Origin of the sequence: Marinitoga sp. 38H-ov (genome assembly GCF_011057715.1) — a bacterium.
Lineage (GTDB): Bacteria > Thermotogota > Thermotogae > Petrotogales > Petrotogaceae > Marinitoga.
This window is the reverse complement of record NZ_LNGH01000044.1, coordinates 1-50077: the sequence shown is the minus strand read 5'-3', so window position 1 is coordinate 50077 and position 50077 is coordinate 1. Positions and strand designations below refer to the sequence as shown.

Sequence of the window (50077 nt, the reverse complement as noted above, 5' to 3'; positions counted from 1 at the left end):
AGAAAACTAGTTAGAAGTATTTATTATATGCTTAAAAATAATTCATCCTATAATCCTATTGAATTATCTCAATCTTCTAAAAAAATGGTGTTTTTAAAGGATGATAGTAATAATCAATAATAATAATTAAGCGTTTACAATTAACAAAACAACTAAATAATTCTAATTTTTGCACCATGTGCATAATATTTGTTTTACTCTTTTTTCTATCTGTATTATTCTGAATTCTTGTTATTTTTCATCTTTGTTAATTTTCATTGTTTTTTTATTTCCCTCTTGACTTATTACCGGAGACTATTAATTAATTTTTTTCACAGAGTCTCTAATAATAAGTTCCGTGGGAATTAAAATTTTTCTTGGAAGAGTAGATTTTGGATTTAAAATTTTTTCAATTAATAATTTAGCAGCAGTATATCCTATATCCCATCTAAATTGTCTTATAGTTGTTAAATAAGGATAAAAATATTCTGCTATAGGTGAATCATCAAAACCTATAACTGAAACATCTTCTGGAACATTTATATTTTGTCTTTTTAATTCATCTATTACAGAAACTGCTATTAAATCATTTACTGCAAATATAGCAGTAAAATTCAATCCTTTATCTTTCAAATAGTTTTTTATTGCGATTCTTCCTGCATTAGGGAAATATCCTCTATTGGATGTAAATGATATTTTTACATCATTATTATTTTTTATAAATTCATTAATTCCATTAATTCTATCTCGTGCAGCAGGCGACCAGTTTGGACCTGGGATATGTAATATATTTCTATGCCCATTATCATATAAAAATTGCATAGCTTTATATGCTCCGTTAAAATTATCAGTATTAACAGAGTCTAAAAATACAGAGTCATCCTTAAAATCTGCAATAACAATAGGAATATTTAGTTTTTGAAATTTTTCAAGTTTTTCTTTTTCTATAAAAAATTCTGATAAAATAATACCATCAATTTTTCTTTCAAAAAAGTTTTCTATACTTTCATATTCCATATCAGGATTTTCACTTGTTATTGAAATAAACAAATCAAAACCATTTTCTCTGGCAGCACTTTCTACACCCATTACTATTTCGCCATAATGAGAGTTTTTAAGATTGGGAATTAATATTGCAATGGTTTTAAATAATCTGGTGTTCCTATATGAAGGAGCAGGCCTATAATTTAAATCTCTCATAGCTTTTAAAACTTTTTTCTTTGTTTTTTCAGAAACATTATCATGACCATTAATTACTCGTGAAACAGTTGCAATAGATACATTTGCTTTTTTTGCAACATCTCTTATATTTTTCAAGAGTTTACCTCCTCGATATATCTTTACGTTCTTTTCTTATTGCAAATACTAAAAATCCAATGGTAAATATAATCAATACAATATCCATATAGAATTCAATAGGTCTAGTTTTTGAGAATAAAAAATATAATACTGAAAATATTTCCATAGTTAAAGCCCAAGAAAAAATAACTATTAAAGGCTTTAAAGTCATACTAAATCCTCCAATTTTTTATATAGTTTAGGAATACTAGATATTAATGTTTTTGTATACTCATGATTTGGATTAATAATAATATCATCAGGATTTCCTCTTTCTACAATTTCTCCATCTTTCATTACTAATATATTATCTGATACAAAATATGCAAGGCCTAAATCATGAGTTATAAACATAACAGAAGTTCCTTGTTCGTCTCTTAATTGTTCTAACAATTTAATAACCCCGCCTCTTGATGATGCATCTATCATAGAAGTTAATTCGTCAGCAACTATTAGTTTAGGTTTTAAAAGCCAACATCTAGCTATCATAATTCTTTGTTTTTGACCACCAGATATTTGATGAGGGTATTTACCTAATATATCTTTAGGATCAAGTCCTACTTTGAATAACGCTTCTTTTATCATTTCTAATCCTTCATTTTTAGATACTTTTTTCTCCAACAAGTTTAAAGCTTGCCACATTGTTCTTTCAACAGGATAAAATGGATTATAACTTGCAAAAGGATCTTGGAAAACCGCATGAAGATTTCTTCTGAATTCTTTTATTTCATTTTTAGATTTATAGTCTTTAATATTTTTTCCATCAAAAATTATTTCTCCTTCACTAGGAGATAATAATCCTAAAACCATTTTTGCAATAGTTGATTTACCAGACCCACTTTCTCCAACAATAGATACTAATTCTTTTTCTTTAACTTCAAATGAAGCATTTTTTACAGCATGAATATATCTTTTTGAAACAAACCCCATTACATATGTTTTTGAAATATTTTTCACTTCTAGTCTATTCATTTTGATCCCTCCGAATACAAGAAACAAGCTATTTTTCTACCGTTTTCAAATTCTTTAACTGTAGGTTCTTTAGTTTTGCATATTTCCATAACATGTGGGCATCTAGGATGGAATCTACAACCGCTAGGCGGCTCCAATAAATTTGGAGGGGCTCCTGGTATAGTAACAATACCTCTTTTTTTAATTTCAGGCTCAGGTGTAAGTACAGAATTAAATAAACCTTTTGAATAAGGATGATAAGCTTCGTTTACCATGTCATCTGTATTTCCAATTTCAGCAATTTTTCCTGCATACATAATTAACATTCTATCTGCAAGTTGCCTGATAGTAGCAATATCATGTGTTATAAATAAAACACTTTTTACAATACCCTCATTTTTAAATTGTTTTAACGCTTTTAAAAACATTTTTTGATTTACAACATCTAATGCAGAAGTAGGTTCATCCGCTACAAGTAAATGTGGATCAAGCAAAGTTCCAACAGCAATAACAGCTCTTTGTCTCATTCCACCACTTAACTCAAATGGATACATTTCTAAAACATCTTCTTTTAAGCCAACTTTTTTGATTCTTTCTTTTGCTTTTTCTAATAGATCTTTTGGATTTATATTATGAGACTTAGCTAAATGTTCTACATACTTTTTAATTTTTATTGTAGGCATTAATGCATTCATAGATGCCTGAGGAATTCTAGCTAATTCTGTTCCCCAATATTTTTCTTTCACTTCTTCTCTTGATAATTTTGAAATATCAACATAACCATTTTTAGTTTTAAATTCTATGCTACCTTCAATTAATGTTAAAGGTTTTAAGATATTCATTTGTAGAACATCGGTTAATGTAGTTTTTCCGCATCCTGATTCTCCTACAATACCAATTATTTCACCTTCATATATATCAAGATTTACATTATCAACAGCTTTTACATATTTTGTACCCTTTCTATAATAAGCTTTCACATTTTTTGCAATTAATATTTTTTCAGCCATTCTTACTCCTCCCTAAGTCTTGGATTGAATACTTCGTCCATTGCAGTACTTAAAACAAGTAATGAGGCTGTGATGGCTACTATTGCGACTCCTGGTGGAATAAACCACCACCATAATCCTCTTCTAACAGCATCCATTAAAGTTGACCATTGCAACATAATACCTAAAGAAATACCTTTTGTAGGTCCAAGTCCTATTAAACTTAAACCAGCTTCACCCATAATACCACCGTTTATAAATAAAACAAAACTCATAAATGTATATGTTGCAATAGTTGGAATTAAATCTTCAATTATTAATTTAAAATCAGAGTATCCAGCCATTTTAGATAAATAAACATATTCTCTTGACATAACACTCATTAATTGTGCTCTAATAGCTCTTGCAAACCAAGGCCATTGGAAAAAACCTAATATTAAACCAATAACTTCAACACTTCTTACCTTTAAGTAACTAGCAATTAATATTGCAATTAAAATAGAAGGAGTTGTTAAAACTACATTAGTAACGCTCATTAATACATCATCAACAACTCCGCCCTTAACTGCAGAAAATGTACCAATTAATAATCCTATCACTAAAGAAATAGTAGCAGCAATTAAACCTATATATAATGATGATCTAATACCTGAGAATAATTGAGCTAAAACATCTCTCCCATATGTATCAGTTCCTAAAGGATGAACAGATGATGGAGCTTGTTCAAAATCCCATGTCATTTCTGTAGGATCAACATTATATACAATAGGTCCTAATAATCCTAAAATAATAAAAATAATAAATATTGATAAACCTATTAAAAATTTTTTATTTTTAAATAATGGAGAAATCATTGTTTTAAACATGTTTATGCCTCCTGACCTAGTCTTATTCTTGGATCAATTAATGCATAAATAAAGTCAACAAAGAAGTTTGTTAAATATATAGATGCAATTAAAATAACAAATGTACCTTGAATTAAAGGATAATCAAGAGTAGTTAAAGCTTTAAAAAGCAAATAACCAGTACCTGGATAATTAAATACTATTTCAGTAATTAATGATCCGCCTAGCGCTCCACCTAAACTAAGAGCTAATCCAGTTATTTGTGGAAGTAAAGAATTTCTATATACATAATTGAATATTGTTTTCTCTTTCATTCCAACATATTCAGCAAATCTTACATAGTCGCTTCCGAGTTCATTAATAACAAGTAATCTAGTCCCAACAGCCCATCCGCCAGTAGCAGAAATAACTATTGATAAAAAAGGTAAAATATAATGTTTAGCCGCATCTGCTATGAAATCCCATGTAAAGGATGGAATTAAACCTTGAGAGTATGCGCCTTGCGCTGGTAACCAATTCAATTTAACAGCAAAAAAGAATACCAATAACATTCCGAGCCAATAATAAGGTATTTGTGAAATTATAAGCGATGTAGTTAATACTCCTTTATCAAACCAACTGTTTCTCTTATATGCTGCAAAAGCACCTAAAGTGTTTCCTAAAAACCAAGCAACTACTGTTGCTGGTAGCAATAGCATTAATGTCCAAGGTATTACAGGAGCTATTAATTCTGTAGCTTTTCTAGGATAATATGTAAATGACGTTCCTAAATCACCTTTAAATGCATTTCCTAAAAATTCAAAGTATTGGACATACCATGGTTTTCCTATACCGTATTGTTCCATTAAAGCTTTTTCAGCTGCTCTTATAGCATCAGGGTTGCTTTGACCAGTTCTTGAAAGACCCGATAGTATTTGAGAAAGAGGATTCCCAGGGATAACCCTGGGAAGTATAAATACTATTGTTATAGATATTATGTATGTGATGACTAAAAAGAGCAATTTTCTTCCTATATATTTTATAAAAGCTTTAGATGAATTATTCATTATTTCACCTCTTTAAATTTATTTGCTAAAATTATTTTTCAGAATTTTTTAGTTCATCAAACACTTTAGATGTTGGTATTAAAAATCCACCTTTATCTGAAAGTTCAAACATTTTTTCATTTGCAATTGATGCGCCTTTGTTTAATGAGAATGTAACGCCTAATGCAGTTGCGCTGTGAGGACCACCTGGATACCATGTTGGATTATTTTCATTTGGCCAACCTTTCCAATATTTTGTACTATATTCGTACCAATGTGCATTATAGAAAAGTGGGATAGATGGTAAATCTCTGTAAACTAATTCTTGTAATCTAAAGTATGCTTGTTTTCTTTCTTCAGTATCTAATGTTGATACAGTTTTGTCTAATAATTCTACAACTTCAGGATTTTGGTATCTTTCCCAATTTCCAGCCCAAGTAACTTCTCCTACAGGTTTTGATAATCTTGGATCTAATACAAATCTATACATGCTGTATGGATGATCGAATCCAGGTCCTGTACTCCAACTTATAATAAGATCAAATGTACCTTTTGTCATTCTATCTGCCCAAACTGAGAAATCAGGGAATTCTGTTTGTACATCAATACCTATAGATCTTAAATTTTTAGCAATCATTTCACACATCATCATCCAGTCTGTCCAACCATAAGGTACAGAGATTGTAAATGTACCTAATTTATTTCCGTTTTTATCTACTCTAATACCGTCTTTACCTTTTTTGAATCCTGCTTTATCAAGTATTTTATTAGCCATATCTAAATCTGTTTTTATTTTTCCATCTTCTGTTCCCCATGTTTCTTTTGTTAAATCATAATTTATCCATTTTCTGTATGATTCAACAACATCCATAACCATTGATGGGTGAGCTTGAGAACCATAACCGAAATAAGCTTTTAATAACATTTCTTTGTATGGAATTGCATAAGCAATTGCTTTTTTAACATTAATATCATTTAATGCTGGTTTTGTATTATTGATATATAAGTATGCTGTACCATCAGGCATAAAGTATGGTAATTCTGATTTCCATGTACCAACAGGTAAGTTTTTCTTTTTCCATAAATCTTCTACTTTAGGAATAAATAATGCACTCCAGTCTGCGTCTCCTCTTTCGAAAGCTAAAGCAGCAGCAGCATTGTCTTTATATATAACGTGAGCAATATATTTTGGTCCAGGTAATCCGAATAAATCTTTACCCCACCAATCATCTATTCTTTGGTAAGAAATAACATTTGTATCAGCAAAATATAATTTGAATGGACCTGATACGACTTGATTTTCATCATTAACAAAGTCGCCAATTTTACCTTCATTTGCTAAAGGTTCAAAAACGTGTTTAGGCATAGGTTTTGCGCCTAAAGAAGTTGATAAGAAGCTAAAATAATTCATATTTTCTTCATTTGCTCTAAATTCAACTGTTTTGCTATTTATAGCAACTACTTCTTTAATATATGTATCCCAACCTGCATTTGGACCTAAACCTAATTTTTTAGTTAAGCCCCATGTGAATACTAAATCGTCAGCTGTAATAGGCATTCCGTCAGACCATTTAGCTTCATCTCTAATTTTAACTCTTAATGTTGTAGGATTAACAAATTCAAATGATTCTGCTAACCATGGAAGCCAAGCGTCTTTTTGAACATTGTAATGATATAATGGGAGATAAAGGAATTGATCTGTTCCCCATGTTGATTGTGCTGCAAATAAATTCCAAGTTGTAGCTGGTCCCCAAAGTGCACCAGTAACATATACAGTTTCTTCTCTTGGTAATTGAACAGCTGCAAAACTACTCATAATAACACTTAATACCAAGAAAACTAAAAATAACTTTTTCATACTTTTCCCTCCTAATTATGAAAATAATTACAAAATTAAATATACTATATATAATAATTTTAATTCTTTATTTTATTTTTTTCTTATTCTATCACTGAAAATTGTTACATAAAAAATTAGCATTAATTTGATTTTATATAAAAACTATAAAAAAGCATTTATAATTAAAAATAATCAATAAATATAAAGAAAAATATTATATATAATAAAAAAAATGGAGCGAAAATCGCTCCATAAATTAATTTTTATTTTCTTTTAGTTTTTTTATTAAAACAGGAATTACTTCATATAAATCTCCAACTATACCATAATCAGCAATTTTAAATATTGGTGCATCTTTATTTTTATTAATTGCAATTATACATTTAGAATCCTTCATTCCAGCTATATGTTGAATTGCTCCTGATATTCCACATGCAATATAGATTTTTGGTTTAACAGATTTTCCTGTTTGCCCAACTTGAATATCATGATTTGCCCATCCAGCATCAACAGCTGCTCTAGATGCAGCAACAACACCGTTTAGTTCAGAAGCTAATTCTTCTAATAATTCAAACCCTTTAGGATTTCCTAATCCTCTTCCGCCAGCAATAATTATATCGCTTTCTGAAATATCTTTACTTAATGATTCTTTTTTTAATAGATTTAGTATTTCTATATTAGAATTAATTGGTTCAAATTCTATTTTTTCTACAGAATAGTTTTTATTCTCATTAATTTTTGTTTTTTCAAACACACCTGGTCTAACTGTTGCCATTTGTGGTGTGTGTTCTGGACAAATTATAGTAGCCATAATATTTCCACCAAAAGCTGGTCTTGTTTGTAATAATAATCCATTTTCATCTAAATCTAAATTTGTACAATCTGCGGTTAGTCCAGTATTTAATTTTGCAGCAATTCTTGGCGCTAGATCTCTTCCTTGATGAGTTGCTCCAATTAAAAATATATATGGTTTTTTTTCTAATGCTAAGTCTGATATAGCTTTTGTAAATATCTGAGTATTATAATGTTTTATTTTTTCATTATGTAATTGTATGATTTTATCAACATTGTATTTTCCAATTTCTGAAAAATAATCTTTATTATTAATATATATTGCTACTAAATTAGAATTTAGTTTATTAGCTAATTTTCTACCTTCATTAAGTAATTCTAAACTAACTTTTTTTATATTATTGTTTTCTATTTCTATATAAACCCATACATCTCTATTCATGCAATTCCCCCTTAGAGTAGATGTCGCTCTTTTAAATTTGATATTAAAGTATTTACATTATCAACAATATTTCCTTCCAAAATGATTCCTTTTTTAGAAAGTTCTGGTGTAAAAGTTTTTCTAACTTTAGTTGGAGAGCCATTTAGTCCAATGATATTATCTGGTATTTTTAAATCATCATTAGTTAAAATTCTAATATTATTTTCATTTGAACATATTTCAACTAAGTTTTTAATATTCATATATCTAGGTTGATTAGCTTCTTTTAAAATTGTAAATAATACAGGAGGTTTGATTTTAATAGTTTCAATATAATTATCCATTTCTCTGTTTACTATAAAAAATTCTCCATTATAATCAATTTTGTTTACATAAGTAACTTGTGGAATATTTAATTTTTCAGCAATTTGTGGTCCAACTTGAGCAGTATCTCCATCAATTGCCTGTCTACCTGCAAATATAACATCAAATCCAATTTTTTTAATAGCTTCACTTAAAATATTTGAAGTAGCCCATGTATCTGAACCTCCGAATTTTTTGTCACTAATTAAAATGGCTTCATCGGCTCCCATTGCTAAAGCTTCTTCTAAAACCTCAGCTGCTTGATTTGGACCCATAGAAATTGCAATTACTTTAGCACCAAATTTATCTTTTAATTTTAAAGCTTCTTCTAAAGCAGCTTTATCATCATAATTCATTATAGAAGGAACGCCTTTTCTTATTAAAGTTCCGGTAATTGGATCAATTTTTAGTTCTGTTGTATCAGGAACTTGTTTAATACAAACAACAATTCTCATTTGTTTTCCCCCTTTAAATTATTTTAAAACATTTGCTGCAATAACCATTTTTTGAACTTCTGTTGTACCTTCATATATTTCTGTGATTTTAGCATCTCGCATCATTCTTTCAACTGCATATTCTTTTGTATAACCATATCCACCATGTAGTTGTACAGCTTTTCTTGTAATCTCCATAGCAACATCAGAAGCGTAATATTTTGCCATGGCTGCTTCTAATGAATAATCATGAGAATTCATCTTTTTTAATGCAGCATTATACACTAAAGATCTGGCTGCTTCCAACTTAGTTTTCATTTCAGCTATTGTAAATTGAATAGATTGGAATTTGGATATAGGTCTTCCAAATTGTTCTCTTTCTTTAATATATTTAACTGTTTCATCAAATGCACCTTGAGCAATACCTAATGCTTGTGCTGCTATGCCTATTCTTCCACCATCTAAAGTTTTTAGTGCAATTTTAAATCCATTATTTTCTTTTCCTAATAAATTTTCTTCTGGTATAATAACATTATCTAATATCAACTCTGAAGTAGCAGATCCTCTTATACCCATTTTATTTTCAATCTTACCTACACTAAAACCAGGAGTTCCTTTCTCAATAATAAACGCTGAGATCCCTTTTGTTCCTAATTCTTTATTTGTAGAAGCAAAAATAATATAAATATCGGCTTCTCCGCCATTGGTTATAAAAATTTTGGTTCCGTTTAATATGTATTTATTTCCATCTTTAATAGCAGTAGTAGCTTGATTTCCAGCATCACTTCCAGCATTTGGTTCGGTTAGTGCAAAAGCACCTAGTTTTTCTCCTTTTGCTAATGGTTTTAAAAATTTTTCTTTTTGAAAGTCATTTCCATAATAGTAGATTGGCCAACATGCTAATGAATTGTGTGCAGATAATATAACACCTGTTGTTGCACAATATCTTGAAATTTCTTCCACTGCAATAACATAACATAATTCATCTGCTCCAGCTCCACCATATTCTTTAGGAATGTTCATTCCTATGTACCCATACTTTTTTAATTTTTCCACATTTTCTTTTGGAAATCTTCCTGTTTCATCAATTTCTTGAGCAAGAGATTTAAATTCTTTTTCCGTCAAATCTCTTGTGTTTTTTTTCACCAATTTTTGAAGTTTATTTAGTTGAAATTCCAAAGTAATACCCCCTAAGTGAATTTTTTAACTAAAAATTTTAAAAGTGAATTAACTCTCATTTTATTTTATAACAATTATGTTATTTTAATATATGTTATATATTTCATATGAATTAAAAGTAATTAATATTAAGTAAAATTTGTTGTATTAAGAGATAAAAAAGTGCTTAAATATATGTCATTTTTTTAGTCATACCACCGTCTATAACAAAGTTTTGTCCAGTAATAAACTCACTTTTATTTTCTGATAAAAACAAGACCAAATTAAAAATATCTTGAATATATCCTGCTCTACCAACAAGATGTTGTTTATGTTCTATTTCTGAAACTTGCTCATTTTCATGTAATATCCATCCTGGAGAAATTGCGTTAACTCTTATGTTTGGTCCTAAAGAATTTGCTAAAGCATGTGTAAGTCCTAAAATTCCTGCTTTAGAAGAACTATATGCTTCATTACCTGGCTCAGACATAATAGCTCTTGTGGAAGAAATATTTATAATACTACCTTTTCCTGGACAATCTAACATTAAAGGTGCGCCGTATTTAACCATTAAAAAATATCCAGTTAAATTTACATCAATAACTTTTTTCCAGTCATTTAAAGTTAATTCAAAAAAATTCTTAAATCCACCAATTGCAGCGTTATTTATAATAACATCTAGTCTTTTATATTTTATTTTCAATTCATTATAGAATTTTTTGATATCATCTTCATTAGATACATCACCAAAAAATTTAAATAAATTTGGTTCTTTTATTTTTTTTAAAGCTTCTATATTATTATCTATTATAGCAACATTCCACCCTTCGTTTAAAAATCCAAATGCAATTCCTTTACCTATATTATTTGCTCCTCCGCTAATTACGACTAATTTACTCATAATACACCTCCTAGAAATCAAAATTTAATAACTTGTGAAAAATTTTAATTAGATATACAGTAATTTTAAAATTTATCATTTATAATATATCACAAATTAATCATTTATATTTATTTTTCTATAAAAACAAATGATTTTTTCCTATAAATGGTTATAAATCTTTTTAAATATAAATAATAAAATCTTATAATAATTGGAAAAAACAAAAAACATTGTTATAATTTTAACAAACGGAGGTGATTATATGTTTAAAAAAATGCATAAAAATTTTAAATTAATCTCCCCAGAAAATGTATATTATTCGTATAAAGGAGAAATATTTTATAAAGGAATAAAAAATATATGGAATTATGAAACGATTTCTTTTAAAAAAAGTGATTATTATTGTACTGATTGTAACACAATTTTGTATAATAAAAAGATAAGTATAGAGGTAAACACTGAAGATAGAATAAAAAAGGTAAATAACATTTATGCATGTTCTAATTGTAAAAAATTTCATATTATAGAAAAAGATGTAGTATATACATATAATGCAGAAAATGAATTTGAAAAAAAATTATATGAATTAGATGAATTAAAAGAGGATATTGAAATATTTAAGTATATAGACAAAGAAAAAGATTTAGAAAATAAATAGCACGGAATTCCGTGCTATTTATTTTAATATTTAATATTAATAACTTTTAGAATTATTCGATAACCTGAAAGTTTCGGTTCTATCATTATCATTAACAATATGCAAGTATCTATCTTTAGCCTCTTTGGCTTTCTTTTTAAGAATTGAAGGTAAATCTGATGTTTCAAATTCATCTTTTAAAATATTCATTAATGGTTCTTCAAAATAATATCCTTCTTCAATTTCTTCATCAAAAACAATATACCTTAAATGTTCATCATTAACTTTTTCAGGAAACGCTTTCTTTAAGAAATTTAATGTATATTTTGCAAAAACATCTACAACATCTTTGGTGTTTTTTGCATGATTTAACATATCGTGATACTCTCTTTTTGTTTCTTCATAGAATTTTACATATGATTTCATAATCCTTTCCCCTCCCTATTTAAGTCTAGTATTTTGACTTAAATTTTAAGGGAAAAGTTCATAGATAATTAGGTTAAATATATAATCTGTCAAAATAATAATTCAATATACTAATAGTATATATTCCTGCAGTTTCAAATCTCATTATAGTTTTCCCTAAATTCACCTTTAATACATTATCAGGTATATTTTTTAATTCATTTTCCGAAAAACCCATATCTGGTCCTAGTATTATAGATATTTCATCTGGATATTTTATACTTTTTAAAGCATCTTTTAAATTAATATTTGTAGTAAGATCTAATAAAATAGGGGTTTTAATGTTAAAAATATCTTTGAAATTAACAAATTTAATATTTGGGAATACAGTATTTTCAGATTGTTTAGAGCTTTCAATAACCGTTTTTCTAAATTTATCAATAGATTTAAATTTTATTTGAGATTTTTCTCCCTGAAAAATAAAAATATTATTTGCTCTTAGTTCTACAAGTTTTTCAATTAATATTTTCATTCTGTCAAATTTACTTGCGCCTATATAATAATTAATTACTGGTGAATATATTTTAGTATCCTTTTCTTTTTTTATTATATTACATATTGTTTCATTTTTTTTGATTTTTTCAACTTTACAATAATATATGTTTCCGAATCCATCAAAAACTTTAATTTCATCATTTTCATTAATTCTAACAATTTTTAAATGAGCTGTTTCTTCCTTGTCTAAAATTATCTTATTATTAAATGGACAACCATAGAAGGCATTAGGCATTAACCTATTACCTCCATGCCCATATAAGGAATTAAAACATCAGGAACTTTAATTCTACCATCTTCCATTTGATAGTTTTCCATAATTGCAACCAGCGTTCTTCCAACAGCTAATCCTGAACCGTTTAATGTATGCACAAATTCCATTTTATTTCCTTTCGTTCTAAATCTAGTATTTCCCCTTCTTCCTTGAAAATCTTTCACATTACTACAAGAAGATATTTCTTTGTATGCATTATAACTTGGTAACCATACTTCTAAATCATATGTTTTTGCAGCACCAAAACCCAAATCACCTGTACATAATGATATAACTCTATATGGAAGTTCCAATAATTGTAATATTTTTTCTGCATGTGAAGTTAATTCTTCTAATGCTTTTTCAGAATCTTCTGGTGTTGTATACCAGAAAAGCTCAACTTTATCAAATTGATGTTGTCTAATTATACCTCTAACATCTTTTCCATAACTTCCCGCTTCTCTTCTATAACAAGGTGTATATGCAACATATTTTAGAGGTAAATCTTTAAAGCTCAATACTTCATTTTGATGCATTCCAGCAAGAGTTACTTCAGCAGTTGGAATTAAAAATAAATCGTCATCTTTAATATTATAAGCATCTTCTTCAAATTTAGGTAATTGTCCGGTTCCTAACATAGTTTCTCTTTTAACTAAATGTGGAGGAATTACTTCTATATACCCATGTTCTTTAGTATGTACATCTAGCATAAAATTAATTAATGCTCTTTCTAATCTTGCTAGTTGTGATTTAATAATAGAAAATCTTGAACCACTCATTTTTGAAGCTCTTTCAAAATCTAACATACCTAACTCTGGTCCTAAATCCCAATGAGCTTTAGGTTCAAATTCGAAAACTCTTGGATTTCCCCATTTTCTAATTTCAACATTATCTTCTTCGGATGTTCCAATAGGAACAGAATTATCAGGTATATTTGGTATATATAATAATTTCAAATTAATTTTTTCATCAATTTCCTTCATTTTTTCATCTAGATCTTTTATTTTAACTCCAATTTCTTTAGATTCTTCTTTAATTTTTTTTATTGCTTCTTCATTTCCTTCGGCTTTTAATTTTGCAATTTGTTTGGAAAAAGAATTTCTATATGATCTAAGATTTTCAACTTCTTTTTGAATATTTCTTTTTTCTTTATCTAGATCTAATATTTGATTAATTATATCGATGCTATGATTTCTCTTTTTTAATGCATCTATAAATATTTCTGGATTTTTTCTTAGTAATTTTAAATCAATCATTTATTTTCCTCCTCACTATTTATTTCAAGTGTTAACTTGACTTTTTGTGCTGAAATTTCATTTTTGTCAGTTTTGAATGTTGCTTTTATAGTTTCCATATTTATATTCTTTTTTTCGTTTTTTATTAAAACATTGTTTTCTAAAATTAGTAATTTGGTATTTTCGTCATAAGTAAAATTTTTAGCATATATTTCATAATCTTCTTTTATAATTTTTACTAAATTTTTGTTATTTGATTTACCAAAATAAGTTTTATTTTTATTATTAAAAGTAATTTCATCACAGTAAATAATTATAACTTTCCCATCCTCTAAATTTATCTTAGTTTCAACATTATTTTTTAATATTCCTTCATCATTTTTTAAATCATAATTTAATATATTTGAAGTAGCTTCCATAGTATCTGTTTTTATTTTTATTTTTCCTGATGATTCTAATTTTCTCCATTCTTCATTTACTAAGGTAACTGTAGCTAAATCTGTATTAACTTCTAAAGTGTCTTTTAAAACTTGAACATTATTTTTTAAAACATAAAAATCATCCCCGCCTTCTACAGTATCAGCGCCAACATGAATCGTAGAAGAAAAAGTAATGATAGATAATGTAGTAATAAATAATAGAAATATTTTTTTCATGTTATACCTCCATATTTTTATTTATCCATATTTTAGCAAATTTTCTAGCATTATTAAAAGAAGAGCCGCTTAAAGATTCAAATGTAATTTTTAAAGGAGCTAATACATCTTTATCCTTAGTAATTATATCAAATAATTTTTTCTTTCTCAAGAAAAAAGAAAAAAGTAAAATTTCAGCACCATTCTTGGGAGTTGGTAGTTTTAATGAACATTCTAATGATGTAATTAGATCAATATCATCAAGTTTTAAAGGGCTTAAAGAAATTTCTGCAGTAGGTATAAGATACATGTTGTTATATTCATAATATTTAAAAAAAGGTGGAGATGAAAAAGATGCAAGTAAAGCATCTACATATAAATCATTTGGTTTAAAATAGTACACTTCTTTTTTTAAAATATCGTAGCTTTCAATTTCAAAATTATCTCCTAAATCTTTAATTTTAATATTACCAAAATAAGCCATTAATTCTTTTTCTAATTCTATATGAGATTCAAATTCAAATTGTTTTTTTCTATTTAATTTCCAAAGAGCAATTGCTTGATTATATAATTTGTCATATATTCTATCTTTAAAAAAATATCGATTTAATATTTTAGAGTTATTAATAAACTCAATCATTTTCCCAAAAAAATTATTATTATATTTAGAAATAAAAAAAGGGAATAATACACTTATTCCAGATACTCTTAAATATATTGGAACATTTAAATTTAAAAACTCAGTAATGACACCAGCATTCCAATATAATCCATATTTGAAATCACCTGAGGCGATTTTAAGTTTATTCATTTTTTCACCTTTCCTTTTCTAATTTCTTCTTTGCTTCAAAATAAATCTCTTTATATTTATCGAATTCATACCATTCATATATAGAATCAAAAATATATACTTTATTAGCTAATGTAAGCTTATTTGAAATAATATAATTATTACTAATAGAAGATATATAATTTATATATTCTATTCCATCGCTGAATTTTTCGTTTTTTTGTGGTATATGAGAAGCAATAATATATTCAGCTCCTAATTTCTTACATAATTCAACAGGTAATTCTTCTAAAACAGCGCCATCAACTAATGTCATTCCTCCTAATAATTTTGGAGTAAATGCAGCAGGAACATTTGAAGAAGCCATGACGGCATCAAGTATATATCCTTCAGTTATTTCTTCGACGCTTTCAGTTTCTATATCAACTGAGACAACACCAAAAGGTATTTTACAATCAGAAAATCTTTTTTTGTAAAATAATAATTTTAAAAGCTTAAATAATAGGTCATTGTTTAAAATACCTGGTGAGGATAATAATTTTGCAAATCCTGTTACTTTATTTTCTAAGTTCTTTTTAATAAATGATATTTCATTTGAAGAATGAGAAATTAAATAATTAATTTTTTTCATTATTAATTTACTATTAGGTTCTAATGCATATAATGCACCAATAATAGATCCAGCACTACATCCAGAAATAGCTGTAGGTTTCTCATTATAAAATTCTTCTAAGTATTCTAATAATGCAATATGTGCCATTCCACGTATTCCACCACTGCCTAATGCAACTCCATAATTCATTATAATCCTCCCATAATTACATAAACTGTTATTCCACCAATAATTCCACCTATTAAAGAGTATAAAATATTATTATATAAGTTTTTGTTATTTAGTTTATTTTCTAATTCACTAATTTTTGTATTTATATAATTAATGTCGTCAGTTGAATACTTTATTTTTGATAATTCATTTTTAATATTATTATTTTCTGATTTTATAGTATCAATATTTTCTTCTAATTTAGTAATTTTTTCGTCTAAGTATGTCATATCACTAAAATTGTTTATATTTTTTTCTAAAAGATTTAATCTTGATACAATAGAATCTAATGATTTCATATTAGTTTTTATTAATTCATCTTTTATTTCTAAATATAATTGACTTTTTAAAGTGTCAGTATTTTTAATAATAGATTTTAATACCATTTCATCAATTACATTTGACAATAAATCTTTTTCAGAAGGTAAATTATTCATTGAATATACTGTGCTCTCTAAAAGTTTTAATCTCTTATCAAATAACTCTAAATTATCAATTTTTTTGTTGATTTCTAATATATATTTTGTATTATTAGCGATAGCATTTTCTAAATTTTTATTTTTTGATTCTATAGTTAAATCATCAGAAAGTTTCTTAATATTTTTTAACATTGATAATAGCTCATTTAAATCACTTAATCCACTATTTTTTAAAGTGTTATTAAAAAGAATAAAGTCATATGTTAGATTAGATAATGAGTTTGTTTTTTCTTCTAATTTAGTAATCTTTAATTCAACATCGGAAAGTTTCTCATCGAATAAAATAACAGTAGATGCAGCTGTTTCTAGAGTTTTTATATTATTTAATCTTTCTTCCATAATGCTTATTCTATTTAATAAGTCCATAGGAATTTCATAATTAGTATTAATGTTTTTTTGTTTTTCTAATGCTAATACTCTACTATCTAAATTATTTATTCTATTAGAAGCGTCAGATAAAATAGCATAATTGGAATTAGATGTTTTTTCTAATGATTCAACTTTAGAATTTAATAATTTTAATGAGTTGATATCACTTTCCAATGAATTTATTTTTTTTAGTAATAATGTATCATTAGATAAATTTGGAGAATTAGATTCTAAATTATCAATTCTATCGTTTAATTCTAATATTTTACTATCCAATTCTGGGATTTTTGAGGTTAAATTTATTAAAGGTTTTACTTGAAAATCAAATTTCTGTTGAATAATATTATCGATATACTGATTTGATTTAGAAATTGAATCTTTTAAATTGTTTATTTCATTTAATAATTGATTAATTGTAGCATTATTTGTGTCATTTTTCCATCTTAATTGAGCTGAAATTTCATTTGATATATATAGCTTTAAACCATCTTTTTCTTTTTCAAATAAATCATTTATATATGTTTTATAATTATTTTTTTCTCTAGTTAAATATTCATCTAATGTATTTGTCATGTATTCTTTAGTTTTTGAAAATTGATCAATAACATTTTCAACAGCGATTTCAAATTCATCCATTCTTTTTGAGAAGGTTATCATTGTAGCTAGTGTTGTTTCATACAACTCATTTATTTTCTCTATAGATTTTTTTTCTGCAATATTGTATGCATTTTGTGCAATAGCTTTAAAAATTGGATTATTAGTATCTGTTGAATTAATAGTTATAGCTTTTTCGAGATTCATAATTCTATCATTTAATTCCATGACATTATTTTTAGTATTTTTATAATCAGCATCTAAAGAAAAAATAAAATTTTCTAACGTATATACTCTCTTTGGTAGTTTTTCGTTTTCTAATATTGTTAAAGAAGAATTTAAAGTTTCTAATTGTTTCATATAATTATCATTTAAATAATCTAATATTCTAGATCCAAAAATAGCTAAATCATATCTTGAGATAGAAATTGCTCCATTAAATTTCCCTTCAGTATCTGTATCCATTAATCCTTCATTAACAACTTTATAAACATGTGGATAAACAGGAGATACAGGTTTTACATCAACTATTTCAGAAAAGACCATTGAAAATAAAAATAAAAAAATTAGTAAAATGAAAAAAATTGATTTATTCATAAGACTTCCTCCTTATTACAAATTAGATAAATCTATATATTTTCCATTGTCTGTGAAATATATATATTTTTCATATATTTTTTTATTTCCAATAAAAATACTTAGTTTATGAACTCCGAATTCTAGTCTTAAATCTGAATGAGTATATTTTACATCATCGATATATACGTCGTAATTTTTTGGATTATAAATCTTTACAGGAACTATATTTGCTTTTGAAAAAAATATTACTTTATGATCAAAATTATTTAAATTTATGTCAATATTATAAACCTCACCAGAGGAAAATTTAAAAGTAATTTTATGTAAACCTGATTCTAAAACTTTACCTAAAACATTCCCTTTATTTATATATTTATTATCTATATATATTAAAGCATTTAGTGAAGATGTAAAAATTGATAAAGCACCAATATTTTCTTGGTCAGTTAAAAATATGGACTGTGTTTTATTTTTTCTAATTGTTATTCTTTTTTTAGAATTTAAATAATATACATCAATATCTTTTGTTTTTTGCATTGTATTAATTAATATAGTAGATGGAGTAAATGCATAACTATCGCCAATATATGTTAAAATCTTTTCGTTTGACAAAACTTCTACAGAAGTGTAAATTTTTGGATTTAAAAATAATTCTCGTGGAGAATTTTTATCAATTATATATCTGAAAAATAAATCTTCTGTTTTTGATAAAACTTCTATTATGTGGGGTCTTCCATCTAATTCAAGATATTCAACATTATCTCCAATAAATTTTCCATCTAAATAAAAAGATAAGTCTTTATATTCTTGAAATTTTATTAATCTATAGTCTTCTAATAATTCAAAAAATAATTGTTTATTATTTTCATCTAAGTTTATAGTTAATTCTTTTGATATGTAACCAATTTTTGATACAATTATTTTTAGATTTCCTGATTCAACAGTGAAAGTATTGGGAGTGTATCCCATTTTCTTTCCATTTATTATTACTAAAGCATTTTGAGGTGAAGAATCTATATTTAGTTGAAGCCCTTTTTTTAATTCAAATTTAATTATAGGATTATCCTTGGGGTTTATATTAATAGAATTTTCGATAGGTAAATATCCATCTTTTTCGAGTTTGATTGAATATTTATTTGCTTCTAAAATTGTAGAATATGGTGTTACTCCTACGTAAGTATTATTTATATATAAATTTGCATTTGGGGTAGATTCAAAGGTAACAATGTTTTCTGGTATGAAGTTTACATTTATTTTTTTTGTTTCAAAAGGATTCAAATTAATATTAATCTCTAATGGTTTATATCCTTTAGCTTCTAGAATGATTTTCTTTACATTTGTTGGTATAGTAATAATTTCTCCATTGCTTATTAGTTTTTTATTTTCATCTATATTTATATAGAAGTAATCTAAATTAGAAGAAAATTCAATTGATGCTAAAGGGAGCAATGAAACATTTATTGTCATATCTTTATCTAAAAATATATTTACTTCATAATCAGTATATCCAAATTTAGATAATTTTATATTATAATTTCCCTTGGGAAGGTTGATGGTTTCTGTAGAGTTGTTCATCGTTAATATATATTGACCATTAATATATAACAATGAGTTTTTTTGAGCATTTATTGTTAAATTAAATGAAAAAATAGAAATAGTGAGAAACAGAAAAATAAAAATAAATAGCTTATTTTTTTTCATATGTTCTCACCTCATTAATTATATTATCCAGATATTCTAATTGTATCATTAATTCTTCAGGATTGTCTATTTTTGATAATACTTTATTCATAAATTCAATACGAGCTTTTATAACATCTTCTATTACTTTTTTCCCTTTTTCGGTAATAGAGATTGTAGTTACACGTTTATCTTTTTCATCTTTAACTTTTTTTAAGTAACCTGAAGTTTCTAATCTGTTGATTAAACCGGTTGTAGTGCTTTTTGTTATTCCTAATGCTATACTAATATCAGTAACTCTTTTGGAACCTTTAAAATATATTATTTGTAATAAATCAAATTGAGCTGGAGAAATATCAATATTTTTTATTATTTTTCTTCCTTCAACTTTAATTTTAAAACATATATCTCTTAGTTTTTTTTCAAAATTTTCAAGCCTTTTTTTATCCATATTATAGTTCCTCCTATTTTAATTTTTTATTAATTTTGAAAGTGAGGTAGTTTTTGATGGTAAAAAATATAACATATTCCTCTTTGTTGAGTGTAATTACAGTATTACTCTTTTCTGCTCAGATGTTTGTACCAGTTTTTGGTATTTTTATTGCATTTTTTAGTTTAATACCTTTGATTCTAGTTTATGAACTTACTAATATAGAATATTTTATAATCTCTACAATAACATCTGGTTTTATAATTTTAATGCTTAATGATTTATTTGGATTAATATTTTTTACCACTTATTTATTGCCACCGGTTTTAAGTATAGTTTTACGTAATAAACATAAAACACTCCACATTATATTTTTTCTCGTTCCAATAGCATCCTCCTATTTTATGTATAAATCTTTTTTTAATGTGAAGTTTTTTGAATATATATGGCCGATAATAGGAGCTGCAACCTTTTTTGTGGTTAAATTTTACTATATAAAAATAACAGAAATAATCTTAAAAAGGTTAAATATTAAAGATATTAACAAATGACATATTGTAAGTATTATATTATATTTTATCAAAAAATAGAATAAATTTAAAGAGGTGAATTATGATAGAAACTCCTCCAATAGAAATAATAGAATTTATTAATGCTCCGATAGATAGAGTATGGAATGTCCTTGTAAATGAAAAAGGTTGGGATCCGTGGTTTACAGATGGCATGAAAATGAAACTCAAAACTAACGGGAAAATATATTTTAGATGGGAAAGATTAACTTATGGTGAAATAGTAGAAGATAATGGTTATATAATAGAGTTGTTAAATAAAAAGTTTATATCTTTTTGGTGGTATGAATACGAAAAAGGGTATAGATCAAAGGTTGATATCTCGTTCCAAAATGGAGATGAAGGAACATGGATAAAAATTGTAGATTATACGACAATATATTCAATTAATGAATTAAATATTAAATATGGATGCGCTGTAGGTTGGGGACAAATGATTACTTTAGCAAAGGCATATATTGAAAAAGGTATTATATTAATATAATAAAATTAGAATCATTATTTTAAATTAAATAATTTTTATTTCTCTTTTAAATAGTATCTTTCCATTCTCAAAAGAAAATAGTAACGGAAACACTTTAACACCTTTTTCTATTGCTAAATAAAAAAATTTTGAAAATTCTGGATCTGTATCAAGGTTTGGAGAAAAATATTTGGATGCAGAAAATATTAAAAAATATATTTGTGCTTCAAATCCTTTTTCAGATAATTCGATTAATTCATTTAAGTGTTTTACTCCTCTTTTTGTTGGAGCATCTGGGAATTTTGCTATTCCGTTTTCTGATAAAGTACAACCTTTTATTTCAATCCAAATTTTTCCATTAGCTAAGAAATCTATTCTACTATTGTTGTATTTTACTTCAGCTTTTAAATCAGAAAATTTATTTCTTAAAAAATTTTCTGCAATGTATCTGTGATACATCGAATTTACAAGTACAAACTCATTATTTTTTTTAGCAGCAATAAGATCGTATTTTGTTTTTCGATTTATATTATTTGCTTTTTTTATTAGCACCTTATTTCCGGGATATAATAATTCTTTTAATCTTCCCGGATCATGAACATGTACATCAAAAATTTCATTATTAAATTTTATTTTAGATAAATATCTATTTGTTCGTTCTATAAATATACCATTTATTAAATCGTTTATTTCTAATATTTTCATATCATTCTCCTTAAATATAATATATATTATTATAGCATATTTTTTAAAATTAAAACAAAATGATATAATTGAAAAAAGGAGGGATTTTAATGGCTGACATAATTGATTATAAAATAATCGGAGAAGATATGCAATTAGTTGAAATTGAATTAGATCCTGGAGAAGGTGTTCGGGCAGAAGCGGGTGCTATGATGTATATGGAAGATGGGATAGAAATGCAAACTTCTACTGGCGGAGGTTTTTTTAAAGGGTTAAAAAGAATGTTTGTTGGTGAAAGTTTTTTTGTTACAAATTTTCTTAATGTGGCAAATGATAAAAGGCATGTAGCTTTTGGAGCGCCTTATCCAGGAAGGGTTATTCCTATAGATTTAACTAAATTTGGTGGAGAATTTATATGTCAAAAAGATAGTTATTTATGTTCTGCTGCAGGAATTGATATAGAAATAGCATTTACTAAAAAAATAGGTGTTGGTTTATTTGGGGGAGAAGGGTTTATTTTAGAAAGGCTTGTTGGAGATGGATTTGCATTTGTTCATGCAGGTGGAATGATTGTTGAAAAAAAATTACTTCCCGGAGAATCTTTGCGAGTTGATACGGGTTGTGTAGTTGGATTTTCTAATACAATTGATTATGATATTCAGTTTATAGGTGGATTTAAAAATGCATTATTTGGGGGAGAAGGATTGTTTTTAACGAGAATAACAGGGCCCGGGGTTGTATATTTACAAAGTCTTCCATTTTCTAGACTTGCTGATAGAATTTATTCTGCATCAAGGTTTAAAAATCAAGGAGAAACGAAAGGTATAGACGGTATAGGAGGTAACTTATTAGGTGGATTATTTGGGGGAGATAATAGATGGTAAATATAGAAGAAAAGATATTTGAGTTTTTATATACTTTAGAATTAGATATAACACATGATTTGGGTCATATTAAACGCGTTACACATAATGCTAGAATAATAGCAGAAAAAGAAGGAGGAAATTTATCAATAGTAACATATGCAGCTCTTTTGCATGATATAGCAAAAAAAGATGAAGTAGATGGAAAAATAAAGGATCATGCATTAGAGGGGGCGCAAAGAGCTGAAGATTTCTTAAATAGACTTAATTATAAAAATGCTTCAGATGTTGCTTTTTGTATTGCAAGTCACAAACTAAAGAAGACTAATATATTAGAAGCAAATATTTTAATAGATGCAGATAGATTGGATTTACTAGGTCATATAGGATTAGCAAGAGTTTTAATGAATAAAAAAAGAAAGAGTATTGAAGAACATATAGAGTATATAGAAAAAAAGATTTTGTTAATTCCGCAAAACATGAATACTGAAACAGGTAAAAAAATTGCATTAGAAAAAATTAAAATTATAATAGATTTTGTAAATAATATAAAAAAAGAAATAAAGAACACCTATAACTAGGCTTTATAGGTGTTCTTTATTTCATCAACAATATTATCATTAACCATTCCGTATATGGATAAATCTTTTTTTATTCTATTTCTAATTTCAGAAGAAGAAATTTCTATAAGCGGTGAATTTAAAAAAATATGAGGTAAATTATAATTATCAAATTTTAATTTTTCATGATATCTTTTATATACTACTAAAGTTACTTCTTTTAATAATTCCCTCCATTTATACCATGTATGAAAATTAATTAAAGAATCTTCGCCAATTAATAAATATATATCATCAAATTTTTCTTTTAATTTTAATACAGTTTGATAAGTATAGGATGGTTTAGGTAAATGTTTTTCTATATCAGATACCTCGAATCTTTCCTTAGGGAAAGTTATCTCGCACCATTTTTTTCGTAAATTAAAATCTACAATATTTTTCTCTTCTAATTTGTGAGGTGGCATAACTGCGGGAATTATTAAAAATTTTTTTGGTTTTATAAAATCATATGCATATTCAGCTATTATTCTATGACCAATATGAGGTGGATTAAAAGAACCTCCAAAAATAACAATCATAATATCACTCCATATATTCAAATGCAAAATTACCTAAGTATACAGTATCTCCTTCTTTTATACCTAAATTTTTCAAAGTTTTTTCTAAACCACTATTTTCTAATATTTCTAAAATTTTAATTCGCGCATCTTTTTGATCAATTGGATATCTTTTTAATAATAATTCAACATCATGCCCAGTAATTTCATATATACCTTCATCCCATTTTATTATTTCAAATCTTACCTTTTTAGGTATTTCAACATCAATAGGTTTTATATTTAATTTAATTTTTTCAGGAGCATTTTTAATGGATTCTAGTATTTCTTTTTGTCTATCAATTCTCATTTCTTTAATATTTTCCCATATTTCATTTAATAAAATATCTATATTTTGTTTTGTAGCAGCAGATATAGGTATTATTTTTTTATTTAAAGCGACTTCTAAATTTTTAATTCTTTTATTTAATTCTTCTTGATCTAATAAATCAGCTTTGTTAGCGGCGATAATTTCTAATTTTTGGGCTAGATTAGGTGAAAATTTTTCTAACTCACTTCTTATAGTATAATAATCATCAATAGCTTTTCTTCCTTCTATTTCTGAAATGTCTAAAATGTGTACCAAACAATAACATCTTTCTACATGTTTTAAGAATCTATCTCCTAACCCTGTACCTTCATGAGCGCCAGGAACTAATCCAGGAATATCAGCTACCACAAAAGTGTTTCCATCGCCCATATCAACAACACCTAAATTAGGTATTAATGTAGTAAAATGATAATTTGCAATCTTTGGCTTTGCATTTGAGATAACAGAAATTAACGTAGATTTTCCTACATTCGGAAATCCAATAATACCAACATCTGCTAATATTTTTAATTCTAATTTTAATACTCTTGTTTCACCTTCTACACCTTTTTCGGCTATTGTTGGAGCTTGAACTTTAGAGTTAACAAAATGAATATTTCCTCTTCCGCCTTTGCCTCCTCTTGCTACTACGACATATTGATTGGGATATTTTAAGTCTGCAATTAATTCGTTAGTTTCAAAGTCATATACTAATGTTCCGACAGGAACTTCAATAATCATATTTTCTCCATTTCTTCCATGCATTTTTTTGCCTTGCCCGTTTTTTCCGTTTTCTGCATTAAATTTCTTTTTAAATCTAAAATCAGTTAAAGTGTTTTTTTCTATTTTTGAAACAATTATAACATTTCCACCATCCCCGCCATCCCCACCATCTGGGCCTCCCTTGGGAACAAATTTTTCTCTTCTAAAACTAACAATTCCATCTCCACCTTTACCTCCAGAAACTGTAATAATTGCTTCATCTATAAAAATATTTTCACTCATTTTATCGCCTCCGTTTTGATTTTTTAATATTTTTTGTGTATAATATAATGCATGGAGGTGAAAATATGTCTATCATTAATGTAACAAAAAATTCTTTTATTATTGCAGAAAGAATCCATTCTATTATACCAGAAAATTTTTCACATTATAAAAGATTAAAAAAAGAGCATCAAAATACTACAAGTTTAGTAGATTTAACTTATGGGAAAAGTGTAAAATCAATAATTTTTACCGATAGTGGACATATGTTTTTAACGGCATTATCAATTGATAAAGTATTAGAAAAAATGAGGAAGGTGATGGAATAATGAGTATGCCAATTCCAGTAGTTGTTGAATCAACTGGTAGATATGAGAGAGCGTATGATATTTATTCGAGATTGTTAAAAGATAGAATTATATTTTTAGGCTCAGAAGTTAATGATTATATTTCAAATTTAGTTGTAGCTCAATTGTTATTTTTAGAAGCACAAGATCCAGAAAAAGATATTTATTTGTACATTAATAGTCCAGGCGGATCAGTTACTGCTGGTTTAGCAATGTATGATACAATGCAATATATTAAACCTGATGTCGCTACTATTTGTATAGGTCAAGCAGCATCTATGGGAGCGGTGTTATTAGCTGCTGGAGCAAAGGGTAAAAGATTTGCATTGCCTAATTCAAGAATTATGATCCATCAACCTTGGGGTGGCGCACAAGGTACTGCTAAAGATGTTGAAATACAAGTACAAGAATTATTAAGAATTAAAAAAATGTTAAATGGCATATTAAGTGATCATACAGGACAACCTATAGAAGTAATAGAAAAAGATACAGATAGAGATTACTTTATGTCAGCAGAAGAAGCTTTAAAATACGGTTTAATAGATAAAGTTATAAAAAATAGAAAAGAAATAAAATAATATTAGGGCGCTGATGCGCCCTAATATATTGATTACTTTTGAGGGTTAAGAAGGTGATAATATTAGTAATTTAACTCCAATGATAAGACAATATCTTGAAATAAAAAAAGAATATGAAGATAGCATTTTATTATTTAGATTAGGGGATTTTTATGAAACGTTTTTTGAAGATGCGAAGGTTACTAGCGAGGCTTTACAAATAACTTTAACTCAAAGAAACGGGCATCCAATGGCCGGTATACCTTATCATGCATTAGATAATTATTTAAAAAAGTTGTTAGACCAAGGATTTAAAGTTGCGATTTGCGAGCAAGTTGAAGATCCATCTACAGCAAGCGGAATTGTAAAAAGAGAAGTAACAAAAATACTTACACCTGGTACAGTAGTAGAAGAAAGCATGATTGATGAAAACAATAGATATTCTCTTTTAATAAATGCCAATAGAGATGGAACATATGTATTTATTATTTTTGATTTTAGTACCGGTGAATTATACATAGATTCTTTTAATTTTACAGATAATGAAATATATGATTTTATTTCATCATATTCATTTGTTCAAATATTAATTTCCACCAAAACAAGAAATTTAAAACAAAAAATTAAAAATATTCGTCCAGATATATATATAGAGGAATTGGATGAATGGTATTTTAATAATAATTACGAAGAAATAGTAAAAGAAAGTTATGGAATTATAAATTTGGATATTTTGAATTTAAATGAATTTGAACTAATCTCTTTAGGAGCAGTTTTTAAATATCTTGAAATAACTCAAAAGCAGAAGATAACATATTTTTCGTTTCCGAAAAGATTTAAAAGTTCAAAAAATATGATTTTGGATTCAACAACAATTATAAATTTAGGTTTATTACCAACTAAAGAAAACAAAGGGAAAACATTATATGATATATTAAAATACACCAAAACTTCAATGGGTGCAAGAACTTTAAAACAGTGGATTTCCAGACCATTAATAGATAAAAATGAAATTGAAAAAAGATTTAATGTAGTTGAATTATTTAGAAATGATCCATTAATTATGGAAGAAATGAAAGAATATTTAAGTTCTATAAGAGATATAGAAAGAATATCTTCAAGAATTTCACTATTTAGAGCTACACCTAGAGATTTAATAGCATTAAGAACAACATTAGAGGTTATACCATACATAAATGAATTATTAAGTGAGTTAAATTTAGAACTATTAAATGAACTTGATGATTTAAAGAAATTATTATATGATGCAATCGAGGAAGAACCAACCACACAAGTTGGGACTGGTAAAGTTATAAAAAGAGGAGTTAACAAAGAATTAGATCAATATAAAGATATTTTTGAAAATTCTTCTGTATTTTTGAAGGAGATAGAAGAAAGAGAAAAAGAAAAAACTGGAATAAGCAATTTAAAGGTTTCTAGGAATAAAATATATGGTTTTTATATAGAGGTTACAAAAGCTAATATAGATAAAGTACCTCAAAATTATATTAGGAAGCAAACATTAGTAAATTCTGAAAGATTTATAACAGAAGAATTAAGAAATTTAGAAGAAAAATATTCAGTCGCAGAAAAGAAGATAAATGAAATAGAAAATAAAATATATAATGATTTAATTATAAAACTTCAAAAATATGTTAATGATTTAAAAAATGTATCTCTCAAAATATCTGAAATTGATATATTAAGAGGGTTTGCTGAGGTATCAATAAAAAATAAATACGTAAGGCCTATTTTCAATAATAGAAAATTTACTATTATCAATGGGAGACATCCAGTTGTTGAACAATATTCAGAAAACTTTACCCCGAACAGTATTCAACTTGATAATGAAAAAAGATTTGTTATATTAACAGGACCTAATATGAGTGGTAAATCTACATATTTAAGACAAATAGGGATTATTTCAATAATGGCTCAAATAGGTTCTTATGTTTCTGCTGAATACGCGGAACTTCCAGTATTAAATAATATTTTTACTAGAATAGGGGCTAAAGATGATGTTGTAAGTGGTAAATCCACATTTTTAGTTGAAATGTCTGAGGTATCAAGTATATTAAATAATGCAGATGAAAATAGTTTAATACTTTTAGATGAAGTTGGAAGAGGAACAGGAACTATTGATGGAATAAGTGTGGCTTGGGCTACCTCAGAATATATATATCAAGTTTTAAAATCATATACAATTTTTGCTACTCATTATATGGAATTAACTATGTTAAATGATTTTTATGATGGAATTATTAATAAAAGAGTAAAGGTTTTAGAAACTGAATCTGGTATAATATTTTTGCATAAAATAGAAGACGGTATAAGTGATAAAAGTTATGGTATTGAAGTTGCTAAATTAGCAGGAATACCAGATGAAGTTATAATTAGAGCTAAAGAAGTTATGGGGGAAATATCTAATAAAACAGAGTTTGAAAGTAAATTGAAATCTATGAAAAATATAAAAAGGAAAAAACTTACAAAAAATCAAAATCAATTAAAACTATTTTAGTTATGATATAATTATATCAATAATTAAAATAAAGGGGGAAAATAATGTTTGAAAAAAGAATTAATGATTTAAGAGAAAAAATGGAATTAAATGGTCTTGAGGCTTTTTTGGTAGTAAATATTGAAAGCTCATCTAAACCAACATCTTATTACTTAACTGGTTTTACTGGATCATTTTCAATTGTTTATATAACTAAAGACGATGTAGTTTTTATGACTGATGGAAGATATACAGAACAGGCTGAAAAACAAACTGGAGTAAAACCTTTGTTATTTAAGAAAAAATTACTAGATGAATTAACTAATATTATAAAATTACCTAAGGGTGCAAAAATTGGATTTGAATCAAATACTATATCATCTAATATCTATTTAAATACTTTAATGAAAATAGGAGATTATGAATTTATTCCATCTGAAAAGATAATTTTAGAAATGAGAAGAATAAAATCCAGTGAAGAAGTTGAATTTATTAAAAATGCAGCAATAATAGCAGAAAAAGCATTACAAGAAACTTTAGATAGCTTTTATATAGGTATGACAGAAAAAGAGTTTGCTGCTAAACTTGAGTATAATATGAAAATTTTTGGTGCTGACAATTATGCATTTGATACAATTGTAGCTTCTGGGCCAAGAGGAGCATTACCACATGGGATAGCTTCGGATAAAAAAATAGGTTCTGGAGAATTTATTGTAATTGATTTTGGAGCATATGCAAATGGATATAATTCAGATATAACCCGAACTATTGCTACAGAAGGAATTAGTGATAAACACAAACAAATTTATGAAATAGTATTAAAAGCTCAAAAAGCAGCGGTTGAGGCCGTTAAACCTGGTATGAAATATAGCGATTTAGATAAAATAGCGAGAGATATTATTTCAGAAGCTGGATATGGCGAATACTTTTCTCATGGATTAGGTCACGGTTTAGGATTAGAAGTGCATGAAAGTCCAAGAGTTTCTTATATGTCTGAAGAAATTTCTCAACCAGGTGACATAATAACTATTGAACCGGGGATTTATTTGCCTGGGGATTTAGGAGTAAGGATTGAAGATGATGTTTTAGTTACAGAAAACGGATACGAGTTAATAACTTCATTTGATAAATCTCTAATTATTTTATAATATAGATTATTTTAAGAGGAGGAAAAAAAATGGTTGTAGTAGGAGATTTAAAAAAAGGTATGATTATATTATTAGATGGAGAACTATACAGAGTTTTAGGAATGCAAAAACATTTCACGGGTAGAGGTAGTGGAATTATTAAAACTAAATTAAAGAACATAAAAACAGGATATGTTATTGATAAAAATTTTAATTCTGGAGAAAAAGTAGAGGAAGCTGCTTTAGATTACAGACCAGCAGAATATTTATATCATGACGGAGATAATTATGTTTTTATGGATTTAAGTACATATGAGCAATATTTATTATCAGAAGAAGATGTTTCAGATGCAAAAGATTTTTTAATTGATAATTTAGAAGTAACATTAACTTTTTACGATGAAAAACCTGTAGGTATAGTATTACCAACAGTAGTAGTTCTTGAAGTTACTGAAACTGAGCCTAATTTTAAAGGAGATACAGCTTCTGGAGGAGGAAAACCTGCGATATTAGAAACAGGTTTAAAGACAACAGTTCCGTTTTTTGTTGAAGTTGGGCAAAAAGTTAAAATTGATACGAGAACAGGAGAGTATTTAGAAAGAGCCTGAGAGGGGGGATAAAGATGGCCATAAATGAACATAATCAATTTGGAGAGTTAGAGTTTACAGATACTGCTTTGAAGGAATTGGCCATAAAATCATATGAGCTTTTTTTCAAAGAACAAGTTCCGGATTTTGAATTAAATGAAAAAGATTTAACAAAAATGATAAAAATAGTTGAAAATGATGATGAGACAATATCAATATACTTAAAAACAAAAGCAAAGTATGGAACTAGTATTATTAAATTTGCAAAAGATTTGCAAGACTTTTTAAAAACAGAAGTAGAAAAAATGACAGAAGTTCCTGTTAGAAATATTGATATAGTATTGGATGGATTAGTAGTTCCTAAAGTAGAGACATATATTGAAGAGGTAGAAAACGAAGTTAATGAAATAGAGATTTCAGAAGAAAATAATGGGAGTGTTGAAAATTGATTTCTAAAAGAAGAAAAATAAGAGAAGCGGTTTTAGAAAGTATTTTCCAACTTGATTTTAATGATAATATTTCGTATGATGATATTTTAGCATTATTGAGGGACCTTTTAAACAATAAAAAGGTCCCTCAAAGCCTAATAGAAGAAGCAGAAATTTATTTGAAAAATATATTTTTTAATAAAAATGAATATGATGAATTAATAAAAAAATATTTAATTAATTGGGAATTTGAAAGAATTGCAAATATTGAAAAAACAATTCTTAGAATGGGGATTTTTGAATTAAAAAATAGAGAAGATATTCCGCCAAAAGTTATCTTAGATGAATCAGTTGAATTATCAAAAAAATATGCTAATGAAAAAAGTGCAAAATTTATTAATGGAATTTTGGATAGAATAGCAAAAGAAGAATTCAAACGTTTATGAGGTGATTTAATTGAATGAAAAACCATTATATCATGCGATTCGGAAAATGAATTATGAACAATTAAATAGATTTGCTAATAAAATACGTAATTATATATATAACACTGTAACGAAAAATACAGGTCATTTATCTTCTAATTTAGGAACTGTTGAATTAACATTAGCTCTATATAGAATATTTGATCCTGAAAAAGATGTAATTATTTGGGATACAAGTCATCAAGCATATATTCATAAATTGCTAACGGGAAGATGGGAGAGTTTTAAAACATTAAGGCAAAGAAATGGAATAAGCGGATTTACTAATATTTTTGAAAGTAAATATGACTATTTTGGAGCTGGTCATGCAGGAACATCAGTGGCGGCGGCTATTGGTTATGAATTAGGTTTAAAAAAGCAGAATATAGATAAAAATATAATAGCTATTTTTGGTGATGGTGCAATGACAAGTGGTATGATTTTAGAATCGTTAAATCAATTAAAATCTATTGACTCGAAAATAAAAATTATTCTTTTAAATAATGAAATGTCTATTTCTCCAAATGTAGGTGCAATTGCAAAACTTTTAAATAAAATTAGAATTTCAAATGATTATTATTCTTTTAAAGAAAAAATTAAAGGTTCTTTAGAAAGTACAGACGTAGGTCAAGATATAGAAAGTGCATTAAAAAAGGTTAAAGAAGGTATAAAACATACAGTTTATAATAATGCATTAGGAATATTCGAAGATATGGGAATAAAATATTATGGGCCTGTTGATGGACATAATATAAAAGAATTAGAAAAATATCTTGAATTTATAAAAAATTATAAAGATGGCCCATGTATCCTACATTTAAAAACTGTTAAAGGAAAAGGATTGGATTTTGCTGAAAAAAACCCCACTAAATTTCATGGGGTAAGTAATAAAAAATCAGAAAAATTATCATATTCAAAAGTTGTTGGGTATACTTTAAAACATATAGCGTTTGAGAAAGATTTTATTTCTTATACAGCTGCAATGGAAGATGGAACAGGATTAAATATACTCAAAGAAGAATTCCCTGATAAAGTTATAGATTTAGGAATAACAGAACCTTCTATTGTTACTGCTTCTGGAGCTACAAGGCTTTCAGGAACATTTACGATAGTTGATATTTATTCATCATTTATGCAAAGAGCATTCGATTCTATAATACATGATATAGCTTTGCAGAAAATTCCTGTATTATTTTTATTAGATAGAGCAGGTGTTGTCGGTGAAGATGGTCCAACTCATCATGGGGTTTTTGATATATCTTATTTGAGATTGATACCTAATATAGAAATATTAACCCCTTTAAATGCACAAGATCTTGCTAATATGGTCTATACATCAATAAAAAAAGATATTGATAAACCGACATTTATTAGATTTCCACGTGGTGGTGAGGAAATTAATATAGAAGATATTTTAAGTAATCTTAGCATTGTTGATTATTCTTGGAAAGTAATAAAAAGAAAAAATGCAAATAATGTAGTATTTGTTGTAGGTCAATTAATTGAGGAATATAAAGAATTATGGGATGAATTAGAGGCTACAATTATTGGTGTAAGAAGTATCAAAAATATTGATGAATATATTTTAAATATATATATTAAGAATGATATTAACATAATCACTGTTGAAGAAAATAGTTTAAAGGGCGGATTTAATGAAGAGATAAAAAATTATATTATAAAAAATAATATTAATTGTAATTTATTCACTTTTGGAGTTGAAGATGAGTTTATTCCTCAGGGGACTAGGAAAGAACTGCTTGATGACTATGTAGTAAAGCCATTTAAAATAAAGGAAGTTATACATTTAAACTCAAAAATAAAAAATAAATGAAAGGGGAGAAATTATGAAAAAATTTTTAATCTTTTCTTTTATCCTTATAATAGTATATGGATATTCATTTAATTTAATGACTTTTGGAACATATGGTGTTACATCAAATTCAACTTCATTAGATTTAAATTGGGATGAAAATTTTAAATCAGATTATTATTCTTTAAAAGTTGCAATAATGTATCCTGCAGAAGACTCTCCTGAGATGTTATTTGGTCCATATTTTGGTTATACTATATATAATAATTTAAATAATACTGATATGATTAATTTAAATGCTGATATAGAAAGTGCTGGATATGAATTAGGTATAATTACATTATATAACACAGATTTTCTTTTTAATACAAAGTTTAATGTAATGGCTTTAGGAGGAATACATACTGAGGATCAATTTAATAATCTTTCTACGACAATAAATATAAATTTGGGAATATCATATAAAATATCTTCTTTAAATACATTTGGATTTATAGGATATGAATCACGATACTTTACTACAAATAATAATATGGTTACTGTAAATTATATTCCTGTTTCATTAGGGGTGGAGGTGCTTTTTTAATTAATGAATCAAAAAACATATAAAGATTTAGAAATAGATAAAATTTTGGATAAAATAGCTAATTATTCAATGTCAATATATGGGAAACAATATATAAGAAATAATTTTGAATATATTACTAATTTTGATAAGTTAGAAGAGGAATATAATATATTAATAGATTATAATAATTTTTCTACAAAATATGGAGATATAGATTTAAGGGGTATTCCAAATATTTATTTAGAAATTGAAAAACTTGAGAATAAAAATTATTTATCTCCTATAGAATATAGGAGAATTTCTGATTTTTTATCTCAAGCTATTAATTTGATTAATGAAAATAGGAATAACTTAAAAGAATTTTCATATATTGAAAAAATATTTTATTCTATTCCTAATACTATAGATTTAATAAGATTGATTGATAAATCTATTGATAAAGATGGCGAAGTAAAAGATTCTGCAAGTGATAATTTAAGACAAATAAGAAGAAAAATTGAAAACACCAAAAAAGCATTATATACTTCATTAAAAAGAATAATATCAAAATATCATAAATATGTTTCTTTAGATCAACCTACTTTGAAAAATAATAGATATTGTATTGTTGTAAGAGCTGAGCATAAAAATAAAATAAATGGTATAATTATTGCATATTCTGATACAGGTGTTTCTGTTTATATTGAACCATATGAAATTGGCAAGTTGAATTCTGAACTAAATGATTTAATAGCTTCTGAAAAAGCTGAAATTGCTAGAATTTTAGGAAAAATTTTTTTGGAAATATCTAAAAATTTGTATAACATAAAAAAAAGTATAAAAATAATTGAGTATATTGATGGTTTAAATGCAAAAATAAGGTATGCTAAAGAAAATAATTATATATTTTCAAAACCCTCCAAATTTGAAAAAGTATTATTATTAGATGGAGTTAGACATCCTTTAATAGAAAAAGAAAAAGTTATACCTGTAAATGTAAAATTACCTGATAATAAATTTGGAATGATAATTACAGGACCAAATACAGGTGGAAAAACAGTTGTATTAAAATCTGTTGGTATAAGTGTCTTATTTTCTCATGCTGTTTTACCTATACCATCTTTTAATGCAAAAATACCTTTTTTTGAAAAGATTTTTACTGATATTGGAGATGAACAAAGTATTGAACAAACTTTGAGTACTTTTTCATCACATTTAAAAAATTTAAAATTTATTCTTGATAATATTGATGATAAAACTTTGGTTTTAATAGATGAGTTAGGAACTGGAACAGATCCAATTGAAGGGTCTGCTCTTGCAATAGCTATTATACAAAAACTAATTGAAGTAAAATCAATATTTTTCATTACCTCTCATCTATCTGCAGTAAAAACTTTTTCTATAGAAAATGATTTTTTAGTCTCAGCATCTATGGGATTTGATAAAGAAACCCTTTCCCCAACATATAAATTATTAGTGGGAGTTCCAGGTGCATCTCATGCTTTGGATATAGCAGAAAAATTAGGATTACCAAAGGATATATTATTAAAAGCTAATAATTTTTTGAGTAAAGAACAAGTATATGACGAGAAAATATTAGAAAATTTGACCCAAATATACGAAGAACTTGAAAAAGAAAAAAAAGAACATGAAAGAAAACATAAAGAAGTAATTTCCTTAAAACAAGATTTAGAAGAAAAGCTAAAAATTTTAAAGAAAAAAGAAATTGAAAAAATAGATAAAGAAATAAAAAAATATAATGATTATTTAAGGGATTTGAAAAATGAAATTGATACTTATATAAATATCTTAAAAACTGAAAAAGATATTAGTAAAATAAGAGAATTGAATAAAAAGGTTGAAAGTAAAAAAAATGAACTTAAAAAATTTAAAGTTCAGAAAAAAGTAGAAGAAAATAAAAATATTAGACCAGGAGATATTGTATCTATTTCAGGTGAGAAAGCGAAAATAATAAAAGTAAATGGAGATAAAATTTTTGTAAAATTTTTAGATAAACCTTTTGAACTTGAGGTGTCTATTAATGATATTAAAATTGAAAAGAAAATAAAAGAAGATAAGAACATAAAAAAATATAATATTCCTATTGTAAAAAAAATAAAAAATGAAATAGATATTAGAGGTATGACCGTAGAAGAAGCTATACCAGAAGTTGAAATGTTTATTTCAGATTTAATAGCTTCAAATTTAGATGGGGGATACATAATTCATGGTAAAGGGACAGGAAAATTGGCTTTAGGTATATGGAATTATTTAAGAAACAACAAAAAGATAAAATCTTTTAGATTGGGAAATGATAACGAAGGGGGAACAGGTGTTACCTTTGTGGAGGTGTAATTATGTTCGCATTAGACATAGGAACGAGATTTATTGTTGGTGTTATTTCTGAAATGAATGAAGATTCTGAAATAATTATTAAAGATTTTGCTGTAAAAGAGCATGAGAATAGAGCAATGCTTGATGGTCAAATTCATGATGTTACAAAAGTTTCAAAAGGGGTTGAAAAAGTAATTTCTAAACTTAAAGAAAAGAATAATGATATAAAAAACGTTGCAGTTGCTTTAGCTGGGCGTTTTTTAGTTACAACTGTTGGTGAGTATGAACAAGATATTAGCAAGTATAAATATATAGATATTAACTTAGTTAAATCTTTGGAATTAGAAGCGGTTAAAAAAGCTGTTGAAAATTTAGAAATAGAAAAAAATTTTTATTGTGTTGGGTATTCTGTATTATATTATGAATTAGATGGTGAATGGATAAAAAAATTGGAAGGTCAAAAGGGTAATGCTGCTAAGGTAAAGGTTATAGCTGCTTTTCTTCCTAAAAATGTTGTAGATGCAATGCTTGCGGTTTTAGAATTAAACAATTTAGAACCTGTTCATATTACACTTGAGCCTATTGCTGCAATGAATTTAATAGTTCCTGAAGATTTAAGAACATTAAATATTGCCATGATTGATGTCGGTGCAGGAACAAGTGATATTGCAATTTCAAAAGATGGTACAATAATAGGATATGGTATGGTACCAATGGCTGGTGATGAAATTTCAGAAGCTATTTCTAAAGAATTACTTGTAGACTTTAAAATTGCAGAAAAAATTAAAAGATCTTTAAATGATAATGATAATAATATAATTAAATATAAAGACATATTAGATTTTGAACATGAAATCGATAAAGCAGATATTATAAAAATAATTGATCCTATTATTGAAGAAATTACATCAAGGATAGCAGAGAAAATATTAGAATTAAATGGAAAATCTCCAATAGCAGTTATGGTAGTAGGCGGAGGTGCAAAAGCACCAGGTTTTATCGATAAATTAGCAATAAAATTGAACTTGTCTAGAAATAGAATTACATTAAAAGATATAAAAAATATTGATTATGTTAGATTTGAAGAAGAAACTATGGAAGGTAGTGAATTTGTTACTCCTGTGGGGATTGCTTATGTAGCCCATAAAAATGAGGGTAATGTATTTGCAAAAGTTATGGTTAATAACAAACCTATTAATATGATGCTTGTTGGAGGTAATATATCAGTTATACAAGCATTGTTACAGGCGGGATTTACTATTAATGATTTAGTAGGGAAACCAGCTCCTGCAATATCATATGAAATAAATGGTGAATTAAAATTTATTCCAGGTGAAAAAGGAAGAGAGGCTCCGATAAAAATTAATGGACATGCTGCAACATTAAATTCTCCAATAAAACCAGGTGATATAATAGAAGTAGGTAAACCGAAAAATGGTGAATTTAAGAAGATATATTTAAAGGATATAATTTTACCATACAAAATATATATAGATAAAAAAGAATTTACAGTATATCCAAATATTATAAAAAATGGAATCGAGGTTTCAATTGATAGTGAATTAAATGATGGAGATAAAATCAAGTTGAAAAACCCCACCGTAAAATCGTTAAATTTAAACTCATCATTAATTAGATTTTCTATAAATAATAATTCATATGAGATTCCAAGTGGTCAAATTCTTTTGAGAAAAGATCAAATATTACATGAAAATGATGAAATCTATGATGGTGATATTTTAAATTCAAAAAAGATAAATATTCCTAAAATAAGTGAATTTATTGATATTAAAGCAGATAAATATATATCTATAACTCTTAACGGTAATAGAATAGAACTTCCAACAGAAGAAATAATTATTAAGGATAAAAATAATAACAATATAGATATTAATAGTTATGTATATGATGGTATGCAAATAAAAGTAGAAAAACATGAAAAAGAAAAAAAATTATTAGATATATTATTACATATTGATTTTGATATTTCTAAGTTTACAAAATATAAAATTTATTTAAATGGAAGAGAAATATTTAGTTTTAACGAAAAAATTCAAAATGGTGATGATATAAGGATGATATTTGAATGATAAAAGGTATTGGTGTAGATATCATAGAAATTGAAAGAATAGAATTTGGTATTGAAAGAAAAATTTTAAGTGAAAAAGAAATAGTTTTATTAGAAAAATTTTCTAGTGAAAAAAGAAAAAAAGAATTTATTGCTGGAAGATTTTCTCTAAAAGAATCTATTATTAAAGCTTTTGGAACTTTTATTCCATATAAAAAAATTTCTATATTAAATGATGAAAATGGACGCCCTTATTTAGATGATAGTTCGCTAAATTATTTGAAAGAAAAATTCTTTAATTTTAATATTCATATATCTATTTCACATGAGAAAAACTATGCTGTATCAATAGTTGTTTTAGAAGATTAGGAGATGATTCTTTTGCCTTTTAATGAAATAATATTAAAAATATTTTTTTCTTCATTATCTGGGGCTGTAATTGGGTATAATAGAGAAAAAATAAATAGACCTGCAGGTATAAGAACACATGCATTATTATCTTTGGGAGCATGTATACTTACTATAATATCTATAATATCATTTTATGATCCTGTAAATAAAATAGGAGATCCAGGAAGAATTGCTGCACAAATTGTTTCTGGGATTGGATTTTTAGGTGCTGGAACAATACTGAAAAATGGTAATAAAGTAAAGGGGCTTACAACTGCTGCAACATTATGGGTATCAGCATCTATTGGAATGACATTTGGTGCAGGTGAATATTACATAGGTTTTATTTCTTTGGTAGCTACATTAATAATTTTATATGTTAATAAATTTTCTAAACATTTAAATGATGAAATTACATTAGAGATTGTATTGAAGGGTAAAAATAACATTGATAAAATTATTTCTGTTATAGAAAATAATGAAAGTTTGATTTTAAAGAATATTGATTTTTCTCAAAAAGATGAAGGAATATTATATTTTACATTTAAAAATATTTCAAACAGATATATCTCCGAATTAGAAAAAAAACTTTTATATATAGATAATATAGAAAATATAAATTTAATTGAAGATAATTAATGGAGGAATATTATGATACCAGAAAACATAAAAAAAGAATACGTTGAATTAAAAAAAGTTATTGAAAAATATAATTATTATTATTATGTATTAAATAATCCGTTAATATCTGATAGTGATTATGATAAATTATTTAATAAACTTATAAAATTAGAAGAAAAATTTCCTGGTTTAAAAACTCCAGATTCTCCTAGTTATAGAGTAGGAGGAAAAATTATAAATGAGTTTAAAACTGTGCAACACACAACTCCTATGTTAAGTCTAGATAATACATATAATGAAGAAGAAATTATAGAATTTATAAATAAAATAAATAAATCTTTAAATAGAAATAATATTGAATACACATGTGAATTGAAAATTGATGGAATATCGATTTCTTTGCGTTATGAAGATGGTTTGCTTACTCAGGCAATTACTAGAGGTAATGGAATATCTGGTGATGATGTTACTGATAATGTAAAAACTATTAGGAGTGTACCTTTAAAATTAAATAAAAATATAAATATAGAAGTTCGTGGAGAAATTTTTATGCCCAAAAAAGAATTTTTAAAAATTAATGAGATAAGGGAAGATGAGGGATTACCTATTTTCGCGAATCCGAGAAATTCTACTGCAGGAACAATAAAATTGTTGGATACAACAGAGGTTTCCAAAAGGCATTTAGATTCTTTTATATATTACATATTATCTCCAGAAAATTATAATTTAAAAACTCAGTATGAAGCATTGTGTTTTTTAAAGGAATTGGGTTTTAAAATTAATCCTCATACAAAAAAAGTTGCATCTGTAGAAGAGATAATTGATTATTGGAAATACTGGATAGATAATAAAGGTAAATTGGAATATGATGTAGATGGTGTAGTTGTTAAAATTAATAATTTTGAAGATCAAAGAATATTAGGAAATACATCTAGAAGTCCAAGATGGGCTATTGCTTTTAAGTTTCCAGCAGAACAAGCTGTTACAAAAATAAAAGATGTTATTTTTCAAGTTGGTAGTACAGGTATTATTACACCTGTTGCTATTTTTGAACCAGTGTTTTTAGATGGATCTACTGTACAAAGAGCAAGTTTACATAATTTTGATTATATTAAGGAAAGAGATATAAGAATAAATGATTATGTAAAGATTGAGAAAGCTGGAGGAATAATTCCACAAATAGTTACAGTATTAACTGAAAAAAGAAACGGTAATGAAGTTATTATCGAAGAACCTAAAGAATGTCCTGTTTGTGGAGGAAAAGTAGGTAAAATAAACCATTCAGAAGTTGCTATAAGATGTTTAAATCCTCTTTGTAAGGCTAAACTCAAAAGAAGTTTGGAAGTGTGGGTTTCTAGAGATGCGATGAATATCCAAGGTTTAGGACCGAAATTAATAGATAGAATAGTGGAAGCTAATCTAATAGAAAAAATTTCCGATTTATATAATTTAGATCATTTTAAATTGGCTACTTTGGGACATGGTATTGGTCCTAAAATGATTAGCAAAATATTAAAACAGATAGAAGATTCCAAACAAAGTGGTCTCGATAAAGTGCTATATGCATTAGGAATACCAAATGTAGGTAAAAAAATAGCAAAAGATTTAGCTAAAAAATTCAATAATATAGATAATTTAATGAAAGCAGAGTATGATGAATTAATTTCTATTGACGGAATAGGAGCTGATATTGCGCAATCTATTTATGACTTTTTTAGAAATGAATATGCAATAAATATTATTAATGAGTTAAAAAAATATGGAGTTAAGCTGTATTATGAGTCAAGAGAAAATGATGGAATATTTAAAGATATGCAAATTTGCGTTACAGGTGAGCTGAAAAAAATGACAAGAGGTCAATTCAAAGAGCTAATAGAAATTAATGGTGGTATATTCAAAGATTCGGTAACGAAAAAATTAAATCTTCTTGTTGTTGGGAACAACGCTGGAAGTAAACTTGAAAAAGCAAAAAAATTAGGTATTCAGATATTAACAGAAGATGAGTTTTTTGATAGATATAAACTTTAAATAAATTATACAAATAATGGAAGAGCGATAAAGCTCTTCCATTTCCAAAAAGAGGAATAGGTGTTAGTTTTTATTTGATAAAAGCTCTACAATGTCTCCAACTGTTTTTATTTTTTCTAATTCAGAATCATCAATAGAAATTCCTAATTCATTTTCAAAATCCATTGTTAAATCTACTAATTCTAATGAATCTAATTCTAAATCATCTGTTAAATTTGCTTCCTCGGTTATTTTCTCTTTTTCAATACTTAAACTTTCAGCCATAATTTCTCTTACTTTTTCAAATAATTCTTTTTTATCCATTTTATCTCCTCCTTAGCTTTCAAATAATTCTTTTATAATATCTTCAACCTTCTGTATTTCATTGATTTTTGAAACTGCATTACCAGTAAAAACAAACCCTTCATTAATATTCCCTATTGCTGCATTATATAATGCCTTGGCAATACAATATGGAGCTGTTTTAAAATCACATGTCTTAATACAATGATATTTACATTCATATGGTTTTTTCTCACCTTTATCAACGGCTTCAATAAATTCATTTCTTATTGCTCTTCCTGGTAATCCAACAGGACTTTTTATTATAGCAATATCTTCATCTTTAGCATTTATTATTACTTCTTTAAATTTTATATTAGCATCACATTCTTCAGTAGCAATAAATCTTGTTCCAATTTGAACCGCGTCAGCTCCTAAAGATAAAATTCTCTCAACATCATCTTTAGAATATAAACCACCACCAGCAATAAGAGGTATTTTTTTCCCATAATTATGTTCTAAATTATCTAGAAAATCTTTTAATTTGGGAATATTGTTTTCTAAATTATTTTTTTCTAAAAATAATTCATTGTCTTTATAACCTAAATGTCCTCCAGCTAAAGGTCCTTCAAGAACAAATGCATCAGGAAGATAATTATATTTAGATAACCATCTTTTTACAATAATTTGTGCTGCTTTTAAAGAGGAAACAATTGGAACTAATTTTGTTTTTTTCTTATTATTTAAAAAAGAAGGTAAATTCAAAGGTAAACCAGCACCAGAAAAAATAATATCAATGTTTTCATCAATAGCGGTTTTTACCATATCTCCGTAATTTGTAAGTGCTACCATAATATTAACACCAATAACACCATTAGATTTTTCTTTAGCTTTTCGAATAATTTTTTTTAAACCGTCGATGCTAGCCTCTTTATAATTTTTTAATTCAGAAAAAAAACCAATACCAGCTGTTCCTATAACCCCGATGCCTCCAGCATTAGCAACCGCTGAAGCTAATCCATCTAAAGAAATACCTACAGCCATTCCACCTTGAACTATTGGATACTTGATCTCTAAATTCCCGATTAATAATCTTTTAAAAATAAGTATTCACCCTTTCTTTAAATGACCATCGGTCACTTAATTTTAAAATAAAAAACAATATTATTTTTTTAAAGTTTTTTCCATAAACTCTATATAAAAATCTAAAATTGTTGAAAAATCTTCTGTCCAATTTTCGTACATTTTTTTTCTTAATTCAAATTGCTGTACTATACCAACTGTTTGTAACCATAGCAATAAAGATAATTTATTAATATCAATATCTTTTCTAATTGTTCCGTCATTTATTCCATCTTTAATTGCTAATTTTAAGATATCAAATATTTTTTCACTTTTTTCATAAGAATTAATAACAAAATCTTCACTAGAGTTTAAATCAGCTTTTTCCGATTCATATTTTATTATAAAACTATAATACTCAGGATATTTTCTATAAAATAGTATATATGCTCTTCCCATATTTAAAATTTTATCTAATCCATTTTTAGATATTTTTATACTATTTTTTATCATTTTTTCTAAAATCTTCAACCCTTCATATACTAAAGAAAAAAATAAATCTTTTTTGCTAGAAAAATATAAATATATAGTACCTTTTGCCATCTTTGCCTTTTTAGCAATCTCAATCATAGACGTATTTTCATACCCTTTTTTGTAAAAAATATCCTTTGCAATTTCCATTATATATTTTTTCTTTTTTAGTACTTGATCTTCATTATAATTTTGTCTTGGCATATAATATATCTGACCTCCGGTCATTTTTTTTGATTATAACATTTTTCTTTTTTATTGTCAACTATAAAATAGTATTAATTAACTTTATTACTAAAATATTAAAAATATGCAAACAAATAAGATTTATTAATTTATTTAAAAATAAATAGATATAAAACAATATATGAAACTAGTTGAAATTTTTTCATGAAACATTTTTCATGTTACAATGAAATTGTTTAATATCATATAAGGAGGGTTAATTATGAAATCTTTTTGGAAAAACTGTTTTATTGTATTTATGCTATTGGTTTTAACCGTAACATCATATTCTGAAACATTGAAACGTGAAGAAACATTTTTCTTTGGTGGGGGATTATGGAATGCTCCTTCTAACTGGAATCCGTTAACGCCATGGGCGGCTGTTCCAGGAACAGTAGGGGGGATTTATGAAACATTATTTGCATACGATCCATTAACAAATGAATTTATTCCTTGGTTGGCTGAAAAAGGTTATTGGCAAGATAATACACATTATTATTTAAAATTAAGAGATAATTTAAAATGGACAGATGGAGAAATATTAAATGCAGAAGATGTTATTTATACTTTTGAAATTGCTAAAATGAACACGGGAATTACTTACTCTTCTATATGGAATTGGATGAAAAATATAAAAAAATTGAGTAACACAGAACTTGTTTTTGAATTTTCGGACCCAAGATATCATGAATGGAATTATCAGTTATATCAAATTTCTATAATACCTAAACATATTTGGGAAAAATACCCTATAGATGATGTTGTTACATTAGCAAATGAAAATCCTATTGGTTCTGGTATGTATTTGGCCTATGATAAAACAGATGATAGAATGATTTTCAAAAGAAATGATAATTGGTGGGGTAAAGATATTTTTGGCCTTCCAGCACCAAAATATTTAGTTGAATTAAAAATATTCTCAAATAATGTTGCATTAGGTATGTTGATGAAAGGTGAATTAGATGTAAGTAATTTCTTTTTGCCAGGTGTTCCATCAGTTAAAAATATTTACGGTATAAAAACCTGGTTTAAAGATGCACCCTACATGTTATCAGATAATACCGCATTATTATTTTTAAATACAAGAAAGAAACCAATGGATGATCCTAAATTTAGAAAAGCATTAGCTTATTCAATTAATATTTCTCCTATTATAAGAAGAGTTTTTGAATTTCAGGTGGAAAAAGCAAATCCTTTAGGTTTTTTACCAATTGAATCATGGATGAAGTATTATGATGAAAAGATAGTAGAAGAGTATGGATTTACATATAGTCCGGCTATGGCAAATAAAATTTTAGATGAAGCAGGTTATAAGGATATTGACAATGATGGTTATAGAGAAACGCCTGATGGTAATAAAATTAACTTAACAATTATTGTTCCTTTTGGATGGACAGATTGGATGGAGTCTATAAAAAATATTTCAGCTGATTTTGAAAAAATAGGAATTAAAGCTGAACCTAAATTCCCTGATTATGGAAAATACATGGAAGATATGAATTCGGCAACATTTGATATGTTAATTAATAATTTCAATAGTAATGTTTCATCTACCCCTTGGACATATTTTAATTGGTTATTTGAATCAAATCAAGTAAATAATGAAAAAGAATATGGTGGAAATTGGGGAAGATACGTTAATCAAGAATTATTTGATTTAGTAAATGAATTTAATAGAACAAAAGATGAAGAAAAAGGAAAAGAAATTGCATCTAATATCGAAAAAATATTTTTAGAAGAAATGCCAGTCATTCCTCTTTGGTATAACGGAATGTGGTTCCAAGCAAATGAAAAATATTGGACAAATTATCCTATTGAAGAAACCCCTGTAGCCTGGCCATCATTATGGGGAGGTAGATGGCAAGTTGGAGGAAACATTATGTTATTAAATTTAAAATCTGTAAAATAAAAATATAAAACCGCTCCAGCTCAAAAGAGTTGGAGCATATAAATAAGTAGGAGGATAATAATGGGAAAATATTTAAGAAAAAAAATTTATATATATTTAATAACATTTTTTGTAGCAGTTTCTATTGATTGGGCAATTCCTAGATTTATGCCTGGGGATCCAGTTTCTCTTTTATTATCAAGATTTTCAGGACTTCCTGAAGCAACGGAAAAATTAAATACGTATTTTACTAAAGCGTTTGGTTTAGATCAACCATTGTGGAAGCAATATATTAATTTTTGGATCTCCTTATTTAAAGGAGACTTGGGAGTTAGTGTGTTTTTGTATCCAAAAAGCGTTGTAGAAATAATAAAAGGATCTATAATATATGATATTTTATTATTAGTTCCAGCTATTATATTAAGCTGGATTGTTGGAAATAAATTAGGAGCTCTAGCAGCTATAAATAAAAAAACAGATAATTCTATTATACCAATTTTCTTTTTTTTAACATCTTCACCTTATTTTTGGATGGCTTTATTGATGGCTTGGGTTTTAGGTTTTATAATACCAATTTTTCCGTTATCAGGTGCATATAGTTATACAATAACTCCTTCATTTACATTAGAATTTATTTTGGATTTTTTATATCATTTAGCTTTGCCATTTTTATCATTATTTTTAGTAATGATGGGTGGATGGGCAATAGGTATGAGAAATATGATTATATACGAGATGGGATCAAATTATTCTAAATATATGGAGTCATTAGGGGCATCTGATAAATTAATTAGAAGTTATGCATATAGAAATGCTATTTTACCTCAGGTAACAGGATTAGCTTTGCAATTAGGAACAATAATCTTAGGATCTTTAACGACACAAAGTGTTTTTTCTTATCCAGGTTTGGGTTTTTTATTGCTACAAGCAATACAAAATCAAGATTATTTTTTAATTCAAGGAATTTTTTTAATTATTGTAATAATGGTTTTAGTTGGTAATTTTATTGTAGATATAATATATGTATTTATTGATCCGAGAATAAGATATTCTTATATCGAGGAGGTTTAGAATGAATTTTAAAAAATATGAACATTTTTATTTTGCTTTAAAAAATAAAAAAGTAGTTATAGGGATAATTATATTTGTTTTTTTTCTTCTATTAGGTCTGATAGGGCCTTATTTTGCAAAATATGATCCTTTAGAATATGCTGGGCCAGGATATATGCCGCCAAGTAAAGAATTTTGGCTTGGGACAAATATCTTTGGTCATGATTTATATACACAATTGGTATATGGATTACGTAGCTCTTATTTTGTTGGCTTTTTTGGTGGAACTCTTGCAACGATAATAGGTCTTTTTATTGGTTTTTTATCTGGATATAAAGGTAAATGGGTAGATGAATCTTTAATGATGATAACAAATATAATGTTAGTTATTCCTACTTTAGCTATTTTGATAATAATTTCAGCATATTTATCTTTTAGAGGAATGGTTTTTGAAAGTGTGATTATAGGCTTAACTAATTGGCCTTGGACAGCAAGAGCTATTAGATCATTGACAATGTCTATAAAAAATAAAGATTTTGTAAATTTATCTAGAATTTCTGCATTGCCAACTAGAAAAATAATTTTACAAGATATTGCTTCCAATATGTTTTCATATATATTTATGGTTTATATTCTTCAATTTGGAGGAGCAATTTTATCTGCAGTAACTTTGGATTTTATTGGATTAGGTCCTACAAAAGGAATATCGTTAGGATTAATAATGCAAGTTGCTAGAGACTGGAATGCAATCCAGCTTGGTATGTGGTGGTGGGCTATTATACCTGGTTTAGTTATTACTTTATTAGTAACTTCCTTATATTTCATAAATACAGGTTTAGATGAAGTATTTAATCCTAAATTGCGGGAGATGTGATATTAATGAACAAAGTTTTAGACGTCAAAAATTTAAAAATTTATTATAAAACTCTAAATGGATATGTAAAAGCTATAGATGATGTAACATTTCATATAAATGAAGGGGAAATTTTAGGTATTGCGGGCGAGTCAGGTTGTGGTAAAAGTACATTAGGGAATAGTTTAATATTATTAAAACCACCTATGAATTATATTTCTGGAGAAGCAATTTTAAATGATGTTAATATTATGTCTTTATCAAAAAAAGAAATGAAAAATATTAGATATAAAAATATTTCAATTATTCCTCAATATGCTATGGATGCTTTTAGTCCCACAAAAAAAATAAAAATATTTATTTCTGATTTAGTGAAAGAACATGGAATAGAACCCAATAAAGATTTTTTTAATAAAGTAAAAAAAAGAATGAAATTGGTCAATTTAGATCCAGATATAATAGAAAGGTATTCTGTTGAATTATCAGGAGGTATGAAACAAAGAGTAATTATGGTTATTTCTACCTTATTAGATCCAGATTTATTAATTGCTGATGAAGTAACTTCAGCGTTAGATGTTAGTTCTCAAAGATTTGTATGTAATATGTTAGTTAAATTCAGGGATATGAATATAGTAAAATCTATGATATTTATAACTCATGATGTAGCGGTACTTAATCAAATAGCTGATAGAATTTTAATTATGTATGCAGGAAGAATAGCAGAAATAGGAAAAACAGAAACTATATTATCTAATCCTAAACACCCCTATACCAAAGCTCTAATAAATGCAATACCAAAAAGTAATATTAGAATAAAAGAAAAAAAGTTATCAAGTATTAAAGGAACACCGCCAAATCTTTTAAATATAGAAGAAGGTTGTAGATTTAGATTTAGATGTCCAATATCAAATGAAAAATGTTTAAAAAATCCACCTATTAAAAGTTATGAAGATGGACATCAAGTTGCCTGTTGGAATGTAGGTGAAAATAATGAGTGAAATATATATGGAATTAAAAAATGTAACAAAAGAATTTGGGCAAGATTTTTTTGGAAACAAAAGATTTAAAGCCGTAAATAATGTTTCTTTTAAAATAAAGAAAGGTGAAATAATATCTTTGATTGGAGAAAGTGGGAGCGGGAAAACAACTGTAGGAAAAATGATATTAAGATTATTGAAACCTACATATGGATATATATATTTTTTTAATAAAAATATATGGGAATTAAAAGATATAAAAGAATATTATAGAAATGTACAGGCGATATTTCAAGATCCATTCTCTTCTTTTAATACTTTATTTAAAGTTGATAGGGTTTTTAAAATGATTTTTGATAGATTTTATCCTGAAGAAAAAAATAGAAATGAAAAAATTGAAAAAGTTATAACTCAAGTTGGCATGAATCCTATAAATATTTTAGGAAAATATCCTCATCAATTAAGTGGTGGCCAACTACAAAGGTTATTAATAGCAAGAGCTTTATTGATGAATACAAAGATATTGGTGGCTGATGAGTTGATTAGTATGTTAGATGCTTCTACAAGGATAGATGTCTTAAATTTATTATCAGATATTAGAAGAAACACAGGAATGTCTATTATATTTATTACGCATGATTTATCTTTAGGATATTATTTAAGCGATAAATCTTTAATAATGTATAAAGGAGAAATAGTAGAGCAAGGTGATACGTATAGTGTATATAATAATCCTATTCACCCTTATACAAAAATGATATTAAATTCTGTTCCAGAAATAGATAAAAAATGGGATTCAAATGAGCAGTTTATACCAGAAACAGTTGAAAAAGAAATTGAAAAATTTTATATTAATAATAAAAATTATGATAATAAATACTATGAATTTGAAGAGAATCATATAGTGAAAGTGAGGTAGTATTATGAAAAAAAGCGAATTCCCTCAAGGGTTCAAGTTTGGAACAGCAACAGCATCATATCAAATTGAAGGTGGGATAGAAGAAAGAAGTTTATCGATATGGGATGAATTTTCTCATACCCCAGGTAAAACTAAAAATGGTGATAATGGAGATGTTGCTTGTGATCATTATAATAGATACGAAGAAGATATTGAAATAATGAAAGAAATTGGTGTTAATGCATATAGATTTTCTATTTCATGGCCAAGAGTAATGACTGATGGTATTAAACCAAATGAAAAAGGAATAGATTTTTATCAAAGACTGGTTGACAAATTATTAGAAAATAATATTACACCTTTTATTACATTATATCATTGGGATTTACCATTGTATTTATACAAAGAGAAGAATGGATGGTTAAATCCTGATATAGCAAATTATTTTCAAGATTATGCAGCATTAATGTTTAACAAACTAGGAGATAGAGTTAAACATTGGATAACCTTAAATGAACCTTGGTGTTCTTCATTTTTAGGATATTTTACTGGAGAACATGCACCGGGGCATAGAAATTTTCAAGAGTCATTTTATGTAGCTCATAATTTATTAAGATCACACGGTAAAGCTGTTATTGTATTTAGAGAAACAGTAAAAGATGGAAAAATAGGTATTACAAATGTAGTAAGTAAAATTGAACCGGTATCAAATGATGAAAAAGATATACAAGCTGCAAATCTAGTTGATCAATATATAAATGGATGGTATCATGATCCAATAATATTTGGGAAATATCCAGAAGAAGCAGTTATTTCATTACAAAATATGAAAATAGACATACCAAAAAATGATTTTGATATTATATCTCAAAAAATAGACTTTTTTGGAGTAAATTATTATTCCAGACAATTGATAGCATATGATGAAAATCATTCATTGAAATTTAAGCATGTTGAAGGTAATTTACCAAAAACAGAAATGGGTTGGGAAATATATCCAAAGGGATTATACG

General features: G+C 26.5%; 50 protein-coding genes. 24 read left to right on the top strand and 26 right to left on the bottom strand.

What is annotated here, in order from left to right:
• Window positions 1–297: 297 nt before the first annotated feature.
• The 11 genes from AS160_RS09650 to AS160_RS09600 all read right to left on the bottom strand — a co-directional run bounded on the left by AS160_RS09650 (window position 298) and on the right by AS160_RS09600 (window position 11036).
• Window positions 298–1296: a LacI family DNA-binding transcriptional regulator gene (locus AS160_RS09650; protein WP_165148275.1), complete on the bottom strand. Its 999-nt coding sequence runs from the start codon at window positions 1294–1296 to the stop codon at window positions 298–300.
• Between the two features lie 4 nt (window positions 1297–1300).
• On the bottom strand, window positions 1301–1489 hold the full coding sequence (locus tag AS160_RS09645; RefSeq protein WP_165148272.1) for a hypothetical protein: 189 nt from the start codon (window positions 1487–1489) through the stop codon (window positions 1301–1303).
• Complete coding sequence (locus AS160_RS09640; protein ID WP_165148269.1) at window positions 1486–2289, bottom strand: ATP-binding cassette domain-containing protein; 804 nt, start codon at window positions 2287–2289, stop codon at window positions 1486–1488. The genes AS160_RS09645 and AS160_RS09640 overlap by 4 nt, the downstream gene beginning before the upstream one ends.
• Window positions 2286–3278, bottom strand: coding sequence for an ABC transporter ATP-binding protein (locus AS160_RS09635; protein ID WP_165148266.1), 993 nt, complete (start codon window positions 3276–3278; stop codon window positions 2286–2288). The genes AS160_RS09640 and AS160_RS09635 overlap by 4 nt, the downstream gene beginning before the upstream one ends.
• A 2-nt stretch (window positions 3279–3280) precedes the next feature.
• Window positions 3281–4123 (bottom strand): ABC transporter permease, encoded by an 843-nt coding sequence (locus AS160_RS09630; RefSeq protein WP_165148263.1) that lies wholly within the window; start codon window positions 4121–4123, stop codon window positions 3281–3283.
• 2 nt (window positions 4124–4125) lie between these two features.
• Window positions 4126–5148, bottom strand: a complete 1023-nt coding sequence (locus tag AS160_RS09625) for an ABC transporter permease (RefSeq protein WP_165148260.1) — start codon at window positions 5146–5148, stop codon at window positions 4126–4128.
• A 31-nt stretch (window positions 5149–5179) separates the two neighbouring features.
• A complete protein-coding gene (locus AS160_RS09620; protein WP_165148257.1) occupies window positions 5180–6985 on the bottom strand; it encodes an ABC transporter substrate-binding protein in 1806 nt (601 codons plus the stop codon).
• A 238-nt stretch (window positions 6986–7223) separates the two neighbouring features.
• Window positions 7224–8201: an electron transfer flavoprotein subunit alpha/FixB family protein gene (locus AS160_RS09615; protein WP_165148254.1), complete on the bottom strand. Its 978-nt coding sequence runs from the start codon at window positions 8199–8201 to the stop codon at window positions 7224–7226.
• Window positions 8202–8212: 11 nt separating this feature from the next.
• Window positions 8213–8998, bottom strand: a complete 786-nt coding sequence (locus AS160_RS09610) for an electron transfer flavoprotein subunit beta/FixA family protein (protein ID WP_165148251.1) — start codon at window positions 8996–8998, stop codon at window positions 8213–8215.
• 18 nt (window positions 8999–9016) lie between these two features.
• Window positions 9017–10156 (bottom strand): acyl-CoA dehydrogenase, encoded by a 1140-nt coding sequence (locus AS160_RS09605; RefSeq protein ID WP_165148248.1) that lies wholly within the window; start codon window positions 10154–10156, stop codon window positions 9017–9019.
• A 166-nt stretch (window positions 10157–10322) separates the two neighbouring features.
• Window positions 10323–11036, bottom strand: coding sequence for an SDR family oxidoreductase (locus AS160_RS09600; RefSeq protein WP_206528168.1), 714 nt, complete (start codon window positions 11034–11036; stop codon window positions 10323–10325).
• A gap of 244 nt (window positions 11037–11280) precedes the next feature.
• Between AS160_RS09600 and AS160_RS09595 the strand changes: the two genes are divergently transcribed.
• Window positions 11281–11676 carry a hypothetical protein gene (locus AS160_RS09595; protein WP_165148245.1) on the top strand — a complete coding sequence of 132 codons (396 nt, stop codon included), beginning with the start codon at window positions 11281–11283 and terminating at the stop codon, window positions 11674–11676.
• A gap of 36 nt (window positions 11677–11712) precedes the next feature.
• Here AS160_RS09595 and AS160_RS09590 read toward each other — a convergent pair whose 3' ends face one another.
• The 9 genes from AS160_RS09590 to AS160_RS09550 form a co-directional block, all read right to left on the bottom strand.
• Entirely contained in the window at window positions 11713–12081 is a 369-nt protein-coding gene (locus tag AS160_RS09590; protein ID WP_165148242.1) for a hypothetical protein, read from the bottom strand.
• Between the two features lie 73 nt (window positions 12082–12154).
• On the bottom strand, window positions 12155–12850 hold the full coding sequence (locus tag AS160_RS09585; RefSeq protein WP_165148239.1) for an RsmE family RNA methyltransferase: 696 nt from the start codon (window positions 12848–12850) through the stop codon (window positions 12155–12157).
• Window positions 12850–14124, bottom strand: coding sequence for a serine--tRNA ligase (gene serS, locus AS160_RS09580; RefSeq protein WP_165148235.1), 1275 nt, complete (start codon window positions 14122–14124; stop codon window positions 12850–12852). The genes AS160_RS09585 and serS overlap by 1 nt, the downstream gene beginning before the upstream one ends.
• Window positions 14121–14759, bottom strand: coding sequence for an LptA/OstA family protein (locus tag AS160_RS09575; protein WP_165148232.1), 639 nt, complete (start codon window positions 14757–14759; stop codon window positions 14121–14123). The genes serS and AS160_RS09575 overlap by 4 nt, the downstream gene beginning before the upstream one ends.
• A 1-nt stretch (window position 14760) precedes the next feature.
• Window positions 14761–15549 (bottom strand): hypothetical protein, encoded by a 789-nt coding sequence (locus AS160_RS09570; protein WP_165148230.1) that lies wholly within the window; start codon window positions 15547–15549, stop codon window positions 14761–14763.
• Window positions 15550–15553: 4 nt separating this feature from the next.
• Window positions 15554–16330, bottom strand: coding sequence for a patatin-like phospholipase family protein (locus AS160_RS09565; protein ID WP_165148228.1), 777 nt, complete (start codon window positions 16328–16330; stop codon window positions 15554–15556).
• Window positions 16330–18390, bottom strand: a complete 2061-nt coding sequence (locus AS160_RS09560; RefSeq protein WP_165148226.1) for a hypothetical protein — start codon at window positions 18388–18390, stop codon at window positions 16330–16332. Before AS160_RS09560 ends, AS160_RS09565 begins: the two co-directional genes overlap by 1 nt.
• A gap of 15 nt (window positions 18391–18405) precedes the next feature.
• Window positions 18406–20073 carry a PEGA domain-containing protein gene (locus tag AS160_RS09555; RefSeq protein WP_165148224.1) on the bottom strand — a complete coding sequence of 556 codons (1668 nt, stop codon included), beginning with the start codon at window positions 20071–20073 and terminating at the stop codon, window positions 18406–18408.
• Entirely contained in the window at window positions 20060–20503 is a 444-nt protein-coding gene (locus tag AS160_RS09550) for a MarR family transcriptional regulator (RefSeq protein WP_165148222.1), read from the bottom strand. The genes AS160_RS09555 and AS160_RS09550 overlap by 14 nt, the downstream gene beginning before the upstream one ends.
• A gap of 591 nt (window positions 20504–21094) precedes the next feature.
• Between AS160_RS09550 and AS160_RS09545 the strand changes: the two genes are divergently transcribed.
• Entirely contained in the window at window positions 21095–21535 is a 441-nt protein-coding gene (locus AS160_RS09545; RefSeq protein ID WP_165148220.1) for an SRPBCC domain-containing protein, read from the top strand.
• Window positions 21536–21559: 24 nt separating this feature from the next.
• Here AS160_RS09545 and sfsA read toward each other — a convergent pair whose 3' ends face one another.
• A complete protein-coding gene (sfsA, locus tag AS160_RS09540) occupies window positions 21560–22219 on the bottom strand; it encodes a DNA/RNA nuclease SfsA (protein WP_165148218.1) in 660 nt (219 codons plus the stop codon).
• An 89-nt stretch (window positions 22220–22308) separates the two neighbouring features.
• Between sfsA and AS160_RS09535 the strand changes: the two genes are divergently transcribed.
• Together AS160_RS09535 and AS160_RS09530 are read left to right on the top strand one after the other, a co-directional pair.
• Window positions 22309–23082, top strand: coding sequence for a TIGR00266 family protein (locus AS160_RS09535; RefSeq protein WP_165148215.1), 774 nt, complete (start codon window positions 22309–22311; stop codon window positions 23080–23082).
• Window positions 23076–23642, top strand: a complete 567-nt coding sequence (locus AS160_RS09530; RefSeq protein ID WP_165148212.1) for an HD domain-containing protein — start codon at window positions 23076–23078, stop codon at window positions 23640–23642. Before AS160_RS09535 ends, AS160_RS09530 begins: the two co-directional genes overlap by 7 nt.
• On the opposite strand, the gene nadD is transcribed toward AS160_RS09530, so the two are convergent.
• Entirely contained in the window at window positions 23639–24199 is a 561-nt protein-coding gene (gene nadD / locus AS160_RS09525; protein WP_165148209.1) for a nicotinate (nicotinamide) nucleotide adenylyltransferase, read from the bottom strand. The two genes, AS160_RS09530 and nadD, sit on opposite strands and share 4 nt — an antisense overlap.
• A 4-nt stretch (window positions 24200–24203) precedes the next feature.
• A complete protein-coding gene (obgE, locus tag AS160_RS09520; RefSeq protein ID WP_165148206.1) occupies window positions 24204–25532 on the bottom strand; it encodes a GTPase ObgE in 1329 nt (442 codons plus the stop codon).
• Window positions 25533–25597: 65 nt separating this feature from the next.
• On the opposite strand from obgE, the gene AS160_RS09515 reads away from it, so the two are divergent.
• The 14 genes from AS160_RS09515 to ligA all read left to right on the top strand — a co-directional run bounded on the left by AS160_RS09515 (window position 25598) and on the right by ligA (window position 41319).
• Window positions 25598–25840 (top strand): DUF370 domain-containing protein, encoded by a 243-nt coding sequence (locus tag AS160_RS09515; protein WP_165148203.1) that lies wholly within the window; start codon window positions 25598–25600, stop codon window positions 25838–25840.
• On the top strand, window positions 25840–26436 hold the full coding sequence (clpP, locus tag AS160_RS09510) for an ATP-dependent Clp endopeptidase proteolytic subunit ClpP (protein ID WP_165148200.1): 597 nt from the start codon (window positions 25840–25842) through the stop codon (window positions 26434–26436). The genes AS160_RS09515 and clpP overlap by 1 nt, the downstream gene beginning before the upstream one ends.
• Before the next feature lie 79 nt (window positions 26437–26515).
• Complete coding sequence (gene mutS / locus AS160_RS09505) at window positions 26516–28933, top strand: DNA mismatch repair protein MutS (RefSeq protein WP_165148197.1); 2418 nt, start codon at window positions 26516–26518, stop codon at window positions 28931–28933.
• Window positions 28934–28977: 44 nt separating this feature from the next.
• Window positions 28978–30060, top strand: a complete 1083-nt coding sequence (locus tag AS160_RS09500; RefSeq protein WP_165148194.1) for a Xaa-Pro peptidase family protein — start codon at window positions 28978–28980, stop codon at window positions 30058–30060.
• 29 nt (window positions 30061–30089) lie between these two features.
• Window positions 30090–30647 carry an elongation factor P gene (gene efp / locus AS160_RS09495; protein ID WP_165148191.1) on the top strand — a complete coding sequence of 186 codons (558 nt, stop codon included), beginning with the start codon at window positions 30090–30092 and terminating at the stop codon, window positions 30645–30647.
• Between the two features lie 14 nt (window positions 30648–30661).
• The gene (locus AS160_RS09490) at window positions 30662–31075 is read left to right on the top strand and encodes an Asp23/Gls24 family envelope stress response protein (RefSeq protein ID WP_165148188.1); all 414 of its coding nucleotides are present in this window, start codon (window positions 30662–30664) and stop codon (window positions 31073–31075) included.
• The gene (gene nusB, locus AS160_RS09485; RefSeq protein WP_165148185.1) at window positions 31072–31500 is read left to right on the top strand and encodes a transcription antitermination factor NusB; all 429 of its coding nucleotides are present in this window, start codon (window positions 31072–31074) and stop codon (window positions 31498–31500) included. Before AS160_RS09490 ends, nusB begins: the two co-directional genes overlap by 4 nt.
• A 10-nt stretch (window positions 31501–31510) precedes the next feature.
• Window positions 31511–33352: a 1-deoxy-D-xylulose-5-phosphate synthase gene (dxs, locus tag AS160_RS09480; RefSeq protein ID WP_277601310.1), complete on the top strand. Its 1842-nt coding sequence runs from the start codon at window positions 31511–31513 to the stop codon at window positions 33350–33352.
• Window positions 33353–33365: 13 nt separating this feature from the next.
• Window positions 33366–33917 (top strand): hypothetical protein, encoded by a 552-nt coding sequence (locus AS160_RS09475; RefSeq protein ID WP_165148182.1) that lies wholly within the window; start codon window positions 33366–33368, stop codon window positions 33915–33917.
• A 3-nt stretch (window positions 33918–33920) separates the two neighbouring features.
• A complete protein-coding gene (locus AS160_RS09470) occupies window positions 33921–36233 on the top strand; it encodes an endonuclease MutS2 (RefSeq protein WP_165148179.1) in 2313 nt (770 codons plus the stop codon).
• A gap of 2 nt (window positions 36234–36235) precedes the next feature.
• Window positions 36236–38302 (top strand): cell division FtsA domain-containing protein, encoded by a 2067-nt coding sequence (locus AS160_RS09465; RefSeq protein WP_165148176.1) that lies wholly within the window; start codon window positions 36236–36238, stop codon window positions 38300–38302.
• Window positions 38299–38649 (top strand): holo-ACP synthase, encoded by a 351-nt coding sequence (gene acpS / locus AS160_RS09460; protein WP_165148173.1) that lies wholly within the window; start codon window positions 38299–38301, stop codon window positions 38647–38649. Before AS160_RS09465 ends, acpS begins: the two co-directional genes overlap by 4 nt.
• 3 nt (window positions 38650–38652) lie before the next feature.
• Window positions 38653–39309, top strand: coding sequence for an MgtC/SapB family protein (locus AS160_RS09455; protein ID WP_165148170.1), 657 nt, complete (start codon window positions 38653–38655; stop codon window positions 39307–39309).
• Between the two features lie 12 nt (window positions 39310–39321).
• Window positions 39322–41319, top strand: coding sequence for an NAD-dependent DNA ligase LigA (gene ligA / locus AS160_RS09450; protein WP_165148167.1), 1998 nt, complete (start codon window positions 39322–39324; stop codon window positions 41317–41319).
• A 63-nt stretch (window positions 41320–41382) separates the two neighbouring features.
• Here ligA and AS160_RS09445 read toward each other — a convergent pair whose 3' ends face one another.
• Genes AS160_RS09445 through AS160_RS09435 form a run of 3 tightly spaced genes read right to left on the bottom strand, consistent with a single transcriptional unit; the run spans window position 41383 to window position 43377 of the window.
• Entirely contained in the window at window positions 41383–41622 is a 240-nt protein-coding gene (locus AS160_RS09445; RefSeq protein ID WP_165148164.1) for an acyl carrier protein, read from the bottom strand.
• A gap of 12 nt (window positions 41623–41634) precedes the next feature.
• Complete coding sequence (locus AS160_RS09440; RefSeq protein ID WP_346774434.1) at window positions 41635–42684, bottom strand: nitronate monooxygenase family protein; 1050 nt, start codon at window positions 42682–42684, stop codon at window positions 41635–41637.
• A 60-nt stretch (window positions 42685–42744) separates the two neighbouring features.
• On the bottom strand, window positions 42745–43377 hold the full coding sequence (locus AS160_RS09435) for a TetR/AcrR family transcriptional regulator (RefSeq protein WP_165148161.1): 633 nt from the start codon (window positions 43375–43377) through the stop codon (window positions 42745–42747).
• A gap of 244 nt (window positions 43378–43621) precedes the next feature.
• On the opposite strand from AS160_RS09435, the gene AS160_RS09430 reads away from it, so the two are divergent.
• The 6 genes from AS160_RS09430 to AS160_RS09405 form a co-directional block, all read left to right on the top strand.
• Window positions 43622–45307, top strand: a complete 1686-nt coding sequence (locus tag AS160_RS09430) for an ABC transporter substrate-binding protein (RefSeq protein WP_165148158.1) — start codon at window positions 43622–43624, stop codon at window positions 45305–45307.
• A 60-nt stretch (window positions 45308–45367) separates the two neighbouring features.
• The gene (locus AS160_RS09425; protein WP_165148155.1) at window positions 45368–46357 is read left to right on the top strand and encodes an ABC transporter permease; all 990 of its coding nucleotides are present in this window, start codon (window positions 45368–45370) and stop codon (window positions 46355–46357) included.
• A gap of 1 nt (window position 46358) precedes the next feature.
• Window positions 46359–47210 carry an ABC transporter permease gene (locus AS160_RS09420; protein WP_165148152.1) on the top strand — a complete coding sequence of 284 codons (852 nt, stop codon included), beginning with the start codon at window positions 46359–46361 and terminating at the stop codon, window positions 47208–47210.
• A 5-nt stretch (window positions 47211–47215) separates the two neighbouring features.
• Window positions 47216–48187, top strand: coding sequence for an ABC transporter ATP-binding protein (locus AS160_RS09415; protein ID WP_165148149.1), 972 nt, complete (start codon window positions 47216–47218; stop codon window positions 48185–48187).
• On the top strand, window positions 48180–49085 hold the full coding sequence (locus AS160_RS09410) for an ABC transporter ATP-binding protein (RefSeq protein ID WP_165148146.1): 906 nt from the start codon (window positions 48180–48182) through the stop codon (window positions 49083–49085). Before AS160_RS09415 ends, AS160_RS09410 begins: the two co-directional genes overlap by 8 nt.
• A gap of 4 nt (window positions 49086–49089) precedes the next feature.
• Window positions 49090–50077: family 1 glycosylhydrolase (locus AS160_RS09405; RefSeq protein WP_165148143.1), on the top strand; the 988-nt coding region annotated here is incomplete at its 3' end.

Excerpts from the sequence above, each read along its gene's own strand:
- AS160_RS09645 (WP_165148272.1), bottom strand. The coding sequence starts at position 1,489 with ATGACTTTAAAGCCTTTAATAGTTATTTTTTCTTGGGCTTTAACTATG.
- AS160_RS09640 (WP_165148269.1), bottom strand. The coding sequence starts at position 2,289 with ATGAATAGACTAGAAGTGAAAAATATTTCAAAAACATATGTAATGGGG.
- AS160_RS09635 (WP_165148266.1), bottom strand. The coding sequence starts at position 3,278 with ATGGCTGAAAAAATATTAATTGCAAAAAATGTGAAAGCTTATTATAGA.
- AS160_RS09630 (WP_165148263.1), bottom strand. The coding sequence starts at position 4,123 with ATGTTTAAAACAATGATTTCTCCATTATTTAAAAATAAAAAATTTTTA.
- AS160_RS09625 (WP_165148260.1), bottom strand. The coding sequence starts at position 5,148 with ATGAATAATTCATCTAAAGCTTTTATAAAATATATAGGAAGAAAATTG.
- AS160_RS09620 (WP_165148257.1), bottom strand. The coding sequence starts at position 6,985 with ATGAAAAAGTTATTTTTAGTTTTCTTGGTATTAAGTGTTATTATGAGT.
- AS160_RS09615 (WP_165148254.1), bottom strand. The coding sequence starts at position 8,201 with ATGAATAGAGATGTATGGGTTTATATAGAAATAGAAAACAATAATATA.
- AS160_RS09610 (WP_165148251.1), bottom strand. The coding sequence starts at position 8,998 with ATGAGAATTGTTGTTTGTATTAAACAAGTTCCTGATACAACAGAACTA.
- AS160_RS09600 (WP_206528168.1), bottom strand. The coding sequence starts at position 11,036 with ATGAGTAAATTAGTCGTAATTAGCGGAGGAGCAAATAATATAGGTAAA.
- AS160_RS09595 (WP_165148245.1), top strand. The coding sequence starts at position 11,281 with ATGTTTAAAAAAATGCATAAAAATTTTAAATTAATCTCCCCAGAAAAT.
- AS160_RS09590 (WP_165148242.1), bottom strand. The coding sequence starts at position 12,081 with ATGAAATCATATGTAAAATTCTATGAAGAAACAAAAAGAGAGTATCAC.
- AS160_RS09585 (WP_165148239.1), bottom strand. The coding sequence starts at position 12,850 with ATGCCTAATGCCTTCTATGGTTGTCCATTTAATAATAAGATAATTTTA.
- serS (WP_165148235.1), bottom strand. The coding sequence starts at position 14,124 with ATGATTGATTTAAAATTACTAAGAAAAAATCCAGAAATATTTATAGAT.
- AS160_RS09575 (WP_165148232.1), bottom strand. The coding sequence starts at position 14,759 with ATGAAAAAAATATTTCTATTATTTATTACTACATTATCTATCATTACT.
- AS160_RS09570 (WP_165148230.1), bottom strand. The coding sequence starts at position 15,549 with ATGAATAAACTTAAAATCGCCTCAGGTGATTTCAAATATGGATTATAT.
- AS160_RS09565 (WP_165148228.1), bottom strand. The coding sequence starts at position 16,330 with ATGAATTATGGAGTTGCATTAGGCAGTGGTGGAATACGTGGAATGGCA.
- AS160_RS09560 (WP_165148226.1), bottom strand. The coding sequence starts at position 18,390 with ATGAATAAATCAATTTTTTTCATTTTACTAATTTTTTTATTTTTATTT.
- AS160_RS09555 (WP_165148224.1), bottom strand. The coding sequence starts at position 20,073 with ATGAAAAAAAATAAGCTATTTATTTTTATTTTTCTGTTTCTCACTATT.
- AS160_RS09550 (WP_165148222.1), bottom strand. The coding sequence starts at position 20,503 with ATGGATAAAAAAAGGCTTGAAAATTTTGAAAAAAAACTAAGAGATATA.
- AS160_RS09545 (WP_165148220.1), top strand. The coding sequence starts at position 21,095 with ATGATAGAAACTCCTCCAATAGAAATAATAGAATTTATTAATGCTCCG.
- sfsA (WP_165148218.1), bottom strand. The coding sequence starts at position 22,219 with ATGAAAATATTAGAAATAAACGATTTAATAAATGGTATATTTATAGAA.
- AS160_RS09535 (WP_165148215.1), top strand. The coding sequence starts at position 22,309 with ATGGCTGACATAATTGATTATAAAATAATCGGAGAAGATATGCAATTA.
- AS160_RS09530 (WP_165148212.1), top strand. The coding sequence starts at position 23,076 with ATGGTAAATATAGAAGAAAAGATATTTGAGTTTTTATATACTTTAGAA.
- nadD (WP_165148209.1), bottom strand. The coding sequence starts at position 24,199 with ATGATTGTTATTTTTGGAGGTTCTTTTAATCCACCTCATATTGGTCAT.
- obgE (WP_165148206.1), bottom strand. The coding sequence starts at position 25,532 with ATGAGTGAAAATATTTTTATAGATGAAGCAATTATTACAGTTTCTGGA.
- AS160_RS09515 (WP_165148203.1), top strand. The coding sequence starts at position 25,598 with ATGTCTATCATTAATGTAACAAAAAATTCTTTTATTATTGCAGAAAGA.
- clpP (WP_165148200.1), top strand. The coding sequence starts at position 25,840 with ATGAGTATGCCAATTCCAGTAGTTGTTGAATCAACTGGTAGATATGAG.
- mutS (WP_165148197.1), top strand. The coding sequence starts at position 26,516 with ATGATAAGACAATATCTTGAAATAAAAAAAGAATATGAAGATAGCATT.
- AS160_RS09500 (WP_165148194.1), top strand. The coding sequence starts at position 28,978 with ATGTTTGAAAAAAGAATTAATGATTTAAGAGAAAAAATGGAATTAAAT.
- efp (WP_165148191.1), top strand. The coding sequence starts at position 30,090 with ATGGTTGTAGTAGGAGATTTAAAAAAAGGTATGATTATATTATTAGAT.
- AS160_RS09490 (WP_165148188.1), top strand. The coding sequence starts at position 30,662 with ATGGCCATAAATGAACATAATCAATTTGGAGAGTTAGAGTTTACAGAT.
- AS160_RS09475 (WP_165148182.1), top strand. The coding sequence starts at position 33,366 with ATGAAAAAATTTTTAATCTTTTCTTTTATCCTTATAATAGTATATGGA.
- AS160_RS09470 (WP_165148179.1), top strand. The coding sequence starts at position 33,921 with ATGAATCAAAAAACATATAAAGATTTAGAAATAGATAAAATTTTGGAT.
- AS160_RS09465 (WP_165148176.1), top strand. The coding sequence starts at position 36,236 with ATGTTCGCATTAGACATAGGAACGAGATTTATTGTTGGTGTTATTTCT.
- acpS (WP_165148173.1), top strand. The coding sequence starts at position 38,299 with ATGATAAAAGGTATTGGTGTAGATATCATAGAAATTGAAAGAATAGAA.
- AS160_RS09455 (WP_165148170.1), top strand. The coding sequence starts at position 38,653 with ATGATTCTTTTGCCTTTTAATGAAATAATATTAAAAATATTTTTTTCT.
- ligA (WP_165148167.1), top strand. The coding sequence starts at position 39,322 with ATGATACCAGAAAACATAAAAAAAGAATACGTTGAATTAAAAAAAGTT.
- AS160_RS09445 (WP_165148164.1), bottom strand. The coding sequence starts at position 41,622 with ATGGATAAAAAAGAATTATTTGAAAAAGTAAGAGAAATTATGGCTGAA.
- AS160_RS09435 (WP_165148161.1), bottom strand. The coding sequence starts at position 43,377 with ATGCCAAGACAAAATTATAATGAAGATCAAGTACTAAAAAAGAAAAAA.
- AS160_RS09430 (WP_165148158.1), top strand. The coding sequence starts at position 43,622 with ATGAAATCTTTTTGGAAAAACTGTTTTATTGTATTTATGCTATTGGTT.
- AS160_RS09425 (WP_165148155.1), top strand. The coding sequence starts at position 45,368 with ATGGGAAAATATTTAAGAAAAAAAATTTATATATATTTAATAACATTT.
- AS160_RS09420 (WP_165148152.1), top strand. The coding sequence starts at position 46,359 with ATGAATTTTAAAAAATATGAACATTTTTATTTTGCTTTAAAAAATAAA.
- AS160_RS09415 (WP_165148149.1), top strand. The coding sequence starts at position 47,216 with ATGAACAAAGTTTTAGACGTCAAAAATTTAAAAATTTATTATAAAACT.
- AS160_RS09410 (WP_165148146.1), top strand. The coding sequence starts at position 48,180 with ATGAGTGAAATATATATGGAATTAAAAAATGTAACAAAAGAATTTGGG.